At 42.2% G+C, this 57330-nt stretch carries 50 protein-coding genes and 2 pseudogenes; 23 read left to right on the forward strand and 29 right to left on the reverse strand.

Going from position 1 to position 57330, the window contains the following annotated elements:
* The 6 genes and pseudogenes from HKI82_RS19030 to HKI82_RS19055 form a co-directional block, all read left to right on the forward strand.
* Positions 1–518 (forward strand): annotated as a pseudogene (locus HKI82_RS19030) (IS5 family transposase); the annotation flags it as partial.
* 145 nt (positions 519–663) lie between these two features.
* Entirely contained in the window at positions 664–2553 is a 1890-nt protein-coding gene (locus HKI82_RS19035; RefSeq protein WP_171138878.1) for a methyltransferase domain-containing protein, read from the forward strand.
* 63 nt (positions 2554–2616) lie between these two features.
* Complete coding sequence (locus HKI82_RS19040; RefSeq protein ID WP_171138879.1) at positions 2617–3579, forward strand: glycosyltransferase family 2 protein; 963 nt, start codon at positions 2617–2619, stop codon at positions 3577–3579.
* Positions 3572–3967, forward strand: a complete 396-nt coding sequence (locus HKI82_RS19045; RefSeq protein WP_171138880.1) for a GtrA family protein — start codon at positions 3572–3574, stop codon at positions 3965–3967. The genes HKI82_RS19040 and HKI82_RS19045 overlap by 8 nt, the downstream gene beginning before the upstream one ends.
* A 122-nt stretch (positions 3968–4089) precedes the next feature.
* Positions 4090–5472 (forward strand): hypothetical protein, encoded by a 1383-nt coding sequence (locus HKI82_RS19050; protein ID WP_171138881.1) that lies wholly within the window; start codon positions 4090–4092, stop codon positions 5470–5472.
* A 117-nt stretch (positions 5473–5589) separates the two neighbouring features.
* Positions 5590–6054, forward strand: a complete 465-nt coding sequence (locus HKI82_RS19055; RefSeq protein WP_171138882.1) for a NanQ anomerase/TabA/YiaL family protein — start codon at positions 5590–5592, stop codon at positions 6052–6054.
* Here the strand turns inward: HKI82_RS19055 and HKI82_RS19060 are convergent.
* From HKI82_RS19060 to HKI82_RS19085, 6 genes are read right to left on the reverse strand one after another with little or no spacing between them, the layout of a single operon-like run.
* Entirely contained in the window at positions 6049–6957 is a 909-nt protein-coding gene (locus tag HKI82_RS19060; protein ID WP_171138883.1) for a glycosyltransferase family 52, read from the reverse strand. The genes HKI82_RS19055 and HKI82_RS19060 overlap by 6 nt on opposite strands.
* Entirely contained in the window at positions 6957–7655 is a 699-nt protein-coding gene (locus tag HKI82_RS19065; protein WP_171138884.1) for an ABC transporter ATP-binding protein, read from the reverse strand. Before HKI82_RS19065 ends, HKI82_RS19060 begins: the two co-directional genes overlap by 1 nt.
* Complete coding sequence (locus HKI82_RS19070; protein WP_171138885.1) at positions 7652–8428, reverse strand: ABC transporter permease; 777 nt, start codon at positions 8426–8428, stop codon at positions 7652–7654. Before HKI82_RS19070 ends, HKI82_RS19065 begins: the two co-directional genes overlap by 4 nt.
* Positions 8412–9503 carry a glycosyltransferase family 4 protein gene (locus HKI82_RS19075; protein ID WP_171138886.1) on the reverse strand — a complete coding sequence of 364 codons (1092 nt, stop codon included), beginning with the start codon at positions 9501–9503 and terminating at the stop codon, positions 8412–8414. Before HKI82_RS19075 ends, HKI82_RS19070 begins: the two co-directional genes overlap by 17 nt.
* Before the next feature lie 9 nt (positions 9504–9512).
* Positions 9513–10631 carry a glycosyltransferase gene (locus HKI82_RS19080; protein WP_171138887.1) on the reverse strand — a complete coding sequence of 373 codons (1119 nt, stop codon included), beginning with the start codon at positions 10629–10631 and terminating at the stop codon, positions 9513–9515.
* Entirely contained in the window at positions 10628–12508 is a 1881-nt protein-coding gene (locus tag HKI82_RS19085; protein ID WP_171138888.1) for a nucleoside-diphosphate sugar epimerase/dehydratase, read from the reverse strand. Before HKI82_RS19085 ends, HKI82_RS19080 begins: the two co-directional genes overlap by 4 nt.
* Positions 12509–12690: 182 nt before the next feature.
* Between HKI82_RS19085 and HKI82_RS19090 the strand changes: the two genes are divergently transcribed.
* The 3 genes from HKI82_RS19090 to HKI82_RS19100 all read left to right on the forward strand — a co-directional run bounded on the left by HKI82_RS19090 (position 12691) and on the right by HKI82_RS19100 (position 15635).
* The gene (locus HKI82_RS19090) at positions 12691–13638 is read left to right on the forward strand and encodes a UDP-glucose 4-epimerase family protein (RefSeq protein WP_171138889.1); all 948 of its coding nucleotides are present in this window, start codon (positions 12691–12693) and stop codon (positions 13636–13638) included.
* 50 nt (positions 13639–13688) lie between these two features.
* The gene (locus HKI82_RS19095) at positions 13689–14237 is read left to right on the forward strand and encodes a sugar transferase (RefSeq protein ID WP_102955107.1); all 549 of its coding nucleotides are present in this window, start codon (positions 13689–13691) and stop codon (positions 14235–14237) included.
* Between the two features lie 93 nt (positions 14238–14330).
* Complete coding sequence (locus HKI82_RS19100; protein WP_171138890.1) at positions 14331–15635, forward strand: MBL fold metallo-hydrolase RNA specificity domain-containing protein; 1305 nt, start codon at positions 14331–14333, stop codon at positions 15633–15635.
* Positions 15636–15644: 9 nt separating this feature from the next.
* Here the strand turns inward: HKI82_RS19100 and HKI82_RS19105 are convergent, their stop codons facing one another.
* Both HKI82_RS19105 and HKI82_RS19110 read right to left on the reverse strand, forming a co-directional pair.
* Positions 15645–16217: a uracil-DNA glycosylase family protein gene (locus HKI82_RS19105; protein WP_315972712.1), complete on the reverse strand. Its 573-nt coding sequence runs from the start codon at positions 16215–16217 to the stop codon at positions 15645–15647.
* Entirely contained in the window at positions 16214–17140 is a 927-nt protein-coding gene (locus tag HKI82_RS19110) for a D-2-hydroxyacid dehydrogenase (protein WP_171138892.1), read from the reverse strand. The genes HKI82_RS19105 and HKI82_RS19110 overlap by 4 nt, the downstream gene beginning before the upstream one ends.
* Positions 17141–17212: 72 nt before the next feature.
* On the opposite strand from HKI82_RS19110, the gene HKI82_RS19115 reads away from it, so the two are divergent.
* Both HKI82_RS19115 and HKI82_RS19120 read left to right on the forward strand, forming a co-directional pair.
* Complete coding sequence (locus tag HKI82_RS19115) at positions 17213–17800, forward strand: YjaG family protein (protein WP_042489894.1); 588 nt, start codon at positions 17213–17215, stop codon at positions 17798–17800.
* A gap of 22 nt (positions 17801–17822) precedes the next feature.
* Positions 17823–18107, forward strand: a complete 285-nt coding sequence (locus HKI82_RS19120; RefSeq protein ID WP_240956758.1) for a hypothetical protein — start codon at positions 17823–17825, stop codon at positions 18105–18107.
* Positions 18108–18187: 80 nt separating this feature from the next.
* On the opposite strand, the gene HKI82_RS19125 is transcribed toward HKI82_RS19120, so the two are convergent.
* A complete protein-coding gene (locus HKI82_RS19125; protein WP_102941586.1) occupies positions 18188–19246 on the reverse strand; it encodes a CNNM domain-containing protein in 1059 nt (352 codons plus the stop codon).
* A gap of 258 nt (positions 19247–19504) precedes the next feature.
* Here HKI82_RS19125 and hupA point away from each other — a divergent pair, with 258 nt between their 5' ends.
* Both hupA and HKI82_RS19135 read left to right on the forward strand, forming a co-directional pair.
* Positions 19505–19777 carry a nucleoid-associated protein HU-alpha gene (gene hupA / locus HKI82_RS19130; protein WP_102941587.1) on the forward strand — a complete coding sequence of 91 codons (273 nt, stop codon included), beginning with the start codon at positions 19505–19507 and terminating at the stop codon, positions 19775–19777.
* Positions 19778–19819: 42 nt separating this feature from the next.
* The gene (locus HKI82_RS19135) at positions 19820–20512 is read left to right on the forward strand and encodes a DUF1481 domain-containing protein (protein ID WP_102941588.1); all 693 of its coding nucleotides are present in this window, start codon (positions 19820–19822) and stop codon (positions 20510–20512) included.
* Between the two features lie 73 nt (positions 20513–20585).
* On the opposite strand, the gene purD is transcribed toward HKI82_RS19135, so the two are convergent.
* The 6 genes and pseudogenes from purD to HKI82_RS19160 form a co-directional block, all read right to left on the reverse strand.
* Positions 20586–21881, reverse strand: coding sequence for a phosphoribosylamine--glycine ligase (purD, locus tag HKI82_RS19140; RefSeq protein ID WP_171138893.1), 1296 nt, complete (start codon positions 21879–21881; stop codon positions 20586–20588).
* 17 nt (positions 21882–21898) lie between these two features.
* On the reverse strand, positions 21899–23491 hold the full coding sequence (gene purH, locus HKI82_RS19145) for a bifunctional phosphoribosylaminoimidazolecarboxamide formyltransferase/IMP cyclohydrolase (protein ID WP_171138894.1): 1593 nt from the start codon (positions 23489–23491) through the stop codon (positions 21899–21901).
* Positions 23492–23628: 137 nt separating this feature from the next.
* Positions 23629–23742: pseudogene (locus HKI82_RS20550) on the reverse strand (phosphoribosylamine--glycine ligase); the annotation flags it as partial.
* Between the two features lie 86 nt (positions 23743–23828).
* A complete protein-coding gene (locus tag HKI82_RS19150) occupies positions 23829–24722 on the reverse strand; it encodes an ROK family protein (protein WP_171138895.1) in 894 nt (297 codons plus the stop codon).
* Between the two features lie 47 nt (positions 24723–24769).
* Positions 24770–25969 carry a mannose-6-phosphate isomerase, class I gene (manA, locus tag HKI82_RS19155; protein ID WP_102941592.1) on the reverse strand — a complete coding sequence of 400 codons (1200 nt, stop codon included), beginning with the start codon at positions 25967–25969 and terminating at the stop codon, positions 24770–24772.
* 123 nt (positions 25970–26092) lie between these two features.
* Positions 26093–27988 (reverse strand): PTS fructose transporter subunit IIABC, encoded by a 1896-nt coding sequence (locus HKI82_RS19160; RefSeq protein WP_171138896.1) that lies wholly within the window; start codon positions 27986–27988, stop codon positions 26093–26095.
* Positions 27989–28271: 283 nt separating this feature from the next.
* Between HKI82_RS19160 and HKI82_RS19165 the strand changes: the two genes are divergently transcribed.
* Complete coding sequence (locus HKI82_RS19165) at positions 28272–29120, forward strand: helix-turn-helix transcriptional regulator (RefSeq protein WP_102941594.1); 849 nt, start codon at positions 28272–28274, stop codon at positions 29118–29120.
* Positions 29121–29151: 31 nt separating this feature from the next.
* On the opposite strand, the gene HKI82_RS19170 is transcribed toward HKI82_RS19165, so the two are convergent.
* The 9 genes from HKI82_RS19170 to aroQ all read right to left on the reverse strand — a co-directional run bounded on the left by HKI82_RS19170 (position 29152) and on the right by aroQ (position 37081).
* The gene (locus tag HKI82_RS19170) at positions 29152–29946 is read right to left on the reverse strand and encodes a PTS sugar transporter subunit IIA (RefSeq protein WP_240956759.1); all 795 of its coding nucleotides are present in this window, start codon (positions 29944–29946) and stop codon (positions 29152–29154) included.
* On the reverse strand, positions 29928–30233 hold the full coding sequence (locus tag HKI82_RS19175; RefSeq protein WP_171138897.1) for a PTS fructose transporter subunit IIB: 306 nt from the start codon (positions 30231–30233) through the stop codon (positions 29928–29930). Before HKI82_RS19175 ends, HKI82_RS19170 begins: the two co-directional genes overlap by 19 nt.
* 96 nt (positions 30234–30329) lie before the next feature.
* Entirely contained in the window at positions 30330–31970 is a 1641-nt protein-coding gene (locus tag HKI82_RS19180; protein ID WP_171138898.1) for a methyl-accepting chemotaxis protein, read from the reverse strand.
* Between the two features lie 277 nt (positions 31971–32247).
* A complete protein-coding gene (gene fis, locus HKI82_RS19185; protein ID WP_000462885.1) occupies positions 32248–32544 on the reverse strand; it encodes a DNA-binding transcriptional regulator Fis in 297 nt (98 codons plus the stop codon).
* A gap of 23 nt (positions 32545–32567) precedes the next feature.
* Positions 32568–33536, reverse strand: coding sequence for a tRNA dihydrouridine synthase DusB (gene dusB, locus HKI82_RS19190; protein ID WP_171138908.1), 969 nt, complete (start codon positions 33534–33536; stop codon positions 32568–32570).
* A 139-nt stretch (positions 33537–33675) separates the two neighbouring features.
* Positions 33676–34563 carry a 50S ribosomal protein L11 methyltransferase gene (gene prmA / locus HKI82_RS19195; RefSeq protein ID WP_042489909.1) on the reverse strand — a complete coding sequence of 296 codons (888 nt, stop codon included), beginning with the start codon at positions 34561–34563 and terminating at the stop codon, positions 33676–33678.
* A 166-nt stretch (positions 34564–34729) separates the two neighbouring features.
* Positions 34730–36079 (reverse strand): acetyl-CoA carboxylase biotin carboxylase subunit, encoded by a 1350-nt coding sequence (accC, locus tag HKI82_RS19200; RefSeq protein WP_042489912.1) that lies wholly within the window; start codon positions 36077–36079, stop codon positions 34730–34732.
* A gap of 14 nt (positions 36080–36093) precedes the next feature.
* A complete protein-coding gene (gene accB / locus HKI82_RS19205) occupies positions 36094–36570 on the reverse strand; it encodes an acetyl-CoA carboxylase biotin carboxyl carrier protein (RefSeq protein WP_171138899.1) in 477 nt (158 codons plus the stop codon).
* A 61-nt stretch (positions 36571–36631) separates the two neighbouring features.
* A complete protein-coding gene (aroQ, locus tag HKI82_RS19210) occupies positions 36632–37081 on the reverse strand; it encodes a type II 3-dehydroquinate dehydratase (RefSeq protein ID WP_102941600.1) in 450 nt (149 codons plus the stop codon).
* A 442-nt stretch (positions 37082–37523) separates the two neighbouring features.
* Here aroQ and HKI82_RS19215 point away from each other — a divergent pair, with 442 nt between their 5' ends.
* Positions 37524–38324: a hypothetical protein gene (locus HKI82_RS19215; protein WP_102941601.1), complete on the forward strand. Its 801-nt coding sequence runs from the start codon at positions 37524–37526 to the stop codon at positions 38322–38324.
* A gap of 103 nt (positions 38325–38427) precedes the next feature.
* Here HKI82_RS19215 and acs read toward each other — a convergent pair whose 3' ends face one another.
* The 3 genes from acs to HKI82_RS19230 form a co-directional block, all read right to left on the reverse strand.
* Complete coding sequence (gene acs, locus HKI82_RS19220; RefSeq protein WP_042489921.1) at positions 38428–40377, reverse strand: acetate--CoA ligase; 1950 nt, start codon at positions 40375–40377, stop codon at positions 38428–38430.
* 208 nt (positions 40378–40585) lie between these two features.
* Positions 40586–41215 carry a 3'-5' exonuclease gene (locus HKI82_RS19225; protein WP_102941602.1) on the reverse strand — a complete coding sequence of 210 codons (630 nt, stop codon included), beginning with the start codon at positions 41213–41215 and terminating at the stop codon, positions 40586–40588.
* A gap of 27 nt (positions 41216–41242) precedes the next feature.
* Entirely contained in the window at positions 41243–43081 is a 1839-nt protein-coding gene (locus HKI82_RS19230) for a DUF294 nucleotidyltransferase-like domain-containing protein (protein ID WP_171138900.1), read from the reverse strand.
* A gap of 374 nt (positions 43082–43455) precedes the next feature.
* Between HKI82_RS19230 and HKI82_RS19235 the strand changes: the two genes are divergently transcribed.
* Positions 43456–44646, forward strand: coding sequence for a 3-phenylpropionate MFS transporter (locus tag HKI82_RS19235; protein WP_102941604.1), 1191 nt, complete (start codon positions 43456–43458; stop codon positions 44644–44646).
* 136 nt (positions 44647–44782) lie between these two features.
* Positions 44783–48217, forward strand: a complete 3435-nt coding sequence (locus HKI82_RS19240) for a hybrid sensor histidine kinase/response regulator (protein ID WP_102941605.1) — start codon at positions 44783–44785, stop codon at positions 48215–48217.
* 63 nt (positions 48218–48280) lie between these two features.
* Here the strand turns inward: HKI82_RS19240 and gppA are convergent, their stop codons facing one another.
* Together gppA and rhlB are read right to left on the reverse strand one after the other, a co-directional pair.
* Entirely contained in the window at positions 48281–49777 is a 1497-nt protein-coding gene (gene gppA, locus HKI82_RS19245; protein ID WP_171138901.1) for a guanosine-5'-triphosphate,3'-diphosphate diphosphatase, read from the reverse strand.
* Between the two features lie 7 nt (positions 49778–49784).
* On the reverse strand, positions 49785–51086 hold the full coding sequence (gene rhlB, locus HKI82_RS19250; RefSeq protein ID WP_042489932.1) for an ATP-dependent RNA helicase RhlB: 1302 nt from the start codon (positions 51084–51086) through the stop codon (positions 49785–49787).
* A gap of 135 nt (positions 51087–51221) precedes the next feature.
* Between rhlB and trxA the strand changes: the two genes are divergently transcribed.
* From trxA to fre, 6 genes are all read left to right on the forward strand, one after another.
* Positions 51222–51548 carry a thioredoxin TrxA gene (gene trxA, locus HKI82_RS19255; RefSeq protein WP_042489933.1) on the forward strand — a complete coding sequence of 109 codons (327 nt, stop codon included), beginning with the start codon at positions 51222–51224 and terminating at the stop codon, positions 51546–51548.
* A 196-nt stretch (positions 51549–51744) separates the two neighbouring features.
* Positions 51745–53004, forward strand: a complete 1260-nt coding sequence (gene rho, locus HKI82_RS19260; protein WP_102941608.1) for a transcription termination factor Rho — start codon at positions 51745–51747, stop codon at positions 53002–53004.
* Between the two features lie 107 nt (positions 53005–53111).
* Positions 53112–54107, forward strand: coding sequence for a hypothetical protein (locus HKI82_RS19265; RefSeq protein WP_171138902.1), 996 nt, complete (start codon positions 53112–53114; stop codon positions 54105–54107).
* Positions 54108–54226: 119 nt separating this feature from the next.
* Positions 54227–56080, forward strand: coding sequence for a 4-hydroxy-3-polyprenylbenzoate decarboxylase (ubiD, locus tag HKI82_RS19270; RefSeq protein WP_171138903.1), 1854 nt, complete (start codon positions 54227–54229; stop codon positions 56078–56080).
* Positions 56077–56346, forward strand: coding sequence for a 2Fe-2S iron-sulfur cluster-binding protein (locus HKI82_RS19275; protein WP_042489939.1), 270 nt, complete (start codon positions 56077–56079; stop codon positions 56344–56346). Before ubiD ends, HKI82_RS19275 begins: the two co-directional genes overlap by 4 nt.
* Positions 56347–56361: 15 nt before the next feature.
* The gene (gene fre / locus HKI82_RS19280; protein WP_171138904.1) at positions 56362–57075 is read left to right on the forward strand and encodes an NAD(P)H-flavin reductase; all 714 of its coding nucleotides are present in this window, start codon (positions 56362–56364) and stop codon (positions 57073–57075) included.
* The last annotated feature ends 255 nt before the right edge of the window (positions 57076–57330 follow it).

Below are 57330 nucleotides of genomic sequence, written 5' to 3' on the forward strand. Positions count from 1 at the left end.
CAACTACCGTTGTCATGCCCTCATTATTCATGCATTAGCAAGCGAGCTAAAACGGTTAACGTCGCATTCAAAACAAAGACTAAAGGAACAATCCAGCATTTAGCCATTGATGCAACAGGGCTGAAGGTCTACTACGGTGAGGGCGAGTGGAAAGTCAAAAAACATGGCACTGAGGGAAGCGCCGTATCTGGCGAAAGTTACATTTAGCGGCCAATACAGACACGCATGAAATCATAGTTACTGAGTTAAGTTTATCGAATGTGGGCGACGGTGAAGCGCTTCCTAATTTGCTCAGACAGACTCGCCGAAGAATCATTGAGATATCTGGCGATGGAGCTTATGACACAAGGTTGTGCTACGAAGCGATTCACCTCAAGCAAGCTATTCCGCTCATTCCGCCGAGGGAAGGCGCAGCCTTCTGGGAGCAGGGCCATCCTCGTAATCTAGCTGTCGGGTGCCAGAAACTATATGGTTCAAATAAGCATTGGAAAAAGAAGTACGGCTACCATAAACGTTCGCCGCTAGATATGCTCGAAATACTATATATCGTTTAAAATGTAAGCTGTTTAATCAGTGTCAATTCTTAAACTGAATTCGGCAATAAAGCGAATGGGAAGTAGTCAATTATGAATGCTCTTGTTTTTTATTAAAAGGACGAACCGAATGAAAATTAATATTGGCTCAGGGACAAACTGGAATAAAATAAATTGGAAAACGATAGATTTTGATAACAAAACTGAACATATAATTGATTTAAGAAATTCTTATTCCATTCCATTAGATGATAACGAGTGTAAAAAAATATATTGTTCTCATTTTATAGAACATTTGGCTGACCATAGTGTAAGTAATCTATTTAAAGAAGCTTATAGAGTGTTGGAATATGGCGGTATATTTAGAATATCTTGTCTAGATGTGGAAAAAGCTATTAATGAATATAAAATAGGAAATGAAGATTTTTTCCATGAGAAAGAACTGCTATTAAAAGGTGATAATTTAGAGGATAGACTTTTAAATTTTATTAGTAGTTTTAAATGTTATAGATATGGAGGTAAAGAAAATTATATCGGAGGCCCTATTGGTCATGCTGAAGATGTAAAAAATAAAATTAACCTACCTATTGATGAATTTGTTCATTGGGCTACTTCTCAGATACCAGAGAATGCATATTATAAAAGTCACATAAACGGATGGTATTTTTCTAAAATAAAAATATTTTTAGAAAAATCAGGCTTTGAAGTTATATTTAAAAGTTCATATCAAAATTCATGTGATGAGGAATTAAGACAAGAATGTTTTGATAATAGACCAATCCAAAGTGTATTTGTTGAAGCAATCAAACTACCTGGCGAATTCCGCTGTAGGGGTTGTGGTGAAACCAAGGATTTTTCTTATGTTAAATTAAATCCTGAGTTTGGTGTACCTATCACAAAATGTAATAATTGCGGTTTTGTTCAATCTGCACCAGTGCCTCCACAATATTTAGATTACTATTATAAGAAGCAATTCAGATTAGAGAGAACCAACTACAATTCAAATCAATTGGAATTTTTTGATCTCAGAGCTAGATACCAGAAGGAATTCATTGAGAAATATTCTAGTATGATTACATTTGAAAAGGTTTTAGATATAGGCTCTGGTATAGGCGCGCTACCTAAATTATTTTCAAAAACATGCGATAAGACATTTGCTTATGACCCAGATCCCAAAATAGGTCATTATTACAATGAAAGTAATATAATATTTTTTGACGATATAAATTTAGTAAATAATGAAAAAGATTCATTTGATTTAGTTACATGTTCCCATGTATTCGAACATGTGTTAGAACCATATTCATTTTTAAATAATATAAGTGAGTTGTTAAAAGAAGATGGATATTTGTTTTTAGAAGTACCTTTAGAGTCTATTGAATTCCTAAATAGCAAAAAGTTTGTTACAGGAAGTGGACACTTTAACCATTATAATATGGATTATCTTGTGAAATTTTTAGGAAATCTAAATTCATTCAAGTTAGTTCAATGGGAATTGAGTGGTCCTTCTTTAAGTGGGTTCATAAATGGTACGGAGGACTTAAAATCTAATTTGTTAAATAAAGGCCAAGATGGAAATTATATTCATTTTAGAGCGTTGTTGAAAAAAAATAATATATCAATGTATGACACACAAACTGAATTAAATTTATCTTACTTCTTTGAATATATCAGATCCGTAGAAAAGTCACTATCCTCAGCTAAAGCTTCTATCACCAAATTTGAGAACAATATATCTAAAATTGAAAGCACTAATATAAATTTAAAATTAAAAAATAATAAAATGGAAGAGGATGTTTCTAGATTAGAAGATGAATTAAAAAAATTAGAAATATCCCTGTCTCATGAAAAAAATAAACATGATACGATGAAAACTAATATGATAACGAAAAATGCCAAATTAAAAAAAGAACTAGATAAATTTAGGAAAGATTTATCGTTAATTCAGAAATCTAGCAGTTGGAAATTAACTAAGCCATTGCGATTTGTTGTTGGTAAGGTAAAGTCGCTTCTTATGTAATAACCTAAGTTATTAATTGTTATTTAATTTTTAACCTATTATATAATAAAGAGTAATTTAAATTTGAAGAATAAATTAATTTCTATAATATGCCCATGCTATAATGAAGAACAAGTTCTGGGGTTATTTGCAAAGCGAATTACAGCCATATTAGAATCCACAAACAGAACATACGAAATTATATTTGTGAATGATGGTAGTAAAGATAATACGTTGGCTAAAGCCAAGTATTTACAAAAGTCAAACCCAAATATTTGTGTAGTGAACTTATCCCGTAATTTTGGCAAAGAGGCTGCTCTTACTGCGGGATTAGACATATCAACAGGTGAAGTGGTTATTCCTATCGACGCTGATTTACAAGATCCACCTGAACTAATTTTAGAATTCTTGAAAGAGTGGGAAAAAGGGTACGATGTTGTTTTAGCTAAACGTGTTGACCGAAGTAGTGACTCTTGGGCTAAAAAGAAATCGGCTGAGTTATTTTATAAGATACACAACATGATGGCCCATGTAGATATCCCAGAAAATGTCGGAGATTATCGCTTAATGACTCGAAGAGTGGTTAATGCGATACAAGAACTACCAGAAAACCAGCGTTTTATGAAAGGTATATTTTCATGGGTAGGCTTTAAAACTTCAGTTATTGAATATAAAAGAGAGTCTAGGCAAGCTGGCCATACTAGCTTTAATGGCTGGAAACTTTGGAATTTTGCATTAGATGGTATCACTGGGTTCAGTACAGCTCCTCTTAGAATCTGGCTATACATAGGAGCTTTGATCTCTGCTTCGGCATTTATATATGGTTCAGTAATTTTCTTCAAGACTATTATTCAAGGTGTCGATGTTCCAGGTTATGCCTCTATGTTTACATCTATCTTATTTTTGGGTGGTATACAGCTCATTGGCATAGGTGTTATCGGTGAGTATGTTGGTCGAATGTATATGGAAGCAAAGAGAAGGCCTGTTTATATTATTGACGAGGTATCTAACCCTGCTGTCGAAGAAGCAAGAGATAGTAATGATTAATCTCTTATTTTATAGAGCAAAAGAGTCTAGGCTTATCCGGTACGCAGTAACTGGTGGTGTTGCAACTTTAATTCATATTACTATTGCATTCTCTTCGGTATACTTTTTTCAGTCACCAGTTTTTATAGCTAATGTTTTAGGTTTCAGTACTGCTTTTATTTTTTCTTATATTTCACAAACAGTATTTGTATTTAGACAAAGTATTGATATATCAAATGGTGTCCGGTTTTTCCTAGTACAGTTCTTATCTTTGATTGTTGCTCAACTATCTAGTGAAATGTTTGTTTTTATAGGAAGTAGTTATTTAAAGATTATAGTCGTTGTAGTAATTCTTCCGCTTGTTACATATGTAATTCATAAAATCTGGACTTTTGCTCCTGATAAATAGCTATTATTGGTATTTTAATGATATTCTCTTCAAATCTCAGGTTTATTCTTATTTTATTGGTGAGTCTAGCGCTCTCAAGTTTTTATTTTTCTACATCTTTGATCACAAGAGATGATTTTTACTTGAATCAAATTTTTGCATTTATAAGAGATGCTAGAATTGGCGTATTACCTTTATACTATCCTTTAGTGACTTTATTTAAGTACGATATGAACTTTATTCTTTTGGGATATGTGTTCTTAAATTTATCTGTTGTTTCCTATATAGTTTACTTTATTGAACGAGTTAGTATTCATAACTCGATATTGAATTTAATAGCTGCTTGTATATTCTTACTTCTTTTCTACAGTTTTAATAATAATTTACTTTTTTATAAAGCTGCATTTATCACAATTGGATGTAGTTTTATTTATACCTCCATTTCTCTGAAGTTGTTGGAAAAGTATTTCGTTCTATCTACATTATTCTCTGCACTAGTTTTTTTCTCCTTTCAGCCATTTTATTTATTAACTATATTTAGTGTTTTTGTCTTAAAGTTTTCATTTAGTGATAGAGAGTTTTCAAAGCAGTATTTTAAATTTTGTTTTAAATATTTGATATATTCTTTACTTACTATTTTTATCATATACTCGATTACAAAATCGAGTTTTTATCTTGATTATTTTGGCGTTAATGAACGAGCTTTAAGACATCCCTTTGTGTTTGATAATCTTTCAATAGAGTTTTATCTAAAAAGATTGTTCTTTTCTATAGAAACTGTATCTAGTAGGGAAATTTTTTCGTTTTTATTTCTATTGATTTTTAGTATGTCATTTTTTATAAATGGTTATAAAAAAACTAGTATTGGACTTGTTTTAATTATTTATTTTTCCCTAGTGTTAAACCCTGCGATAGTTATGAACACTGGTTTTAATACTCGAGCGTTTCAAGTTCTTCTATTTTGTGCTGTATATTTTTCTTTAGTTCTAATTTTAATTCAAAGGGTAGAGTTTAAATTAAGTAACAATATATTAGCTATCGTTGTAGCTTGTATAATTTTTACTATTTTTGGTTTCAATGACCAGATATCAGGTAAGGGCTTATTGTCTATAGCAATGATCTTGCTAATCTCATGCTTGGTTCCTGCATTATCTTATCCTAAGTTCCCATATAAATTGGGTGGAGGGTTTATAATTTGTCTAACAGCTTTGCTCATGATTAATATGAATTATTCTGTTATTAAAATTGAAAAATTTAGAGTAGCAAATAAATTAGATGACAAAATATTTTTAGATATTAATTATGATATTCTTAATATGAAAAAGAATAAACATGATCCTATTGTCGTATATATAGGGAAAACTAGACATTCGAAATATTATTCTAGTATTAATTCATATTCAGTACTAGATTACTTTAATGCAAAAAATATATGGCATAGGGTTAAGTTTCGTGATGCTGGTGGTCGATGCAAAGGTAACCAAGCACCTAACTTAGGTGATAATGAATTATTGTATTGTTTTTAGAATTGCTCACGCAATATTATTATCTGAGAGTTTACTCTCGGTATTCATAAATGGTTAGCTTGTATTATGTCAAGCTAACTATTTATCTTTATACGGGATAAAGGAAAACTGATTTTTATGATTTTTACCACAGTCAAATCAACAAAATGGATGCTTGATAATTACAAATTGTATGGAATTATTAATGAAATTATGGATATGAATCCTTTAAACTTCCCTGTGGGAATAACTAAAGTGGACGGTGATAATCTTTTTGTTAATCGAATTAGCGGTGAAACCAAGCTGTTTGAAGATTCGTTATCTGAAATCCATAAAAAATATATCGATGTTCATATCGTACTTAAAGGAAACGAAAAATATCGAGCAGCGTTAGAAATAACAAATCCCGATGAAGTTGCTGATTTTGATTTAGAAAAGGATGCAGGATTGCAACGAATAGTCGATGACGAGCAAGAATTCATATTGAAGGAAGAACAATGTGCTATCTTTTTTCCTGGTGAATGGCATCGACCAATGTTAGCTGTAAGTGAGATTGAAGGCATTGAGAAGATCGTGATAAAAATTAATAAGGCACTTTTATAGACTATTTTTTATTATTATTCTATTTTCTTCAGTAAATCTGAATATAGCTGTGGAGTTATATGTGATAACTTTTTTAAAATCTAGGCCTAGAAGAATTAATAACTCAATAGGTGTCTCATTGAAACCGAGCTCTTTCCATCCATATTTTGAATAATTTGATGTATCTCTTGGATGTTTCTTAACATAAACCTCACTTATATGAAGAGACTGTATAGAATTATTGTATAATTCTAGTTTTTTAGTCTCACTTATAATTTGGTCTTGATTTAAAGGTTGTGTAAGAATTAAAGCGGATTGTCTGTGACTCAATGAGTGTATTAAGTCTTTCTCTTTTGGGGATATAAAAAGGTTGATAATGAAGTTTTTATTTTTATCGTCCAGTTGCTCCCATTTATCACGAAGAGCAATGATTTCGGTTTTATATTGAATTTCGTTTGGTATCGGTAATATACCGGTTAGGATTATTTTTTTTATATTTTCTGCTCTTCCCATTTCCTTATAAGGAAAGCCTAAATAGGACAACAGCTTTCTTTTTATCCCTACGGACGGATGTCTTATATAATTATCTAACCCATCTTCGAGCAAAATAAATGGTTTATTCCGCCCTAAAAATGAAAACCAGGCATGGTCTTGTCCATAAAAGTAAATATTATTTTCAGACCTTAGCTTTATAAACTTAGGGGATAGAATGTATTTTATGTTTCTTAACTTTTCTTTTGTATTTTTGAATTTTAAATATTTTCTATCTTTCAAGTATATACAGTGTTTGAGTTGTTTTCGAAGATGAGATGAAACACCATCGGATACGATGAATAGCGCTTCATTGATTTTTTCTGGGTATAGTAAAGCAAATAGAAATAATGTGTAGTTTGAGTCTATTAATGTAATATCTTTAAATTTCATTATTTAGTGATATATTCTTCGTATTCAGAAACTACTTTTCCAGGCTCACCATAAGCCTTGACTATTCCTTGCTCAATCCAGACGGCTTTGTTACATAGTTCTTTAATTGTGCCAGCATTATGCGAAACAAGAACGACAGTATCACCTGACAGGATTTTCTTTTTCATGACAGCAGTTGATTTTTTCTTAAAGCGAGCATCACCGACACCAAGAATTTCATCTATAAGTAATACGTCAGTATCTATATTAGTTGCAACTGAAAAGCCTAAGCGCTGTTTCATACCTGTAGAATAATTTTTAACTGGTTGATAGATGAAATCACCTAACTCCGAAAATTCAATGATTTCTGGCATGAGTGAAAGCATTTCTTTCTTTGAACGACCCAGCAACATCCCACTCATGATTGCGTTGTGGTAACCACTGACATTGTTGTCATAACCGACACTTAACGAGAGTAAGGCTGTTCGATATCCATGGTTTATGATCTTCCCTTTGTCGGGCTTTATGATGCCATTCAGAAGGTTAAGTAGCGTACTTTTACCTACACCATTTCGACCAATAATACCTAAGGAATCTCCTTCATGCAGTTCAAAGGATATGTCTTTAAGCGCACTATGTATATTGGTCTGCTTAAATAACGGAATACCACTTTTATAAGTGACAGCGACATTCTCTAGTGTAATAACTGGCTTGCTCATTTTTGTATTAATACTCTAGGGTAAATCGGGTCTAGCTTTCTTAGAATTAAATGACTGATAATAACCCCACAAAAACAAATTCCAGTGTAAGTTAATATCTTTATTAAATCGAAGTTGTCCTGATGCATTAAAATATCACGGTAAGCCTGGATAATTTGTGCCATAGGATTAAACTCGAAATAAGACTGCACGTGTTCAGGTAAATCTGATACAGCATACAGTATCCCTGACATATAAAATGCAATACGAAGCACATTCGAAATGATGATTTTTAAATCAGGCGCAAATGGTACAACAGCAGCAACCATATTTCCGGCCATAGTATTAAACAAGTGTTGGCAGAAAAATACCAGAGGAAGGTATATATAGTCAGTTGTTGGAGTGAAGCCATATATCCAAAGAAAAACGAGTAATATAGCAAATACAACAAAAAACTTAACAGTATCCATAACTATATTTACACTTGGTAAAATGACTTTAGGAAAACTAACATTTGTAATAAGTGCAATATTACCATTTATTGAGTTACCGCAGTGATTGACAATATTGCCGAACCATTGCCAGGTCACAAGACCTATCAGTAGAAAAGGAACGAAGTTTTCTGTTCCTCTTGCGAAAATTACTCCAAATATCAGATAGTAGATACCAAGAGAAATAATTGGTTCGAAAATCCACCAAAGGTAACTAAGGTAAGTGTTGGATGCTTCAGAACGTAAATGAACTTTGGCTTTATAGTAGATAATGTCTCGGTGTTGTTTACTGACAAGAAACACGCGAAGCCTCTGTTTGTAGTAGATTAAGTGTTCGTTCCGCTATAGTTGACCAATTATTGTCAACATCAGCGAACAGTCTTGGGGAAGCTTCCAAAGCTTCATTGATGCAATGTCCTATAGCATTACTATCTAACTCAGTTAGAAATATATTGTCACCCTCAATATCGGCGATAGCTGTGAATTTACTCACTACAACTTTCTTTTTCATAGAAAGGGCTTCAAGAGCGGGAAGCCCAAACCCCTCATATAAAGAAGGCATCGCGAGGATAGCACAATGCTGGTAGAGAGACAAAAGTTCTTCATCTGTCACAAAACCTGTTATTACCACGGACTTTTCTATACCTAACGATTGTACTAAATCTGAAATGCGAATATCTCCCCAACCATCTTTTCCAACAATAACAAGTTTTACTTTTGGTTTCTCTTGTTGAACTTTTTTAAAAGCTATTAACAAGTTGTTTAAATTTTTTCGCGGTTCAAGAGTTCCTACAAAAAGTATATATTCTTCATTGATATATGGATGATATTTTTGTTGCTTTAATTCATCAGATATAAAGCTCTTTAGGGAGATAGTCTGGATCTTGTTTTCTATCTGGTTAATTTCATTGACTATTTCATTAGTTGTAAATTTTGATACAGTTATTATCGCATCTGCAATAATAACTGAAGGTGTGAATAGCAGTTTTTCCAACATTAGGCCAAACTTGGACATTGTTTCTGGATGTCTTTTCCAAACAATATCATGAATGGTGACGACTTTATGTAACCTACGGTGAAGTACCAAAGCCAACGGCAGGTGGTGCCTCGGTGACCAAAATGTATCGAGTTTATCTTTAACTGCCCACACTGGAAACAAGCACTGTGAAAACAAAGTACTCGTAAATGGAGTTCCTTTTTTACCAACGCGAATATGGACATTAGGGTAATCAAAGCTCATAAGCAATGGCCTGTCAGAATATAGATACCACTCTATTTTGTCATCTAACTTGAATAATTCAGTAATGACATTGAGAGTATACCGACCAATACCTGTAAGTTCGTGGCTCAAAGGGCGGGCATCAATTCCGATTTTCATTTGTACTGCTCATGACTTATTAGTTATCAGTTTTTTGTACAGTCGATTGTACTCATCTGCTTGGTGGTTGATCGTGAAATTGTTCATAGCTCGTTGGTACCCCATTCGTCCGTATTTCTTACACAAATCGGGTTCAGAAGCTAATTTCATCATAGCTTCTCTTAGGCTGATTGTATTGGCAGCCTGCACAACCACCCCTGTTTCATTATGGACATTAACATGACTGGTTCCGGTTCCTATATCGCAGCTAATTATGGGTTTGCTAAACATTTGCGCTTCAATCAGGGATACTCCAAAAGCTTCCGAGCGGACATGAGAAGGAAAAACAAAAGCTTTACAATGGTAGAGTAGTTTTAACTTATCTTGTTCAGATACATAGCCTAACATTTTAATATTATGAATTTTTTCCTTTTTGATACGCTTTTTTAATTCAGCTTCTAAAGGTCCTTTGCCAGCAATAACCACTTTTAAATTTGTTGATTTTGCTGCTTCAAGTAGGTAGTTCAACCCTTTGTAATATCTTAGTACCCCAAGGAATAAAAAGTAGTCGCTGCCGACATGAGATAGGTTTTCATCAGGATTCCAACTATAGTCTTGTTTTCTATAGTCGTCAGGATTTACTGCTAAAGGAACAATGTGTGTTTTATTTTTGTACTTAGTCAGGTTAGGACTACTTTGGGCATACTGAGGCGATGTTGCGACGATAAGGTCTACTTTAGACAAAAAATATTGTTCTAAAGGACGATAAAGCAACTTTAGAGTTTTTTGTTTGATAATATCTGAGTGATAAGTAACGATTGTCGGTTTGTTGTTATCGAAAAGAGCGAGTAAGTCCCCAGTAGGCCATGGATAATGGTAGTGAATAATATCAGCCCATTGTGCTAGTTGACGGAACTTGGGGAACAGCTTAAATGAGAAGCTATTCGAAGCAATTTCAAAGTCTTTTGCGCATAAAAGTATTTCGCTCGAACCAACATATAGCTCTTTATGTTGTTTGTTTGACGATACAGATAAGACTTTACTTTGAGCACCAAGATTGTCCATTCCTTGACAGATATATCGTATAACTTGCTCTACGCCCCCTTTTGTCTCTGGGTAACAAGTGCGGTATACATGTAATATTTTCATTGTTGTCTTATCTTGGTGTCTGTGTTGTACCCTGTCGGTGTGTTTATGAGTAGTTGCCGAATGTTCGGAATATCAAAACTATGGCAGCAACTATCTAATTCTTGCAGTAGAATATTCATTTCTGGCCACTTTAACTTTTCTTCACAAGCCGTCATAATTTTTTGATGGCTTGTTCCCTGAACATTCTCACCAATCAATAACTCTTCATACAATTTTTCACCAGGGCGTAATCCGGTGAATTTTATCTCAATATCACCGTCATCACTTTTATTATCGTAAAATTCCTTCATACCCATGAGATGAACCATGCGGAGCGCAAGATCAACAATTTTGACCGGTTCGCCCATATCTAATACGAATACTTGTCCGTTCTTACCCATAGCACCTGCCTGAATCACGAGCTGAGCAGCTTCCGGGATTAACATAAAATAACGAGTAATTTCCGGATGAGTCACCGTTACTGGCCCGCCGTTGCGGATTTGCTTTTTAAACAGAGGAACGACCGAACCAGAAGATCCTAGTACATTACCAAAGCGGACCATGGTAAAGGTGATGTTATTGTTTTCGTCAGCTAGAGCCTGAAGAACTAGTTCCGCTAATCGTTTTGTCGCGCCCATGATATTTGTTGGGCGTACCGCTTTATCGGTGGAGATTAAAGTGAAGTTTTTGGCGCCGGAACGAATGGCTGCTTTAGCACAAGCCAATGTACCAAACACGTTATTACGCACACCTTCTACGATATTGTCTTCAACAATTGGTACATGTTTATAAGCTGCGGCGTGGAAAATAGTCTCGACTTCATGGGGCGTCATAATGTTGAACAGGCGGTTTTCGTTTTGCACAGATCCCAGCGCCGTGACAATTTGAGTTTGACTCTTTGTCTTGGTTTTAATGTTCTTGAGTTCCTGGTCGATCTTGTAGAGGTTATATTCGTTCAACTCGAATAAAACCAGTTTTTTCGGCTTTTGCGACAGGATTTGGCGGCAAAGCTCCGAGCCAATGGACCCTCCTGCCCCTGTCACTAATACGTTTTTTCCCTGAATGTTTTTTTTCAATAGCTCTTTATCTGGGTCAACGGGGGCTCTTCCTAATAAATCGGCAACATCGAGGTCCTGCAAGTCTGTTGCCTGTGCCCTACCTGTTGCAATATCTTCCACCGAAGGAACCGATTGTACTTCTATTGGCCAGGTAGAAAGCTTTTCAACTAAGCGTAGTCGTTTACCTTTATTAATATTGTTGATAGCGAGCAATAACTTTATTGGCTGATATAGAGACTGAACTTTTTCGAATTCGCTAGAGTGGTGCACTCGAATGCCGAACATAATTTGACCCACTTTGTTTGGGTCATCATCCAGAATCGCCACGGGATGATACTCACCACCTTGGATTAGAGAGTAGGCTAAATCTCGTCCAGTTGAGCCCGCTCCATAGATTAGAACATTAGGTTTTTGTCTTTTGTAGTAGTGATAGTAAATGGTGCGAATAAAAAGTCTTGGACCACCAAGAGTTAATGTAGCCAACCCAGCGTAAATAAACGGGACACTACGTGGAATGAATGCTTGAAAGAAAAATCCACTAAGGGCCAGCGTAATCGCTGATATCAGTACAGATAGAAAGATATAGCCTATGGCTGGTAACATCATGTAACGCAACACAGCTCGGTACATTCCCAGTTTCACAAAGCACACAATAGTCACTACAGCAGTCGTTATCATGCTGAGTATCTCTCGAGAACCTATATCAAAAGTCAGTGTATCCAGCCTTAAGGCATGCGCAGCAAGTAGCGAGGCAAATATCGCTAAAATATCGTAAATCAGAGTGATAATACGTTTATTATGTCGTTGTGCGTTAAGTAGAATTCGAATAGGTGTGAACATTGCGCTACAGCTTGCCTTATAATTATTCGCCAACAGATGAGTTGTTATGTGGAGTCTATTATTTTATATCGCCCAGATTGTAAAACTCTTGAGTACGATAAGCTAGCGTTCAGTGTGATAGACTTTGCACATACCAATGACTCTTTGTCACGTTTTCACTTTAAACTTTTGTGGGAATTACTTTGAAATTATTAGTAACTGGAGCTTCTGGGTTAGTTGGTAGTTCCGTTGCAAATACAGCAGTTAGAAAAGGCTTGAGAGTATTGGGCCAGACTCGTACAAACGATCTCGGTGATCTTCCTGTTTTTACTAGTGACATATCAGCCAGTACCGATTGGAGTTCCGCTCTAAATGGCGTTGATTGCATCGTTCATTGTGCAGCTCGTGTCCATCAGATGAAAGATGGTGATCATTCACGAATGGATGCTTATCGCGATGTAAACACTTATGGCACGTTGAACTTAGCTCGTCAGGCTGCTGAGCATAGTGTTAAACGATTTGTATTTATCAGCTCGATTAAAGTAAATGGTGAAATTACCGTTTCAGGCGCACCTTTTGTCAGCCAATCACACCAAGTGCCGAGTGAGCCTTATGGATTGAGTAAATATGAAGCAGAGCAAGAGTTGTGGAAAATTGCGGAAGAGACTGGATTAGAAGTTGTCGTTATCCGCCCTCCTTTGGTTTATGGGCCAGGAGTGAAAGCGAACTTCTTATCTATGATGAACTGGGTTTATAAAGGGATACCGTTACCTTTAGGGGCTATTCATAATCAGAGAAGCTTGGTGTTTTTAGACAATCTAGTAGATTTGATTCTAACTTGTTGCGCACACCCAAATGCTAAAGGTCAAACATTTTTAGTATCTGACAATGAAGATGTGTCTACCTCTCAATTGCTGAGTTTGGTTGCTAAAGCAATGGATAAATCTAATCGGATGTTACCGATTCCTATGTCGTGGTTGAGTCTGGCTGCTCGACTTATTGGGAAACCTCAGATAGCACAAAGATTGTGTGGCAATTTACAAGTAGATATATCGAATACCGTTGAAAAACTAAGCTGGAAACCTCCGTATTCTCTAGAATATGGAATTCAGAAAACGGTGGATGCGTATTTAAAAAGCAATACAATATGAAATTGTTTAAGAATCTATCGATACCAGATTATTTGCCGTTTGGGGTTTAAATTTTGATCCGTATTTTTGACTTTTTGTTTTCGTTTTTCGGTTTACTGTTTCTTTGGCCGATTTTATTAATTATTTGCGTTCTGGGTTATTTTGATACTGGCTCTCCAATATTTAGACAAGAGCGAGTAGGCAGAAATCAGAAGCCTTTTACGCTTATTAAATTTCGTACAATGCCGGTAAATACTCAATCGGTCGCTACGCACTTGGTTGGTGCTAGCTCTGTGACAAAACTAGGCAGCTTTTTACGCAAAACCAAATTGGACGAGCTTCCTCAATTAATTAATGTGGTTAAAGGTGAAATGAGCTTGGTTGGTCCTAGACCATGTCTTTTTAATCAAAAAGAGCTTATCGATGCCAGAGAAGCTAGAGGTGTTTTTCAGGTTCTTCCCGGTGTCACAGGTTTAGCTCAGGTTAATGAAATTGATATGTCTACCCCTGAGAAGTTGGCTGAATGGGACGAGAAGATGATTCAAACTATGTCCTTGAAGAACTATTTCACTTATTTAATCCAAACAGCGACAGGTAAAGGATCTGGAGATCGAGTTTAACTCGACTTCCTCCGCAACTTCACAATGCTAACCTTCCTATTTTTGTCTTGAGTATTACTCTGAAATTAAAGACAAAGATAGGGGGCGTTGGCAATGCAACTCATCCATCATGGCGGCAAAAATACGGTGACTGGTTCTTGTCACGAGCTGGTATTCGGTGATCGTTCGATTCTTATTGATTGTGGTATGTTTCAAGGTGCGGATGCGCAGCAACTTACCGAACCATTTCCTTTAGATAACGTGAAAGCGTTAGTGCTTACTCACGCGCATATAGACCATATTGGACGCTTGCCTTGGCTTATAACTCAAGAGTTCGATAAACCCATTTATTGCACCAAAGCGACGGCTGAGCTAGTACCCTTGATGCTTGATGATGGGCTTAAAATTCAGCAAGGCCTAACGTTTGAAGCTCGAAAGCCAATCATTGAAGCGATCATTCGTCTGCTTCATCCGGTGGATTATTATCGCTGGATTGATGTCGATACTTTCCGCTGTCGATTTAATCCGGCTGGTCACATATTAGGATCTGCGTATTTAGAAGTGGAACTGCCAAATCAGGAACTCGTGGTGTTTTCTGGCGATTTAGGGCTAAGCAATACACCGCTATTACCTGATCCTGTGCCACCTAAGCAAGCAGACTATCTGGTTATTGAAACAACCTATGGTAATGCCAAACACGAAGGGGTAGAGCACAGGTCTCAGAAACTAAAAGAGATCATCAATCGTTCTTTGTCTGATGGTGGCACAATCCTTATTCCCGCGTTTAGTGTCGGTCGAACTCAAGAATTGTTATTCGATATCGAGCAATTGATTCATGAGCATCAACTCGATTCTAAACTGCCTATCATTCTTGACTCACCCATGGCACAAAAGGTTACTTTGTCTTATCAAAAATTCAGAAGTCTTTGGGGTGAAGAAGCCAAGCAACGTCTGAAAATGCATCGCCATCCACTCGCGTTTGAACAGTGTATTACGGTTGGCGACCATCAAGCGCATCAGGAACTGGTGAACCGTCTGGTTTCAACAGGAGAACCTGCGATTGTGGTAGCTGCCTCTGGCATGTGCGAAGGCGGGAGAATTATGGATTACCTCAAAGCTCTTTTGCCTGATGAGAGAACCGATGTGATATTTGCGGGGTTCCAGGCTGAGGGGACGCTAGGTAAGTGTATCCAACAGGGAAACAAAACAGTTTGGATTGATGAAGAGGAAGTGTCAGTAAACGCTCACATTCATACTATGTCTGGCTATTCTGCTCATGCAGATAGTGATGACTTACTCAAGTTTGTTGAAGGTATACCAAACAAACCTAAGCAGATTCATCTCATTCACGGAGAGCTCGAATCCAAACAAGCTTTTGCAAATATCCTGCGTTCCAAAGGATACGAGGTTGTTGAGTAAGCTTACCGACTAAATACAAGAATGAACATGATTGCGGATGTATTCTACAACCTCTGCTTCAAACCAAGGGTTTTTCTTTAACCAAAGAGTGTTCCGGGGTGAAGGGTGTGGAAGTGGTATAAACCTCGGTGCCCATTTTTTCCATTGCCGTACGGTTTCTGTGAGGGTTACGGGTTTATCTTTTAGGTAGTAATTTTGCGCGTACTGACCGACCAGTAAGGTCATTTCTATATTCGGTAATTCGGCTAGCACTCTTTGATGCCAGAGTGGGGCGCATTCTTTTCTTGGCGGTAAATCGCCACTGTTACCTTTGCCGGGATAGCATAATCCCATTGGTATGATGGCAATTTTTTCTGGGTTATAGAATGTCTCTTTATCGATATCCAGCCAGCTTCGTAGTCGATTGCCACTGGGGTCATTCCAAGGAATAGAAGTCTCGTGTACTTTTACTCCCGGAGCTTGCCCTATGATGAGCAACTTAGCCTCTTTGCTAGCCTGAATAACCGGGTTTGCACCTAAGGGAAGTGAGTGAGCACATACATCACAAGCTCTGATTTCCCTCAGTAGAAGATCTAACATCAGTAGCCTTTGTCAAAATCAATTCGATTTTCTAATTGGAATCCATCTCGCCATAAACGATAGTTGTGAGCAAAAATTTCAACCACCTGATGTGGAAAACTCAAGGCTGCTATGTGTGGTGTGATAGTGATATTACTATGTTGCCAGAAAGGGTGTTCTGGTATTAGTGGCTCATTGATGAAGACATCAAGAAAGGCGTGTGTGATGTGCCCATGTTCGATAGCAGGAATCAAATCTTCTTCAATCAAAATAGCACCACGTCCAACATTAAACAGCAGAGCGTTTGAGCAGTAACCTAGTGTTTTAGCGTTTAACAACCCTTTAGTTTCTGCGGTATTTGGCAAGGTATTAACGACGATATCAGCGCATTTCATGGCGTTTTCGAGTTCATTAATATGGTAAGTATCATGAAATTTCCCCGATTTTGCAGGAATGCCCGTCGTGTTCACGCCTATCACCTTTATACCTAGTGCCGCGGCTGCTGAAGAGAGGTGAGAACTGATAGAGCCAGTACCGAGTATGAGCACCACCTTAGCATCAAGGGATTGATATAAGTGTTGCTGCCATTGATGTTGAGATTGCTGCTTCTCATACCTTGCAAAGTGACGGAAATGGCTAATTGTGTAACCTAAAACATATTCGGATATTTGCTGGCCGAAGATGCCTTTCACATTGGTCAGCTCGTAGTCTTTTCGAAGATGAGGTGCAGTTAAAGCATCTACACCTGCATAAGCGGATTGTAGCCATTCTAGCTTTGGGAAGTCATCAAGGCATTTTGCAGCCATGGGAGGCGCAGCCAAAAGTATCGACGCTTCTTCTCTTTGTTCTGTGATGACTAAGTCTTCAAGCATCAATGATTCAACGTTTTCTCGATAAACGTCGTTTTGTTCCGTCAAAATATAAAGCTTGTGAGTGAAATTGTTCATAAGAGCGGCTTTTTTCCCCGTTGGTTATCCAGTACACTTCCGCTGTCTATTTTCCTCAACGGTTGAGTGCTTATGCTCCAAAATCCTGTACAGGTTCGTCTAGAAAAGTTCGAGCCTTGGCAACAAATTACCTTCATGGCTTGCTTGTGTGAGCGTATGTACCCTAACTATGCCATGTTTTGTGAAAATACTGAATTTGCTCATGCCCGAGTATATCGCGATATTTTAGACAGCGTGTGGGAGCAGCTCACGGTCAAAACGGCCAAAGTGAACTTTGAGCATCAATTAGAGAAGTTAGAAGAGATTATCCCGAATTCTGAAGATTTCGATATGTATGCCGTTTATCCTGCTATCGATGCTTGTGTAGCTTTGTCTACCTTACTACACGGCCTGCTAGACCGTGACTACCTGTTTGAAAACATGTTAGAAGTCAGCCAGATATCGGTAACCACTGTCGCTCAATTGGAAGAAGCTCAAACAGGTGAAGAGATCACTAACGAAAACCAAAAGCAGAACGAAGCAGTTTGTGCTGAATGGGACGTTCAGTGGGCAATTTATCGTCCTCTGCGTGAAGCTGAAGGTCGTGATATCAATCTAATTAAAGATTTACGCCAAGAACTTCGTGATGAAGGCGTAAGCAATATTGGTGTGACTCTCTAACTCGGTTTAGGTTTAACGAGCTATGTTTCTGTCTAAAAAAATAGCGCAGTTGAAAGGTGCAGTAAGTAGCAAGGTTGTACGAGCGTTAGATTTTCATTCGCGCATTTGGGTGATTCGAATATCGGAATCAAGATTGAAAGATGAATCCTTTGTTATCAACGAAGATAGCTTTCAAGAACCTTTACAGTGGATGAAACGTCGTAATTACACTCCCGTGATGCTAGAACAGGTCGAGGATATGCAGCGTTCTCAGGTTCGTATCTTTCATTTTGCTCAGCAGACGCATCATCTCTTGCGGGTTAAGTAACCATTCTTTTTTATATTGCCCTTAGTGAGTGACGCCAAGGGCAATCGTCATCTCTTTCAGTTATCCGTCTGTGTTTTCTTCTACTCGTCGTGGTCACGACTTTCAATTACACGGTGTGCTTGTTTCCATCGCTCCCAACGTTCTGCTGCTAATTTTTGCATGTTGGTCGTACGGTCTGCTTCATCAATAATTTCTTCACCAATTAAATGCTCAAAAATATCCTCTAACGTTAACAGGCCTTGAACGGTTCCATATTCGTCAACCAACATCGCCAGTTGTGAACGGTTTTCGATCATTTGCTCAAAAGCCTTGGGTAAAGTGATTGTATTCAGCAGAACATGCAGTGGACGCATAACACTGCCTATTTGCTTTTCCCCTTTTCCCTTTTGTTGCAGTCTAAACAGCTCTAGTCGGTGCACAAAACCGAGGATGTTGTCCTTGTTCTCGCTGTAGATCAGTGGTCGAGAAAACGGTGTGTTTTTATGTTGGGTCAAAAACTCATTGATAGTCATTGTGGCATCAACTCTAAAGAGCACCCTTCGCGGTGTCATTGCCTGTATAGCTGGCACGTTTTGAATGTTTAATAGGTTGTAGAGGATTTTGGATTCACCAGACGTAAACTCACCGCTCTCATGGGCGAGTTGAGCCATGGCTGACAACTCTTCTCGAACTTTAGGTGTTATTCGATTTCGCGTAAGCACATGAGTGATCTTTTTTGACATCCAAACGAAAGGCAAAAGCAACAACACCATCCAGTGCAGAATTTTTGCGGTTGCAGGAGCAAGTTGTCGCCAGTAAGTTGCACCAATAGTCTTAGGCACTATTTCTGAAAGAAAAAGAATACCCAGCGTTAATATGGCTGAAAATAATCCCAGCCACTGACTGCCAAATACGACAGATGCTTGAGCACCTGCTCCCGCAGCCCCTGCCGTGTGTGCAATGGTGTTTAGCGTCAAAATTGAGGCTAAAGGCTGGTCGATATCGGCTTTTAAGCGTTCCAGCTTTTGGGCGCAAGGGTGGTTTTGCTGACGTAACTGTGCCAAATAACTTGGCGTAATACTCAGTATCACAGCTTCAAGAATCGAACAAATAAACGACACACCAATCGCAATCAAGACGTAAATCGCGAGTAGAAACATGAATACTCCTTAGGTAAGAGAGCGAAATACACCCTAATATTTCAGATGTTTCAACACATTGATGCTTATTTAATAAGGCCTTTTTGTTGTAAAGCAAGGGGATATGCAGCCAATTGATTTAGCAAATTGTGAGTTAATGCTCAGAATATGGTTAAAACTACGTCAGATAAGCGGATCTTGCGTGACAAACCTTTGCCAGCTGGGGCACTTATGCTTTAGAGTGAAGCGAATTCGATAACCTATCAGAAGGGAAAACTAATGAACAAGACCCAATTAATCGACTTTATCGCAGAAAAAGCAGACCTATCTAAAGCTCAAGCTAAAGCTGCTCTTGAAGCGACTCTAGGCGCAGTTGAAGGTGCACTAAAAGATGGTGACCAAGTTCAACTAATTGGTTTTGGTACATTCAAAGTAAATCATCGTGCAGCTCGCACTGGCCGTAACCCAAAAACTGGTGCTGAGATTCAAATCGCTGCAGCAAATGTACCTGCATTCGTAGCAGGTAAAGCACTGAAAGATTCTGTTAAGTAATCTATACTTCGCCGAGGTAGTCTTATCTCGGCGTTCTTTTCTATGAAAAAAATTCTTTCCTCTTTTATCGCTGCCACTCTTATTGCGGGATGTTCTTCTTCCGTCGACACATCTAACTTCACTCAAATGAGTCAGTTTTCTGGTGGTCAACGTACCGGAGACGCAACCAGTTATTACTGGTACACTGAAAGTGCCTCTCAAGCTTTATCTGCTTCTGATCATGTTACCTCTGAAACCTATGGTTGGTATGAAACCTCTTACCGTTGGGATGAAGGAAGTGTGCGTGAAGTGGTTCGTAAAGGTGAGCAACTCAAAGATGGTGACTTGGTACCTTATACTGCACATGTCCGTTTTAATAAGGATGGCGAAGCGGTATATCAGCAGTACCGAGTGAACAAGAAAATTTTGCCTCTCAACGAAGGGCAATTAGAACGCTACGTTTTAGAAGCAAAAGCCATCACCAAAATGACTAAAGACCAAAATAAACAAGGTCTTGAGCTTATTCAGGGGTATTGGGATGGTTCGACGTTTGAACGTTGCAACGGACCCGATTACAACAAGGTTGAGTTTAACCATACGCTTCCCAATTTCGTTATGAGCCGTTTGTCTACGCTGGATAACTACATTGGTTTTCTAGGGAAAATCCGCAATAACACCGTTTATATCGATGAATTGCTCATTCTTGCAGATGACGATCACGACTGTATCGAAAGGCCTCTGTTGATAACTGAATAACGTTTTTTGAGTTTTCAACCAATAAAAAAGACGCTGAGTTTCCACAGCGCCTTAATCTTACTTGCTTTAGCTATTACTTATCAGCTTGTTGCTCGCGCGCGATAGCACGGTAGCCGATGTCATTACGGTAGAACACACCGTCCCACTGAATTTGTTTTGTTAGCTCATAAGCACGTTGTTGTGCTTCTGATACTGTGTTGCCTAGTGCCGTTGCACAAAGAACACGACCGCCGTTAGTCACAACATTGCCGTCTTTGTCAGTAGTTCCTGCATGGAAAACTTTTTGGCCTTCAACTTCAACGGTTGGTAAGCCAGAAATCACATCACCTTTGTTGTAATCGCCAGGGTAGCCACCCGCAGCAAGTACAATACCGATAGAAGCGCGTGGATCCCACTTAGATTCCATTTGGTCTAACTTGCCATCAATAGCGGCCAGACAAAGTTCAACTAGGTCTGATTGCATACGCATCATGATAGGCTGAGTTTCTGGATCGCCGAAGCGGCAGTTGTATTCGATAACTTTAGGTGTACCCGCTTTGTCAATCATAAGGCCAGCATACAAGAAACCTGTGTATGGATTACCTTCTGCAGCCATACCGCGTACTGTTGGGTAAATCACTTCCTGCATGATACGGTCATGAATTTCTTGAGTAACCACTGGAGCTGGAGAATAAGCGCCCATACCACCAGTGTTAGGGCCTGTATCTTTGTCGCCTACACGTTTATGGTCTTGGCTGGTGGCCATAGGTAACACGTTAACGCCATCAACCATTACGATGAAGCTTGCTTCTTCACCATCAAGGAACTCTTCCACAACAACACGGCTGCCAGCATCACCGAATGCATTGCCAGCGAGCATATCTTTAATCGCATCTTCTGCTTCTTCCAGCGTCATAGCGACAATCACGCCTTTACCAGCTGCAAGGCCATCTGCTTTAACAACGATAGGTGCACCTTGTTCACGAACGTAAGCCAATGCTGGCTCAATTTCCGTGAAGTTTGCGTATGCCGCTGTTGGGATGTTGTGGCGAGCTAGGAAGTCCTTCGTGAACGCTTTTGAACCTTCTAGCTGAGCAGCGGCTTGTGTTGGGCCAAAAATTGGTAAGCCTGCTGCACGAAAAGCATCAACCACACCGATAACGAGTGGCGCTTCTGGGCCAACAATCGTTAAATCAATGGCGTTTTCTTTTGCGAATGCCACTAAACCAGCAACATCTTCTACCTGAATCGCTACATTTTTCAGTTTAGGTTCAAGCGCTGTACCAGCATTACCCGGTGCGATAAAGATGTTCTTAACGTTCGGATTTTGGGCAACTTTCCAACCAAGCGCATGTTCACGGCCGCCGGAACCAATAATTAATACATTCATTCTTTAAAACCCTTAAATTAGTGGCGGAAATGACGCATACCCGTAAAGATCATCGCCATGCCGTGTTCATCTGCTGCTGCGATAACTTCGTCATCGCGCATTGAGCCACCTGGTTGAATTACGCACTTAATGCCTGCTTCTGCGGCTGCATCAATACCATCGCGGAATGGGAAGAATGCGTCAGAAGCCATTACGCTACCTGCAACTTCAAGACCTTCGTCTGCCGCCTTGATGCCTGCAATTTTAGCTGAGTATACGCGGCTCATTTGGCCTGCGCCGACACCAATTGTCATATCGCCTTTTGCGTAAACAATCGCGTTTGATTTCACGTATTTTGCGACTTTCCAGCAGAATAGGGCATCTTTCAGCTCTTCTTCAGTTGGTTGACGTTTAGAAACCACTTTCAGGTCATCAAGTGAAACCATGCCTTGGTCGCGATCTTGCACAAGAAGGCCGCCGTTAACGCGTTTAATATCAAAGCCAGTTGTTTTCGTTGACCATTCACCACACTCAAGTAGACGAACGTTTTTCTTCGCTGCGACAACTTCAATCGCTTCAGCAGAAACTTTTGGTGCGATGATCACTTCAACGAATTGACGTTCAACGATAGCGGAAGCTGTTGCTGCATCTAACTCTTGGTTGAACGCGATGATGCCGCCGAATGCTGACGTTGGGTCAGTTTGGTAAGCGCGGTTGTAGGCTTCTAGAATATCTTTACCTAGTGCAACACCACATGGATTGGCGTGTTTTACGATCACACATGCTGGTTCAGCGAACTCTTTAACACACTCTAGCGCAGCATCTGTATCTGCGATGTTGTTGTAAGAAAGCGCTTTACCTTGAATTTGCTTAGCTGTCGAAACAGACGCTTCTTGCGGATTCGCTTCAACATAGAAAGCCGCTGCTTGATGGCTGTTTTCACCATAGCGCATGTCTTGTTTCTTTTCGAACTGCATGTTGAATGTGCGAGGGAATTTACTCTCTTCATCACCTTCTTTGTTCTCACCGTAAGATGGAACCATAGTGCCGAAGTAGTTAGCGATCATGCCGTCGTATGCCGCTGTGTGCTCGAATGCTGCGATAGCGAGGTCAAAACGAGTAGCAAGAGTCAGAGATTTTTCGTTCTCATCCATTTCAGCAATAACGCGGTCGTAATCTGAAGCATTAACTACGATAGTCACATCTTTATGGTTTTTCGCTGCAGAACGAACCATTGTTGGACCACCGATATCGATGTTTTCAACAGCATCTTCCAGCGTACAACCTTCTTTCGCGACTGTTTCAGCAAACGGGTAAAGGTTAACAACCACCATATCGATAGGGTTGATGCCATGAGTAGCCATGATTTCATCATCTTGGCCGCGACGGCCTAATACGCCACCATGAACTTTCGGGTGTAGCGTTTTTACACGTCCGTCCATCATTTCCGGGAAACCGGTGTAGTCTGAAACTTCAGTTACCGCGATGCCTTTTTCTGCAAGCAGGCGAGCGGTACCGCCAGTAGATAGGATATCGACACCGCGCTGTGCTAGCGCTTGGGCGAACTCAACGATGCCAGTTTTATCTGAAACACTGATCAGTGCGCGGCGAATTGGACGAGCGTTACTCATGCTTCCATTTTCCTTTAATTCATGGAGTTGATACGAAAGGTGTTTGCCAAAACTGTTCATGGGCGATGGTAATTCATCACAGCTTGGTCAGTTTTGGTAAAGACCCTATATCTGTATCAATAGTATTCCAGATTTCGGATGGCGCGTATTCTAACCAATTTATTACAAAAGATCTCGCGCAATCGTTTGGCATGGGGAAAATAATATCTAAAAACAGGTTTTTCAAGAGAAAAAAGTAACGAAGAGGTAAATAAAGCAAGTTAAGCTTATGGTGTAAAAAGGCCAAGTATACGCGTAACTCGGCCTATAAAGACTTAAGGTTGGTTTGGAAGAGATTCTATAGTGCTAGCCAAGCCGCTCCGCGGATTCCACTGCTATCGCCGAATTTGGCTTGTTCGAAACGAATGTTCGCACTGTCAGAAAAAACATATTTAGAGGTTGCTTCTGGAAGATCCCGATACAAACTCATCACATTCGATAGCCCGCCGCCTAGAACGATAACATCAGGGTCTAACACATTTACAATAGCTGCAAAACTACGAGCCATTTGGTCAATGAGTGTGTTATAGCAAGTCACAGCGTTTGATTCTTCCTCTTCGTATCGCGCGATGATGTCTTCAGCGCTGATATTTTCTCCTGACAAAGATTTATAGCTGAGTTGTAAACCTGTACCTGAAATATATTGTTCTATGCAATTGCTCTTTCCGCAATAGCAGACTCGGGGTGGGCCATCCTGTTTTTCTGTATAGTGAGGAAGTGGGTTGTGTCCCCATTCGCCACTAACGGCGTTGGGGCCTACGAGCAGCTTTTGATTAACAACAATACCACCACCACAACCAGTTCCTAGAATTGCACCAAATACCACATTGCGATTTTTCCCAACTCCATCAACTGCTTCAGATAGAGTAAAACAGTTCGCATCATTAGCTAGATGCAGTGGCCTGCCTAGCTTATTTTGAAGGTCTCTTTTGAGATCTGTACCATTTAGGAAAGTGCAGTTCGAATTTTTAATTAGTCCCGTCGCTGGACTAATTGCTCCTGGTAAGCCTATGCCGATAGAGGTGGATGTTGCAGTGCTGTTTTCAGCGATTGATATCAGGTCAACAATAGCTTCTAAAAATCGCTCGTAATTGCTTGGTGTGGGGACTCTTTTGGTAAAAATAGTTGTGCCTTTGTGGTCAAGAACACAAACTTCTGTTTTTGTTCCACCAATATCAAAACCAATTCTCATTCTAGATCCTTCTAGTATAAATAAGGCCTGTATAACAGGCCCTTTTCTTAGTTGTATGCTCTAGCCACACGACCTAAAGAGTGTAGTTTGTAATTTCCTGTATATGCAGGAACAAACACTGACTGACCTTTAGATATGGTTATTGTTGCCCCATCGTTACTTTCCAATGTTAAATCTGAGTCTAAAGGCATTAGTACTTCGGCACTATCAATGGAAACTTGAACGTTGTCTGGCTGTGGGAAAATCGCAAACTTAAAATCTGGTACAGGAACAGGGAACAACAAAATATGGTCTTGTTCTACTGGCTCGAGTAACAGTGTGCTTGCTGGTTTTTCTGCAAACTTAGTGCATTTTGCCAACTCTGGTACGTCCATATATTTTGGTGTTAAACCCGCGCGTAACACGTTGTCTGAGTTAGCCATAATCTCAAGCCCAGTGCCTTTTAGATAAGCATGAGGAGTACGAGCATCCAGATACATGGCCTCGCCAGGTTGAAGTGTCAGTACATTGAGCATCAGAGGCGCAAATAGCCCAATATCGTCAGGGTATTGCTCAGCAAGCTCAAGGATTAATGCAAACAATGGCTCACTAGCGTTGGATTTTGCATGTGCTAATAGTGCGTCGACTGCGGAAGTTTTGACTGCACCTTGTAAAGAGAGCAATTGCGTAAAGAATGCTTCTAAACCTGCTTCATTTTGTGCTTGCTTAAATTCTGAAATCAGTGAATTTAGATCTTCAATTTTTAACGCTTCGAAATTGTCTAAAATTTCACTCAGAGAACGAAAGCCGTTCATTGCTTGGTAAGGTGTTAACGCATAAACCAGCTCAGGTTTATGGTTTGGATCTCGATAGTTTCTGTTCGCTGCGTTAGGTGCAATACCTGCTAGGTTTTCTTTCTCATAGCCAATTTCAGCTTCTTCTTTACTTGGGTGCACTTGGATTGACAGTGCCTGTGCAGCCGCTAGCACTTTGAATAAATAAGGCAACTCGCCAAACTGTTTGACGGTTCTAGCTGAAAGAATGGCGTCTTTATCTTTTGCAATGAATTCACTAAGAAGAATTGACTGTCCGTCGTGTTCAACTTCAGAGCAACCGTTAGGGTGAGCCCCCATCCAGATTTCTGCTTGGGGTTCCGATTTCGGATTGGGGATATCAAATAGTTTATTGACAGAATCCACACTTCCCCATGGATAGGTCTGGATTTTATTTTTCATTACAAAAAATGGAGTACTAGCGATCTTACTCATGATTTTATTTCCAAATTAAAAAACTCCTGCATTAAAGCAGGAGTACAACAAAAGCTAAAGGTTAGGAGCATGATTGTTGTCAAAGTTCCGCCCATTAAGTGAATCATGGGCGGAAAGGCTTAATTAAGCTGCAGCTTGTTGTAACTTTGCCTGACGCATTTTTTTCAGACTAATACATACAACTGCGGTAACCACGGAGCCTGCGATCATACAAACTAATGCAAGTAGTGGTTTGTTCATTGCACCAAGTAGAGCAACGACAGGACCACCGTGTGCCACGCTGTTGGTGATACCGAAAGAGAACGCCATAACAGCGGCAACCATTGAACCCAATACGTTGGCTGGAATCACTGACATAGGGTCTTGCGCTGCAAATGGAATAGCACCTTCAGAAATACCCACTAAGCCCATAGCGCCTGCTGCTTTACCTGCTTCTATTTCTGAATCTTCAAATAGGCTAAGTTTACGGCCAATGAAGGTTGCCAAACCCATACCCAGAGGCGCGACTGGAATTGCACATGCCATTGCGCCCATAAACTGAGTTTGACCACTAGCAATCATGCCAACTGAGAACAAGAAGGCTACTTTGTTGAATGGACCCCCCATATCGAAGCCAGCCATACCACCCAATACAATACCAAGTAGTACCAAGTTACCTGTACTCATAGACGTTAATAGCGCGGTTAGGCTATCCATCAAACTTGCGATTGGTGCACCGATAACAAAGATAAATAAGCTAGAGATAAATAGCGAACCGACAATTGGTGCAATCATAATTGGCACAAGTGGTTGAATGAACTTGTGGTAATTGATGCTTGTTAGCCACTTAACGAAGTAACCAACCAGTAAGCCAGCGATAATCGCACCAATGAAACCTGTACCCGCTTCTGCACCATAGAAAGATCCATTGTTCGCGATCCAACCACCAATTAACCCCGGCGCTAACCCTGGGCGGTCAGCAATCGCGTAAGCGATATAGCCCGCCAGAATTGGAATCATCAGTGTGAAAGATACCACGCCAACATCGAGTACTTTGTTCCACAAACTTCCCGGTGGAATTGCCATACCTGCTTCAGTTGGTTGACCACCAATCGCTAATGCCAATGCGATTAAAAGACCGCCGGTGACAACGAATGGGATCATATGAGATACACCATTCATTAGGTAGCGATACAAATCATTACGCTTGCTTGATGAAGCGCTGGTGGTGCTTTGGCTTGCTTTCGCATCACTCTGATAGACGCTTGCATTCAGAGCGCGATTAATTAAATTCTTCGCATCACGAATGGGTTCTTTCACGCCAGTTTCAATCAGTTTTTTACCTGCAAAACGCGCCATGTCGACTTGTTTATCACTAGCGATAATGATGGCGTCTGCTTTGGCAATGTCATCAGCGGTTGGGCTATTTTTCACACCGATTGAACCATTGGTTTCCACTTTGATGCGGTAGCCCATTTCTGCTGCGGCATTTTCAAGTGACTCTGCTGCTAAATAGGTATGCGCTACGCCAGTAGGGCAACCTGTCACGCCAATTAAAAATCCTTTATCGCCAGTGGTGGTCGCTTTTTCTTTTGCTTTGACCAGTAAAAGATCAAGAGCTTGTTTTTCCGTTTTTGCAGCTAAAAAGTTGTCAATAAAGCCAGGTTCAATCAGCTTTGAAGAGAGTTCTGCAAGAACTTCAATATGATGATTAGAGCCACCGTCAGGTGAGGCAATCATGAAGAATAGCTTGGATGGTTGACCATCATCAGCGCCATAGTCGATCCCGTTTCTGCTGATACCGATAGCAACCGCTGGTGACTGTACCGCGATGCTTTTCGCGTGAGGTATCGCTACGCCGTCGTCAAACCCAGTATTGCCAAGTTCCTCCCTAGCGTAGATGTCTTGCAAGAATTGTTGTTTGTCACTTAGGCGACCGTCTTGTTCAAGTATATCGACCAGTTCTTCTAGTACACCGGATTTATCGCTTGCTTTGAGGTTGAGTAGTATCAACCTCTCATTGATGAGTTCTGTGATCATTTTCGTTCCCTACGTTATTGCTATTGTTGGCTTAATTGTGGTCCTAACGCGGAAATTAGAGTAGAGCACTGAGGATACATTTACTGGATTATTGTAACCTAGTGATTCAAACGTGATCGTAGTCGATTATTTCTAATGACAGTTGTTTTCACGGTTTCTTTATTTAATTTATTAAAATTCAATAGTTTATTTTTTAAATTGCAACTTTTGATGTAGGTGATTATTCCTCGACTATTAGATAAGATGAAATGCATTGGATTTACGATACGTAGGTTGGAATAGAGTGAGTCAAGTTTTTAGTAGCATTATTGAAGCGATTGTTGATGAACGAGACAGCTGCCAGAGAATTTGGTTTGCCGGCGATAAGCAGACGCCACCACCTTTCTGTTATCAGGTGAACTTTCCTCGAGTCGAACTGGTATTGAAAGGGAGCTATCGAAATCAGATTGAGGATGCAGAGCAGGGGATCACCACTGTCGATATCTTGGCTGGCGATGCGTTATATATTCCGCCCAACTGCTGGAACAAGCCTGAGTGGGGGGAAGATTGCTCGGTACTGAGTCTACTGTTTGGTCGTCGGCAACTGGGGTTTAGTTTTGTTGCCAAGAGAAAAGGCGAGAGTGGTTTTTATGATGTGCAGAAACACAGTATCCCAACCAGAACCGGATTTGCGATTGATAACATCCTAGAAAGCCTTAACGCGTTAGCGACGGAAGTGAAAAAGAGTCCGGTGGATGAGCATTTGTTGTGTGCGTTATTAACCTACACTCTCGGCATTTTGGAGCTGCCAGTTCAATCATCGAAGAAGCGCAGCGAAGATGTGTATCAAGGCATCTGTATTTATATTCAGGAAAACTTTCATCGCTCGATCACTCGTGACAGCATTGCAGCTAGATTTAATATTTCTCCTAATCATCTTTCACGCCTATTTCGTCAACAAGGGCATATGACTCTCGCGGATTACATCACATGGGTGAGAATGGAGCGGGCGAAGTTTATGTTGAAAAAGTATCGTTTCAGGTTGTCAGAGGTTGCGATTCGCTGTGGTTTTCAAGATGTAAATTATTTCTTCCGCGTATTTAAAACTCGTACAGGAATGACGCCTTCTCAGTATCGCTCGCGGATACAGTAAGTAGTCCCTGTGACTTTTATAGATCAACGGCTTATGGGTCAATATGTGCCATGACGTGGAGCAGAATACCCTTGATGGTCTCTTCTCTGTCAGCATCCTTTACAAAGCGATGAGTTTTTTGGTTAATTAACCAGCGAGTTAAACGAGTGGCAGCAATGATGTACTCTTTCTTGAGCGTTTTGGGAAGCAGCAGTGCAACGATAAAAAGCACATCTTCTTGTGATGAGTTCCAGTCTAAAGGCGATTCTAACGATTGAATAATAAACGTGGGTTGCTGAACAAATTCGCTGACAACATGTGGGATGGCGATACCACCTGGAATGGCTGTCGACGAGATAGCTTCTCTATCGGCGAGTTGTTGGTGAATGGCGTGTTCGTTTTGACTTGAAGCCAATTGAGCCAAAGTAGCAAGTGCTTCATTTTTATCTGGGTAGTGTGCTTTTCGCACATAACGCCATTGATAACTGAATGGCAGCTTGAATGAGCCATGGTGTGTAAATAACTGCTGCGCTTGGTAGTTTTGTTTGTGTGAGGTGGAAAGCAAGCTGGAGTGATCTCGGAGATATTCAGTGAGAACCATACAAGCTAGTTCTGAATCCAACCCCTCAATCGCTATTTGGCATACGTCATGGCGGCAACTTCCTAAGCTGAGAACGCCAAGGGGTTCATTCAAATTCGCTTGTTTACCACGGGTTATGTTATAGAGTACGAATAATGAGTGGAAATAGCCGGCGAGCTGTTTCAACTCATTTAGTTGCCATGCTGCAAATCGATTATCTTCAAGAACAAAAGTAATACGAGTCGTGATCATATCTGAGATAGACATTTATTCATGATTTCTTGCACATTGGTCAACACTTCTTCAATTGAGTAATGTAAGATTGTGCAGCCTTTGAAACGTTCTTTTTCTTCTATCTCGATGTCGGAAACGATCATTCTAATATCAGCAGATACTATTTCTCGAGGAGTTAGGGCGTTCTCTATACCCATCGCTCCTTGAGTTTCTACTTTTATCGAAACATTACGCTTGTGAGCTTCCTTCTGTAAAACATCTGCAGCCATATAGGTATGTGCAATGCCTGTTGGGCAGGCTGTTACAGCAACGATTTTCATCGCTATTAGTCTCCGTTGATAATGACACTCGCGGACGAGACTATAACATTATTTAGGTTTCTAATAGCTAACGCTTTCGGAAATATGGTTTATCGCCTAGACCTTAAACACAGAAAAGCTGTGAGTCAGACGTTGCCCGTTTTCTTGTAGCTGCTCGCTTGCTGCCGTGACTTGCTCTGCCTGAATGGCCGCTTGAGCACTGTGATCGGCTATCAGAGTGAGGTTACGGCTGATTTCATCTGTTGCCAAAGATTGCTGGGCACTCGCTTCGGCGATATGTTCATTCATTTGCAGGATTTGGCGAATCTGCTGATCAATATCATCCAATGCTTGTTGAGCTTTCTCTGCTTGCTCCTGAGTGCCTTTCGATTGTAGTTGAGTCTCGTCCATTGACGCACTCACTTGATGTGCTCGCTCTTGTAACCCTGCAATGATCTGTTCTATTTGTTGAGTGCTGCTCTGAGTACGGGTTGCCAGTGAACGCACTTCATCTGCAACTACCGCAAAACCTCTCCCTTGCTCGCCAGCACGTGCCGCTTCAATGGCTGCGTTGAGAGCTAACAGGTTAGTTTGTTCTGCTACGCCGTAGATCACCTCAAGTACCGCGCTTACTTGCTGAATCTCTTTGGCTAAGGCTTGGGTGTTGCTGTCGGTAGCGGTAAGTCTTTCTGACAGTGAATCCATATAAACAGATACTTGATTGATGACATCACGCCCTTGCTGACTCTTCTCATTAGCGGTTTGAGCTGCAATCGCCGCATTTTGTGCCGCGTTAGCCACTTCCTGATTGCTGGAGTGAAGCTGGTTCATGGCAGAAGCGACGGTATCCACCGATTGTTGTTGTTCCATTGCTTTACCTGCCGTATTTTGAGCAACATGAGTCAGCTCAAGTGCTGAACCGGTCACCCCATCCGTTACTGGCACGATATCCAGCACTATATGACGAAGCTTATGAGTAAATTGGTTGAAGGCTTGAGCGATACGCGACAGTTCGTCTTTGCCTGATGCATCAAGTTGTTTGGTAAGATCTCCTTCACCTTTAGCGATATCTTCCATAGCCTGCAATGTTGCAACACATGGTTTGGTAATACTTAAACCGATCAAATAAGCGAGAGTCAACATAGCTATCAGCACGATGGCTAAACCAGTAAATACACTTTGCAGACGTTGCCATACCAAAGCGTTTACATCATCAATATAAACCCCTGAACCGACAATCCAGCCCCACGGCTCAAACAACTTAACGTAAGAAACTTTTTCAACGTCAGTGTCTGAACCTGGTTTAGGCCACATGTAATAAACGGTTCCTTCGCCTTGCTCTTGTGCAATGTTCGCCATTTCGACAAATAAGGCTTTTCCTTGTGGATCTTTCACCGCAGAAAGGTTTTTTCCATCAAGTTGAGGTTTAAATGGGTGCATGATCATTGTCGGAGTCAGATCATTCATCCAAAAGTAGTCCTCTTCTCCATAACGCAACTTGGCTACGGCTTGTTTGGCTTGGTCTTGAGCTTGTTGTTCACTCAAGGTTCCTTGATTCTGGAGTTGATAGAAGTAGTTGAGCAGAGAATGAGTGTTTTCAACCAAATGGCGAGTTTGTGTTTGTTTGGCTTTTATTAGGTCACTTTGATAATCCTGTACCATTACCATAAGCGGAAATAGAAGGAAAAGAGTGATCATCCCACTAAGCAGATATAAGCGAGCACGAATGCTGATTCGGCGTAAAGAGACAAAAATCATAAAGCCACTCCTTGTAATACGGCAATTCGGGCTAGCAAACTGAATATTGAGTTGTGTTGTTAACATTAATATAACAATGTGGCTTTTGATTTGTATATGAGACTAAAGGATAGAAAAGTAAAAACTGTCAGTGAGATCTAACAGTAATTAGTTGAAGTTTGACGTGAGTGTAGTGGACGGAATTGGTTGGCAGGACTAAGGTTCTGATCATGAGGTAATAAAAAAGCTCAACTATTTCTAGCTGAGCTTTTTAAATTCAATTAGTTAGCACATTCTATTAGTTCATGCCGTATTTTTTAAGTTTCTTACGAAGAGTGCCGCGGTTGATACCCATCATAGTTGCTGCGCGAGTTTGGTTACCGCGAGTGTACTGCATGATTGTGTCTAATAATGGCTGTTCAACTTCCGCTAGAACTAACTCGTATAGTTCTGTTACTTCTTGGCCATTTAACTGAGCAAGATAGTTTTTAAGAGATGCTTTAACGGAATCACGTAGTGGCTTTTGCGTGATTTGGTCTTGTGAAGTTACTGTAGTTACTGTTAAAGCTTCTGAAGTCAGATTTTGTTCGAACATATTCGGTCTAGCTCTTCTCTTAATTATGATGCAACGTTATCAAAATAACCTTCAAGCGCTTCCAATTGCAGCGATGCTGCCTCTATGGCGTTGAAGGTACGGCGAAACTCACTCGCTTCTTCATGTTCTTTTAAGTACCAACCCACGTGCTTACGCGCGATTCGTGGCCCTAAATACTCTCCATAGAAACCATGCAGAGCTGTCACATGACCAAGCATAATACTTTTCACTTCCCCAAGAGGAAGGTCGGGCATTGTGGTGCCGTTTTCCAAATAGTGTTGGATTTCCTGGAAAATCCACGGACGACCTTGGGCAGGGCGTCCAATCATTAAAGCGTCAGCGCCTGTGTACTCAAGCACATATTTGGCTTTCTCCGGAGAATCGATATCACCGTTAGCGATAACCGGAATGCTGATTGCCTCTTTCGCCGCTTTAATGCTGTCGTATTCGGCCTCACCTTTGTACATACAAGCTCGCGTTCTCCCGTGGAGTGCTAATGCCTGTATGCCGCAGTTTTCGGCTAATTGAGCGATGTAGACACAGTTTTTATTGTCTGTATCCCAGCCAGTACGGGTTTTGAGTGTCACAGGGACATTCACCGCATCTACCACCGTTTTTAAAATCTCTTCTATAAGATCAGGAAAACGAAGTAGTGCAGAGCCGGCTAGCTTCTTATTCACTTTTTTCGCTGGGCAGCCCATGTTGATGTCGATGATTTGCGCACCGTTTTCAACACTGAATTGAGCCGCATCAGCCATAAGCTGTGGATCACTTCCCGCAATTTGTACCGAACGAATGCCCGATTCGCCTTCATGTACCATACGGTTTTTTGATTTATCGGTATTCCACAGTGCAGGGTTGGAAGACATCATTTCACTGACGGCCATTCCTGCACCATATTGAAGACACAACTCACGAAAAGGTCTATCAGTGACACCTGCCATAGGGGCAACGATAAGATTGTTCTTAAGTTGATAATTTCCGATCTTCAAAACGTCTTCACAGCTTAGTACCAGCAAGGGCGCGCATTTTACGCATTTTTTTACTGCGTGAAAAGACTAATATTTGAGCATTTACAAATTGTTTTTGTAAATAGTCCAATTTTCAATCAATTAAGCAGATAACTTATCTTTAGCTTAATTTCTGTCCAGAGATTCTGCACCACTCATTGAGCTCCACAATAGGGTCAACTCGCAGTTCATCTCGGTAGTAGTTGGCTACGTCTTCGGCTTGAGTATCGAGCACGCCAGACATTGCTAACAGACCATTTGGTTTCATAAGCCCTTTGATAACACCAGAAAGTTCACGCAGTGGACCAGCAAGAATATTTGCCACGACAACGTCAGCTACTAGACCTTCTGGTTGGTCTTGAGGTAGATAGACTTCGATTTGGTCTTCAACGCCGTTACGACCTGCATTGTCTTTTGAAGCAAGCAGAGCTTGAGGGTCGATATCGATACCTATAACTTTTGCTGCGCCGAGTTTGATCGCTGCAATAGCTAGGATGCCTGAACCACAGCCGAAATCGATGACGGTTTTGCCGCTTAAATCGAGGGACTCAAGCCACTCAAGACACAGTGCTGTGGTTGGGTGAGTACCTGTACCGAATGCAAGACCCGGATCGAGCATCACGTTCACAGCACTTGGATCTGGAACATCACGCCAGCTTGGGCAAATCCATAAGCGTTCACCGAACTTCATTGGGTGGAAGTTATCCATCCATTCACGTTCCCAGTCTTTATCTTCAATCTGTTCAACTTTATGTGCAAAACCTTCAGGAAGAAGCTGGCTGTCGCGAATTTGGCTGATGATGAGTGCGGTATCAACTTCAGCGTCGTAGAGAGCTAATACGTCTGTATCACCCCATAAGCGAGTTTCACCCGGTAAAGGTTCGAATACAGGGGTATCTTTTGCATCTAGGAAAGTGACGGATAACGCGCCAGTCTCTTCCATTAGCATATCGCTAATTTGTTCGGCGTTTTCATTAGTCGCGTTAAGCTTAATTTGAATCCAAGGCATGTTATTGCTCTCTTCGTACTTTATGTTGGCGCAGAGTTTACTCTCGCACTGATGCTGCTGCAACTTTGTTCGTTAATGACAGCCATCACAAAAAGAAAAGCCACAAAAGAAAAAATCACAGAAATAAAAATGCCCACCGAAGTGGGCATTTCTTTCAATTTATCTATTAAGACTTATTCAAACCCAGTTTTTTCTCTAGGTAGTGAATGTTCGCGCCACCATGTTGGAAGTTCTCATCCTTCATGATTTCTTGTTGTAGAGGTACGTTTGTTTTAATGCCTTCTACAATCATTTCGTTCAGCGCGTTACGCATACGTGCGATCGCTACATCACGGTTCTCACCGAAAGTGATCAGCTTACCGATCATTGAATCGTAGTAAGGCGGAACTGTGTAACCAGAGTAGATGTGCGATTCCCAACGAACGCCCATACCACCCGGAGTGTGTAGACGAGTAATCTTACCTGGGCTTGGCAGGAAGCGTACTGGGTCTTCAGCGTTGATACGACACTCAACAGCATGGCCGCGGATCTTGATGTCACTTTGAGTAAATGACAGAGGCTGACCAGCTGCAATACGAAGTTGCTCTTTAATCAAGTCTACGCCAGTTACCATTTCGGTTACTGGGTGTTCAACCTGAATACGTGTGTTCATTTCGATGAAGTAGAACTCGCCATTTTCGTATAGGAATTCGAATGTACCTGCACCGCGGTAGCCGATCTCAATACACGCACGAGTACAACGTTCGCCGATGTACTTACGCATCTCTTCAGTGATACCTGGAGCTGGAGCTTCTTCAACAACTTTCTGGTGACGACGTTGCATTGAACAGTCACGCTCACCTAAGTGAATTGCGCCACCTTGGCCATCAGCAAGTACCTGAACTTCAACGTGACGAGGGTTTTCTAGGAATTTTTCCATGTAAACCATGTCGTTGTTGAAAGCTGCTTTTGCTTCTGCACGAGTCATGCTGATTGCGTTAACAAGTTCTGCTTCAGAGCGAACAACACGCATACCACGACCGCCGCCGCCGCCAGACGCTTTAATGATTACTGGGTAACCAATGCGTTTAGCATGAGCTTTGTTTTTCGCTTCGTCATTGTCCAGAGGACCGTCAGAACCCGGAACACAAGGTACGCCAGCTTTTTTCATTGAGTTGATTGCTGAAACTTTATCACCCATTAGACGAATGGTTTCTGCTCTAGGACCAACGAAAATAAAGCCGCTTTTTTCTACTTGTTCAGCAAAGTCTGCGTTCTCAGATAGGAAGCCGTATCCTGGGTGAATCGCAACAGCACCTGTCACTTCTGCAGCAGAAATGATGCGTGGAATGTTTAGGTAACTTTCCATGCTTGATGCTGGACCGATACAGATAGACTCATCTGCTAGCAATACATGTTTTAGATCGCGGTCTGCTGTTGAGTGAACAGCAACCGTTTTGATCCCTAATTCTTTACATGCGCGAAGAATACGAAGTGCAATTTCACCTCGGTTCGCGATGACTACTTTATCTAACATAGAAAAGGCCTCTATTATTCGATAACAACAAGTGGTTGGTCGAATTCTACAGGCTGACCGTCTTCTAGTAGGATTGCAGTAACAACACCAGATTTGTCTGATTCGATTTGGTTCATCATTTTCATCGCTTCAACGATACATAGAGTATCACCAACAGACACTTTTTGACCCACTTCGATGAATGGTTTTGAATCTGGACTTGGTGAGCGGTAGAACGTACCAACCATTGGAGAAAGAACGCTATGACCTGCAGGTGCACTTGGCTCTGCAGATGCTGCAGATGCTGCAGGTGCAGCAGCTGCAGCAGCTGGTGCCGCTACAGGTGCAGGTGCAGCTACAGGAGCTGGTGCTGCCGCATAGTGAATTGGTGCTGGCGCAGGGACACCGTGGCGACTGATTCGTACCGACTCTTCGCCTTCAGAAATTTCTAGTTCAGCGATGCCTGATTCTTCAACTAACTCGATTAGCTTCTTGATTTTACGAATATCCATTGTTTCTTTTCTCTTTTATCTTGTTGAGTAAGACAGTTCGTTAGAACTGCAGAGTGTTTGGTTACTTTGCCTGCAAAGTTTTAATGGCAGCAGACAGAGCAAATTCATAACCTTGCGCACCTAAACCACAAATCACCCCTTGTGCTTTATCAGACAGGTAAGAGTGGTGGCGGAATGGCTCACGAGCATGCACGTTCGACAGGTGTACTTCGATAAACGGAATGGCAACGCCGAGCAAAGCATCACGAATAGCGACGCTGGTGTGCGTAAATGCTGCAGGGTTGATAATAATGAAATCCACATTTCCATGAGCTTGGTGAATTGCTTCAATAAGTTCATATTCGCGGTTGGATTGAAGATGTTCTAACTCAACACCTGCTTTTTCTGCATTTTCACGTAAGGTCGCGACAATGTGTTCTAAGGTGTTAGAACCATAGTGTGTCGGTTCACGTAAACCTAATAAGTTTAGGTTTGGACCGTTCAAGACAAGAATGCGTAATTTGGCAGCCATTGTGTCGCTATCTTCCTCTAATGTGGAGCGAATCGGAAATTCTCGGGAATCTTCTCGTATTCGACACTATTTTTTGTCAAAAATTCGTAGAGATTTTTAAATTGACCAAGATTATAGCCAATTCACAGCAAATGGCAGCAAATTACTGGTCTTATCACTTTTATTTAATATTTGAGTATAGATGAAATGGGAGGAATGGCACATTGTGAACCAATCCTTAAGCATTTCATTCTTTAGTGGGTAAGCCAATATCGGATTTCTCTGATAATTCAAAAAATTGTTGTTAATCTGATGTTCAAGACTCAATCAAAAACTATAGTTTATAAATTCGGCTTTAAAAAGTGTTGTTACACTCAGGTCAGAGGTCTATTAGAGGAGAGAATTTGATTGAAGGGGGCAGACTCCAGCATCAAGCATTTCTTCTCCATGAAGGTACTTAAAAATGAAAACAGCCCCATTTATATCGATAGCAACGTTAGTTTTCGCTAGTGCAGTGCATGCGGCGCCAAACTCGGATATTAAAGATAATGAATCTAAGTTAGCAGATGACCCAACCAAGGTAGTAACCAAAGTGGGTGTGTCTTATGCGAATAACTATGATTTCGATGACTCAAACGTATCTTTTTCTGGATCATTAGCGTTTGACCCTGCGAGAAAGATTAACGTTCGTCTTAATTCAGATGCGAGTGAATGGCGTGTAGGCGGCTCTTGGTTATTTCCAGTTGGTATCTTGAACTTCAACTTTGGTAAGAATGAGTACACTAACGGCGCCACACAAACTAACTACAGTGTGGGTACTTTTATTCCTCTGAGTTTATTTGGCATTGAACCTTTGGGGGTTCAGTTGTTCCCAATGGCGGGTTACACATACAACGATGGTGAGTCTCCAGCTTGTGATAACAATGCTGTTAGCGCATGTTCAGATGTAAACTTCGTAGGCACGCCAAGTGCTGAAAATGGCTTTTATATGGCGGACTCTGCAGGAAGCAGTGGCTATGTCGGCGCTTTTGGTTTGAAACCTTTGTCGCAAGAAGTGACTTTAATGGGCTTTGCTGCGGGTACTTATGGTTCAGAGAACAGCGAAGGTGAAAACTACAAAGGTTTCTTCCTTGGTGGTGGTGTGAGTTATTTGGCAAACAAGAACCACTCATTCAGTTTGATGACGTTTATGATGGACAACAATACTTACTTAGATGATCCAGATAAACGTGTGATTGCTTCTTACACTTATCAGTTCGATTAATTGCGAACTTGACGTTGCTGAGTTGAGATAAGAAAAAGCCCCAATCAAGTATTGGGGCTTTCTGCTTTTAGAGTTTCTTTGATTCCACGTAGAGAGCCTTCGATTATACGAGTTCAGCTTTCTCAGCGATGAGTTTATCCACTACGCTTGGATCCGCTAGGGTAGAAGTATCACCTAAGTTACCAGTATCACCAGTTGCAATCTTACGTAGAATACGACGCATGATTTTACCTGAACGTGTTTTAGGTAGAGCATCAGTCCAGTGCAGTACATCTGGCGTTGCGATCGGACCAATTTCTTTACGCACCCAGTCTTTCACTTCTTTGTGCAGTTCCGCCGTTGGATACACACCATCATTGAGCGTGATGTAAGCGTAAATTGCTTGGCCTTTAATGTCGTGAGGTACACCAACGACAGCCGCTTCAGCAATTTTCTCGAATGCAACCAGAGCAGATTCGATTTCCGCAGTACCCATACGGTGACCAGATACGTTGAGTACGTCATCGACACGACCAGTGATCCAGTAATAACCATCTTCATCGCGGCGAGCTCCGTCACCAGTAAAGTACATGCCTTTAAAGGTAGAGAAGTAAGTTTGCTCGAAGCGTTCGTGGTCACCATACACGGTGCGCATTTGACCCGGCCATGAGTCCAGAATGACTAGGTTACCTTCAGCCGCACCATCCACGATTTCACCCATGTTATCAACTAGCGCAGGTTGCACGCCAAAGAATGGACGAGTCGCTGAGCCCGGTTTCAAGTCTGTTGCGCCAGGAAGTGGCGTAATCAAAATACCGCCAGTTTCTGTCTGCCACCAAGTATCCACAATTGGAGATTTCTCGTTACCTATGGTCTTGTAGTACCACTCCCAAGCTTCTGGGTTAATTGGTTCACCTACTGAGCCCATGATGCGAAGGCTATTACGATGAGTGTCTTTTACCGCTTCATCGCCTTTTGCCATTAGAGCACGTATTGCCGTTGGTGCTGTGTAAAGGATATTGACCTGATGTTTGTCGACAACTTGGCTCATACGGTTTGTATCTGGGTAGTTTGGTACACCTTCAAACAGAATGGTTTTCGCGCCGTTCGCCAGTGGTCCGTAAATCAAATAAGTGTGACCAGTAATCCAGCCCACATCGGCAGTACACCAGAAAGTTTCACCTGGTTGGTAGTCGAACACGTATTTAAACGTCATGGTCGCGTAAACAAGGTAGCCACCCGTGGTGTGCAGTACGCCTTTAGGTTTACCTGTTGAACCTGAGGTGTAAAGGATGAATAGAGGATCCTCCGCTTTCATCTCTTCAGGAGGACAGTCAGCCGATACTTTTGCTGTTGCTTCATGCCACCAAACATCGCGATGCTCATGCCATGCTACATCACCACCAGTACGTTTAAACACAATAACTTTGCTGATGTTTTTGATTTCAGGGTTAGTCAGAGCTTCGTCGACGTTTTTCTTCAGAGGAACTGCGCGGCCACCGCGAACACCTTCATCGGCAGTGATGACCAGTTTCGCGTTTGAGTCAATAATGCGGCCTGACAGTGCTTCTGGAGAGAAGCCACCAAATACTACCGTATGCACGGCACCAATACGTGTACAAGCCAGCATTGCAATCGCGGCTTCTGGAACCATTGGCATGTATAGACACACCACATCGCCTTTGCGAACGCCTTGCTCTTTCATTGCGTTTGAGAAGCGACAAACTTGTTCATGCAACTGCTTAAAAGTAAGCGTCTTGTCTTCTTCAGGATTGTCGCCTTCCCAAATGATGGCAACGTCATCACCACGTTCAGCAAGATGACGGTCGATACAGTTAGCAGAAACGTTTAGTGTGCCGTCTTCAAACCAGCGAATGTCGACATGTCCAGTATCGAAAGAAGTCTGTTTTACTTTAGTGAATGGTTTAATCCAATCCACAATCTTACCGTGTTCGCTCCAGAACCCTTCAGGATCGGAAACTGATTGCTGGTACATGGCTAGGTAAGTGTCATTATCCGCATGCGTGTGAGATTTAATATTTTCTTTTACCGGATAAATGTGGGCTTCACTCATTACAAATTCTCCTTGTGAATACGGCGATTACCTTGATGGCGTTTAAAACACCCAGCAAGGAATATCGTTATAGCTATAACTCTTAGTCACAAGGGGAAGTTTCACAATTAGACTTTAGGATAAATGCGGTTTGTTTAAGGCGGAATAAAACGGATTTTTGTTTGATTAGGCGTTTGTTTGAAAAGGGAAATGACCCACAAATCAGACTTTAGTGATAGGACGAGGTGAAAGTCGGTAAGTCTCCATGAGTTAGGCGTACATAAACCAAAGCGGCTGAGATGGCATCTTGCAGTGCATCGTGTTTGTCTTGTTGTGGCAGACCGAGATGTTTGCAAATAGCATCCAAACTCAAATCGATATAAGCGTTAGGCAGATGGCGCTCAAGTTTATCGTGATAAATCTGACTGACTTCAATCAGTTCGTTTGGCAGCGGAAAACCAAGCTGTTTACGACAAGCAATATCCAAGATCTTTTTGTCATAACGAATGTGATAGCCAACCAGAGGGCGGTTACCAATAAAGGCGATGAGTTGAATGAGCGCTTCTTTTTCTGAAATACCGTCAATTAAGTCTTGATGACGCATACGGTGAATACGGACTGAATTGGAATCAAGAGACTGCGGTGCCCTTAGCCTCACTTCGAAAGGCTGGCTAGTGATAATGCGATTATCAATAATCTTGGTTGCCGCGATGGTCACCAGTTCCGCTCTGTTTGGGTCTAAGCTGGTGGTCTCACAGTCGAGCGAGACATACTCATTGCCACTGCTTGGTTCAAACAGTGACTGATAATGAGATCCTTTTAGCTTATGGTGCCAATAGCGGCGACTTATCCAATTCATAGTACTGCCCGTTTATCTCTGATATGCCTAGTCTCTGATTTGGTAATGATAGCCAAGCCACTGTTTAAATTTCTTCACGACGTGCAGACTGTGTCTCAGTAAGTCTCGCTCAGTACGGTCAAGCAAGTTTATGTCGATGTTGTTCGTGCCTTTTGTGTCTGCACCGACAGGATGGGCGAGTTGCTGCGCGAGACGTAATTTGAAAAACTGCTTCAGCGCTTCACTTAGGTTGTCGCCAGTTTGTTTTTCCAGTACGCGACGTTTTACCAGCTCGCCGATTCTGTCGAAGGTGTTATTTGCTTCAATCATGTGTTCTAAGCTCAAGGCACGAATGCCGTGAACGATAGGGAATATACCGCCTTGCTTGATATCCAAACCGGTTTTTGAATTCTTCACGTTCCCGAATAAAGTGAGCGGAACGGAAAAATTCAGCGCCGGACGGGTAAATTCGGTAAGAATCAGTTCCTGATCGGCCATCAGATGACTCAAATGTGACTTGATAGGAGCCAACAAAGATTTATTACCTGCAATCGCATGAGCATCAGCCATGATGGCAATATCCATCACTTGTTCAGGCTTAGCAGCATTGACCCAACTGCTGAGCATTTTTTTCCACTGTGACTGGCTTTTAACCCATTTAGGGTTGTTCACCATCACCTTGCCGGGACATAGAGGATAACCAAGCTGCAACAAGGTATGGGTTAGTTCATGCATGACGTTTTCACACTGATGCCATTCCAGTCCGTCTTTAATAATTAAAGCGTTGTCCTGATCGGTTTTGAGTATTTGTTCTCCGCGTCCTTCTGACCCTAATACGATGAAACAACAGTGATCATGCAGTGCTGGTGGCACCACGAGTTCAAACGCTTTCTCGATGATCTGCTCATTGACCGCAGAAATGAGCTCCATGATAAAACGGGTGCGGACGCCTCGGCTGAGCAAGCTTTCGATCAACTCGATTTGTTTATTGGATGCTAAGGCCAGTTCTTCAACGCTGGAGGCTCGCGCAATCGCCAGTGTCAGAACATGCGAGTGGGTAGAGAAGGTACTGAGGATCTGCGTCATATCCAGCATACCAATGGCATTGTTACCATCGCATACCATGACTCGTTTCACGCGGTTTCGCGTCATCATCACCATGGCATTAAACAGAAAATCCCCTTCATCGACATGCATGACAGGGAATGTCGCTATTTTACCTACGGGTGTATCAAGCGGATGGTTCTCCAGCATCACTGCATGCAGCATGTTAGTTCGGGTGACGATGGCATACGGATGATGAGTAGAGTCAATTAAGCGAATATCGGATTCAGCCAGCTCAACCAGTGCGGCATCGACACCGTTTTCTTTCATCTGCATGGTGACTGTTTTCAATGATTGCTCTGGAGTGACAATCATTGGTGGAGAATAAATGGAGTTGTCGACCTTGGTCAGGATGAATTCAGCGATGTTTTTCTGCTGCTGTGCAGCCTCAATCAGCTCTTGTCTTTTGGCCAAGTTGTTATCGAAGTAAGCGGCAAACTGCCCATTTTCAGAATAGAGAGAAAGAAAGATTTCTCTTGGGATCAGGTAAGACAGCGTATCTTCTAACGCAATGTACTGGTGGCGGGTATGTTCTTCAAATAAGGCGCGCACATCGAACATGTCGTCGTTAGCGTAATGAGCGAATATTTCTTTCCCCGTTGGCGAGCGCTCTTCGACCGTTCCTTTAATAAGGACGTGTAAATGAGTGCTGGTTTGGCCGCTTTTCAGCAGTGGGGCACCTTGCCGGTAATAGGCCACATCTAGTGATGCGCGAAGTTGTTTCTGTTGATCAGAGGTCAAACGATCAAAGGGTGGAGATTGCATGTTGAATTTATCAGGCATATACCCTTCCTACTTGAAGCTGCCGCTACATTCGCTGCGTTCATTTGCCCCAATCGCACCGAACTAAACATGCCTAACTGCAAATAATTTATCGGCGTTTCGTTTTCTGTGTTCATGGGGGCTCATTCACTTTTTACTTTGCTGAAATGCTGATTGAATTGGGCATCACAGAAGTTCGTCAGTGAGAGGTATCTAGGGTAAGTGTGACAAATTTCCCTCAGCCCTCCAGACGACTTTGGTCTAATGACGCTATTTTGCAGCCGATGAAAGTTGTGATAGGGGAAACAGTTCGTTTAACAAAGTTCCCTTTTTCGCGCTCGTGACTCGTTGCATAATGGCCGCGTTTATTTTTCTCATGCTGTTTAGGATAACTAATGTTTAAGCCCTCTCCCTACGGATGGATATCTCAATACTTTTTCGGTTTCTTCTTTGCTTACGGCGTATATCTACCGTTTTGGGCGCTATGGTTTGAAGGGCAGGGTGTGTCTGCCAGTGACATCGGTGTGTTAGTGGGGATTGGTTTTGCAACACGTTGTGTCGCGAACTTGGTTATTACCCCTCGTATTCATAAAGTGGAACATCTACTGCCAGCACTTCGCTGGGTGACATTTGCACTGATGTTATTTACCGCTTTTCACTTTTTCACTGGCGGTAATTTTTGGCTATTAGCTTTGGCGACGGTTCTTTTCAATATGATGTGTGGCCCAGTATTGCCGCTGTCGGATTCTGTTGCTAACCACTATGCTAAACGCAATATGCTCGATTATGGACGCACTCGTCTCTGGGGGTCTATCGCCTTTATTGCGGGCTCTACCGTGGTGGGTTATCTGATTGTGCTTTATGGTTCAGACATGATTGTCTACACCGCCCTGTTCGGCACACTTGTCACCTTGTTGATCAGTCTGCGCAATCCTAAGGTTGTGCCTGTTACAGAAAGTCACGAACATAAAATTCGTCCTAAGCTAACGGAATTACTTCGTGAATGGCCAGTGATTAAGTTTTTGCTTTTGGTCGCTTTGATCCAAGGTAGCCATGCGGCGTATTACAGCTTTAGTTCGATCCACTGGCGTGCGGCGGGACATTCAGAAGATATCATTGGTTACTTGTGGAGCTTAGGGGTTGTCTCCGAAATTCTGGTGTTTGCTATCAGCAAACGAGTGTTTTCCAACTGGAATATTCGCACCCTGTTTATCATATCTGCGTTAGGAGTGATTGTTCGCTGGGGATTAACAGCATCAACAACGGCATTAGTGGCATTGGTGGCAATTCAATCCTTACATGGGGTCACTTTTGCTTTGGCTCATATCGCGACGATTAAATACATTCAGCACGCACCGCAACACAAAATGGTTGCACTTCAGGCTCTGTATAACGCGATCCCTCTTGGCGCAGTGATTGCGATGATGACAACACTGAGCGGCTGGGGCTACGAAAGCTGGGGCGCAGGTGTGTTCTGGGGAATGGCGTTAATGGGTTTACTTGCGTTGTTTGTGAAAGTCGAATTACTTCAATCACAAGTTAACGATGTTTCAGTACATAAAGCGGAGCCTGAAGCACAAAATTAACCCAATCAGATTGAGATAAAATCCCATACCTGTTTAATAAAGCTTCTCCTAAGCTATTGGAGAAGCTTTATTTCTTTATAAGCCGCACTGGCGGTTTTAGAACATTCAAAGATTTCACAGGGAATAGGGAAGTCGGATGCAGGGTTGGTTGGTGGTTCCAGTCTCACTCGCTTATTTAGGCGTGCTGTTTCTTATCGCATGGTATGGCGATCGTCAAACTCGTTGGTTGGCGAAATGGCGACCTTGGATATACAGCCTATCGATTGCGGTTTACTGCACTTCATGGACCTTTTACGGTACGGTTGGTCAAGCCAGCCAGAACCCGTGGTCATTTTTACCGATTTATATTGCGCCAATTATCGTCTTTACATTTGGCTGGCGCATATTAGCGCGTCTGATCCTGATTGCGAAACGGGAACACATCACTTCAATTGCTGACTTTATTGCCGCTCGCTATGGAAAATCCCAGGGCTTAGCCGTTGCCGTCACTCTGATTGCGGTTGCAGGTATACTGCCGTACATCGCGTTGCAGCTGCGTGGTATTACCATGGGGCTGAATATCATCGCTCCTGATCTGGGTACGCAGTTTGGTTATCAGGACGAGAATGTTTCTTGGTTTGTGGTTCTGGCACTGGCGCTGTTTACCATGCTGTTTGGTACCCGCCATATTGATAATACCGAACACCACCGAGGTATGATGATGGCGATTGCTTTTGAATCGATCGTCAAGCTGGTTGCCTTTCTGGTGGTAGGAATGTTCATTCTCTATCTTGCACTGAGAGAGCAAGATGTCGCGCTGTTGGATGTGGCACGAGAAACCTATCAAGCTCCGAACTGGCCTACGTTAATTATCCACACCATTTTAACCATGATCGCCATAATCTGCTTACCTCGTCAGTTCCATACCATGGTGGTGGAAAACGAGCGAGCACAAGACCTTCACACTGCGCGTTGGCTTTTCCCTTCTTATTTGATTCTGATGGGAATATTTGTCCTGCCGATTGCGTGGGTGGGGCAGAGTCTATTGAGTGGCACATCGCCGGACACCTTTGTGATTAGTGTTCCTGTTGCTGTGGGGGCAAATGATATTGCTTTGCTTGCGTTCCTTGGTGGCACTTCCGCTGCTTCTGGAATGGTGATTGTCTCGACTATCGCACTAGCGATTATGGCATCCAATGACTTGGTGATGCCTTTACTGCTGCGTCGCATGCGTTTGTCACAACGAAATCATCGTCACTTCTCCGGCCTGCTGGTCATTATTCGCCGTACTTTAATCTTACTGTTATTGCTCGGTGCTTGGGGCTTTTATCTGGTTCTCGATACCATTCCTTCGCTGTCTGCGATTGGCTTTTTGTCTTTCTCCGCTATTACCCAGTTTGCTCCTGCACTCATTGGTGGCATGTACTGGCGAGAAGGAAACCGCAAAGGGGTTTATGTCGGCCTATTGGTAGGTTTCACCTTGTGGCTGATCACTCTGATGAGCGCAACCAATATGCTGGCGGGCGACCATGAAAGTAACGTGCTGTTGTGGGTGATCACTCCGCCTCAATTCCTAGGCAACATGGGGTTAGAAAGTTCCGACTGGGGTATGTTGTTGAGCGTTACTCTGAACTGTATCTGCTATGTGGTGATTTCTATCGCGACTCGCTCAAGTTTAAGTGAGCGATTACAGTCGGCATCTTTCGTTGGCACGCCGTTGCCGGAAAACGAAAACATCAGTTTGTATCAAAGCCGTGTAACCGTCGCCGAACTTGAAATGCTGGCTTCGCGATTTGTTGGGCGACAAAGAGTGCGCGCGGCATTTGGTCAGTATTGGGATCAGCAACGTGAAACGCTCATGCCCAATCAGCAAGCGCCTGCAACATTGATTCGTCATACAGAACGTGTTCTTGCTGGTGTGTTTGGTGCTTCGTCTGCCAAGTTAGTGCTTACTTCTGCTTTGCAAGGCCGCAATATGCAGCTGGAAGAGGTGGCGACCATCGTTGATGAAGCCTCTGAACTTTATGACTTCACCCGCGGCTTGTTGCAGGGGGCGATAGAACATATTGGGCAGGGCATTGCGGTAGTTGATAAGCAACTTCGGCTGGTGGCTTGGAACCAACGCTATCTAGAACTGTTTGATTTCCCTCCGGGGCTGATACAAGTCGGAAGACCGATAGCCGATGTTATTCGCCATAACGCTCAGCAAGGTTTGTGCGGGCCGGGCGATCCTGAAGAACATGTACGTCGCAGGGTTTATCACTTAGAACAAGGGACTCGCCATACCTCTTCGCGTATTCGTCCTGATGGTCGAGTGATTGAAGTGCAAGGAAACCCAATGCCTGGCGGCGGGTTCGTTATGAGCTTTACCGATATCACTGTGTTCCGAGATGCAGAGCGAACACTGAAAGAAGCGAATGAAAATCTTGAAGAAAGGGTATTAGAGCGAACCCGAGAGCTGGAAACGCTGAACAAAAAACTCGTTTCCGCTACACAGCGTTCCGAACAAGAGTCTCAATCTAAATCGCGATTTTTAGCTGCGGTCAGCCACGATTTGATGCAGCCGCTCAATGCAGCAAGATTATTTGCTTCTTCACTTTCGGAGGTTGCTCAGGAAGAAGAGTCGAAACGTTTGTCACGTCATATTGAAAGTGCGCTCAGCGCTGCTGAAGATTTGATTGGCGACTTGCTTGATATTTCTCGTTTGGAGTCTGGAAAACTTGAAGTGCATTTGCAGAGCTTCAAGGTCAATGACGTGCTTTCCAACTTGAAAGCGGAGTTCGAAGCATTGGCGCATCAGCAAGGGATCAATTTCAGTACGGTATCTTCCTCGCTGTATGTGCATTCGGATCCTAAGTTATTGCGCAGAGTTATTCAGAACTTCTTAACCAATGCTTTTCGCTATAACCCGAAGGGGAAGGTTGTCCTAGGTGTAAGAAGAGTTGCTGGTAGAGTACGTATTGATGTCTGGGACAACGGCATCGGGATCGAGCAAGATAAGCAACAAGAGATATTCGAAGAATTCAATCGTGGTAGCCAAGTTCGTTCTGACCAAGGTTTGGGGCTAGGACTTGCTATATCCAAAGGGATTGCGTTTGTATTAGGCCATGAAATATCAATGCGTTCTTGGCCGGATCAAGGGAGCGTGTTCTCGCTTACTTTGGATAAAGCAGAGCCACATGAGGTGGTGCCGCAAAAAGCCGCGGTATTGGAAGCGGTGCATGATTTAGGGCACCTGCGCGTTCTTTGTGTTGATAATGAAGAAGAAATTCTGGTTGGGATGCAGACCTTGCTGGAACGCTGGGGGTGTGAGGTAAAAACGGCGCTAGACATTAAGCAGAGCATGAAGGCGCTTGATAATCATTGGATTCCTGATGTGATTTTCTCTGATTACCGCCTTGATAATGGACGCACCGGATTAGAAGTGTTGCAGCAATGCCGACTGCGTTTAGGTGATTGCTTTGAAGGGGTGATCATCAGTGCCGATCGCAGTCCGGATATTCTGGATGGTATTAAATCCAACGGCTTTAGTTTTATGGCTAAGCCCGTCAAACCATTGAAGTTAAGAGCTCTGTTGAATCGTATCGTGTAAAAGAAAGCCCTCAATAGAGGGCTTCTTAATATTTGAGCGTATTACGCAAAAGCTATTGTTCGTTTATTCATTCGCTTGAATGTTCAACGGCCAACCCATGTCTGTTTGACGGTTTGCTTCAAGTTCAAGTTCCGCCCGGGTTAATGGATTTACTTGCAGCCATTGTTTGTCGATAGATAAGGTCAATTCGTCGTCTTCGGCAGTAAGAACGATGTTCGGTTCTAACTCTACGCAACGACGGTGACTCAAAAGTACAGCTAAACGTAATAGGCGCAATACTCGCTTACTGCTGGTTACTGACAACGCATGTTGCTCAGGCAGGCTTGTTAGCTGCTCACGGTAGCGTCGTGTCAATTCAGCAAGTAAGTGTTTTTGCGCACGAGTGAACCCTGGTAAATCAAGATTCTGTAACAGGTAAGCGTTATGCTCACCGCCTTTTTTAAAATCGATAGAGAGGCCAATTTCATGCAATTGGGCAGCCGTGAGCAGAAGCATCTCTGCTTGTGGCTCAGAAATCCAATCTTGCCCACCACACTGAGTAAGCAGTTTGCTGGCAAGATCAGATACTTGCTGTGCGTAACATTGGTCTATCTGGTAGCGAATCTGGACACTGTGAATGGTGCGCGAACGAATGTCGTCTTGGCGCAAGTCATCCATCATGTCGTAGATCAAGCCTTCACGCAAAGCGCCGCCAGCTAGAGTCATTGATTCGATGTTTAGCGATTCGAAAATAGCGATCAGAATCGATAAACCACTAGGAAAGACTAACGCCCTTTCTAGAGTTAGACCTTCAATTTCAAGCTCTTCAAGATGATCAGACTGCATTGCCTGCTTTTTGAGGCGGTTTAACTTTGCCAAAGTGATGACTTCATCCATCCCTTGAGCCAACATGATCTCTTGCAGAGCTTGAACAGTGCCGCTTGCTCCCACACACACATCCCAGCCTAACTGGGTATATTGTTCTAATACGGGAGCTAAACGTTTTTTCGCTGCATCTATAGCGTTGTTAAAGTTGGTGCTGTTGAGCTGGCGGTCTTTAAAATGACGTTCAAGCCAAGTCACACACCCCATCTTTAAGCTGGTTAACGCTTTTGCTTCAAAGCCCTCACCGATAATCACTTCGGTACTGGCTCCGCCAATATCCACCACTAATCGACGCCCAACGCCTCCGGAGGTGTGAGCGACACCTTTATAGATAGTGGCAGCTTCTTCTTCACCTGAGATGACTTCAATCGAATGTCCTAGAATTTCATTAGCTTTTACTAGGAACTCATTGATGTTCGTCGCTGTACGCAATGTTGCAGTACCTACAATACGAATATTCTTGTGTGGGATGTCTTGTAAGCGTTCCGCAAACAAACTTAAACAATCCCAACCGCGTTGCATGGCTTCATGACTTAACGCGTTATTGTCATCTAAACCTGCGGCAAGACGCACTTTGCGCTTTATCTTAGCCATGGTTTGAACGCTACCGTCGACATGGCGCACTATCAGCATATGGAAGCTGTTAGAGCCTAAATCAATCGCAGCATATAACGGTGAAGAAACAGTTTGGCACATAGATGAATTACGAATCCTTTGGCTTTTGTGGCGCGCGAGGGCGTCTTTGTGGCTTACGATTTCCGTTGCGAGAACCGCCTGTATTAGTGCGGCGTTGTGGTGACGAAGAGCGTAAAGTTAATGGTTTCGGCAAATTCGTCAGTAGTGCTGATGGATCGTAATCAGACACAGGAATTGAGTGTCCAGTGTATTCTTCAATTGCAGTCAGGTTGATTGCGTACTCTTCACATGCAAACGAAATTGAGTGACCACTTGCGCCTGCACGACCAGTACGGCCAATACGGTGAACGTAATCTTCACAATCATCTGGTAGGTCGTAGTTAAATACGTGTGTTACTTGTGGGATGTGTAGACCACGCGCTGCCACATCTGTAGCAACCAGAATGTCCACTTCACCTTGTGTAAACTGCTCTAAAATGCGTTCACGTTTTTTCTGTGGAACATCACCTGTTAGCAAACCTACGCGATGGCCATCGGCAGCAAGAGCACCCCAGATGTTTTCACAACGGTGTTTAGTGTTTGCAAAAATGATAGCGCGATCCGGCCAATCTTCTTCAACCAGAGTTTGCAGAAGTGCCATTTTGTGTTCATTAGAAGGGTAGAACAGCTCTTCTTTAATACGGTGACCTGTTTTCTGTTCAGGCTCTACCACCACGTGCTCAGGGTTGTGCATGTGTTCAAATGCCAATTCTTGAACGCGGTAAGATAAAGTCGCAGAGAACAGCATGTTCAAACGATCTTTCGGCTCAGGCATACGGCGGAATAAGAAACGGATGTCTTTAATGAAACCCAAATCAAACATACGGTCTGCTTCATCCAGAACCACAGCTTGAATATTGTTCAGATTAAAAACACGTTGCTTGTAAAAATCGATGATACGGCCAGTTGTGCCGATCAGGATATCCACACCTTCTTGAAGCTTGCCCAGCTGTTTATCGTAGCTTTCGCCACCATAAGCCAGTGCAGCCTTAAGACCGGTACTCGCCACGAGCGAGTCTGCATCATTAAAGATCTGAATCGCGAGTTCACGCGTCGGAGCCATAATAATTGCACGAGGCTGAGTGACTTTACGTCCTTCAATTTCGGGTGTTTTTAGCAAATGGTTAAAAGTCGCAGCGAGAAACGCGATGGTTTTACCAGTACCCGTTTGGGCCTGGCCTGCAATGTCTTGGCCGGTGAGCAGTACCGGCAACGCCAAGGCTTGGATAGGGGTACAGAATTCGAACCCTTTTTTTTCCAATCCTTCAATTACTTGGGGATGTAAATCCAAGTCGGCGAATTTTTGCTCTGTGATATGTGTCTTTTTCATTGCTATAGAATATCAGCTTCCACTTGCAATACGGAAGTAAATACATTCCAATAGAGCATCTATTTACTGGTTAGTCGATAATCAGTCGAATGATTGTTAATAATCAGTGCAGAAAAAAGCACATTGGAGTGGAAGATGAGTGATAAAATTTTGCAGCTATCTGATGATGGTTTCGAGAACGATGTAATCAAAGCTGCAGGTCCTGTTCTAGTTGATTTTTGGGCAGAATGGTGTGGTCCTTGTAAGATGATTGCTCCTATTCTTGATGAAATCGCAGAAGAATACGAAGGTAAACTCACTATCGGTAAACTGAATATCGACCACAACGCAGGTACACCACCTAAGTTCGGTATTCGTGGTATTCCTACGCTATTGCTATTTAAAGATGGCAGCGTAGCAGCGACAAAAGTAGGCGCGCTGTCTAAAACTCAACTAAAAGAGTTCTTGGACGCAAACCTATAATTCGCCATAACTTTACCGTACATAGAAATATGTACGGTTTTGTTTTTGTAAAAAACAATTTCTAGACTAGGCTAATATTTAGTGCTAGTTTATCGCACGTAAATTAAACAAGTGTTCACTTCTTGGTCAATCCTGAGACCAAATCCATCTTAACTAGAAAATAGATCCTATTTTGACTAAACAAGTATCCACCACAATGAATCTAACAGAACTGAAGAACAGACCCGTATCTGATCTTGTCAAACTTGGTGAGAGCCTAGGCCTAGAAAACCTCGCGCGTCTGAGAAAACAAGACATTATTTTTGCCATCTTAAAAGCGCACGCGAAGAGCGGTGAAGATATCTTCGGCGATGGTGTTTTGGAAATTCTTCAAGACGGTTTTGGTTTCTTGCGCAGCGCGGACAGTTCTTATCTTGCCGGCCCAGACGATATCTACGTATCTCCAAGCCAAATTCGTCGTTTCAACCTACGCACTGGTGATTCGATTGCAGGAAAAATTCGCCCGCCAAAAGAAGGTGAACGTTACTTTGCACTTCTGAAAGTGAACACTGTTAACCACGACAAACCTGATAACGCGCGTAACAAAATCCTATTTGAGAACTTAACTCCGCTACACGCCAATGAGCGTATGGTAATGGAGCGTGGTAATGGCTCGACTGAAGACATTACAGCACGTGTTCTTGATCTCGCATCTCCTATCGGTAAAGGTCAACGTGGTCTGATTGTAGCTCCGCCAAAAGCGGGTAAAACTATGTTGCTACAAAACATCGCCCAAAGCATTGCTAATAACCACCCTGAATGTGAATTGATGGTACTTCTTATTGACGAACGTCCTGAAGAAGTCACTGAGATGCAACGCCTTGTAAAAGGTGAAGTAATCGCTTCGACGTTTGATGAGCCAGCGTCTCGCCACGTTCAAGTTGCAGAAATGGTTATTGAAAAAGCAAAACGTCTTGTTGAACACAAAAAAGACGTTGTTATCCTTCTTGACTCTATCACCCGTCTAGCGCGTGCATACAACACGGTAATCCCTTCATCAGGTAAAGTGCTTACCGGTGGTGTGGACGCTAACGCATTACACCGTCCAAAACGTTTCTTTGGTGCAGCACGTAATGTAGAAGAAGGTGGTAGCTTAACTATCATTGCTACAGCGCTAGTTGATACTGGTTCTAAGATGGATGAAGTTATTTACGAAGAGTTCAAAGGTACAGGTAACATGGAACTGCACTTGAACCGTAAGATTGCAGAAAAACGTGTTTTCCCTGCTATTGACTTCAACCGTTCTGGTACTCGTCGTGAAGAGCTACTAACTAAGCCTGATGAGCTACAGAAAATGTGGATTCTGCGTAAGATTGTTCACCCGATGGGCGAAACAGATGCAATGGAATTCCTCATCGACAAGCTGGCAATGACCAAAACCAATGATGAATTCTTTGACGCAATGCGCCGTCAGTAATGAATAAACATTGATTATTTTGAAGCACCACCCATTGGGTGGTGTTTTTGTTTGCATTCTTTTCATTACCGCACGACAATTATGAGGAATGTTAACAGGAGGTTAATATGCAACAAGGACTGTTGTTTAGTTTATTCCTCTCTCTTTTATTAGCTTGGACACCTGCTTCTGCTGTTGAGGTTTCATCAGCAAGTCAGCAAAACCTGCTGCAAGATCATCTGCTTCAACAGAAGGTCTCAGAGTTGGTCGATTTGGCGATAAAAGACGATATTGATGCCCTTTCATTTGCTGTAGAACGTATTTCGTTGCCACAGCAGGAAGCCGCTCGCTTTCTATTACTGCAGCACTTAGAAAAACAGCAAGTTGCTCTGTCTGAGAATTTGTTCCATTTTGTCGAAAAGCAAAAAAACATCGTTCCTGTTTATCAAGTGTTGGAGAAAGGCGAGGGGTATGAATTCTCCGTTCCAGCATTTGACTACATTGCTATTGCTCACCGCTTAACAAAGCAATGGAAGCAAGAACAAAGCGTGCTTAACTTCATCCTAAAAGCCGAAAGTGGCGAGTTGAAACTGGATGAATGGTTGTCTGGGCCTGACTATCTAGTACAGGAGAGAGAAAATTTACTGCTGAGTCAATTTGATAATTTGTCTGCGAAAGTTCAGCGCGATCTCGTTCAACAACTGACTCAGGTTAATGTCGTGGTTTGGTTACCGTCTTCTAGTGTGATGGTTAAAATGGCACAAGTAACAGGTGATCTTAAGCTATATAAGTTGCTGTGGTTGATGCGCGCGGATTTTTATGTCGAGCAAGAGCTTGAGCGTTTAGCAAAAGTCGCTGATGATTTTGCCATTAATCAAATCATGTTAGCCGCAGACAATCCGAGACTGGCGAGTAATGCTTTGCAGTATTTAGTCAAAATACCGAAACCTTTTTCTGAGCAAGTGAAGCAATATTTGGTTAAACGCTTAGAAAACTCTTCAGATGCTCCGATTGTGGCTCAAGCGCTTGTGGAACAAGGATATCAACCTTGGCTGAAAGAACTCTTGAACAATAATCGTCGTGTTGAAAGCCAAGCGATCTTACAGGTTCTTTCTCAGCAATAAGCATTCATCACCCTCATCATAATCTCTCTACAAAAGCGCAACACTTTTTAGAAAAGAGAAATCGATAGCAAAGTGTTTTTTGTTATACTGCGTGCAGTTTAATCATTCATAGAGCAGATATGAGCTTTAAAAACTTACGTGATTTCTTAGACCATCTCGAAGCACACGGACAACTCAAGCGTATTTCTCATCCCATTGATCCTCATTATGAAATGACGGAAATCAGTGACCGAACACTACGTCAAGCTGGCCCGGCTTTGCTGTTTGAAAATCCTATTGGTTACGATGTTCCTGTCCTAACCAATCTATTTGGTACTCCAGAGCGTGTTGCCATAGGGATGGGGCGTGAAAACGTTCAGGACTTACGTGAAGTTGGAAAACTGTTGGCATATTTGAAAGAGCCTGAGCCACCTCGTGGGTTTCGTGATGCTCTGGATAAACTCCCTGTCTTCAAGCAAGTTTTGAACATGCCAGCCAAAAAGCTGCGTAAAGCACCGTGTCAGGACATTATTTGGCAAGGTGATGACGTTGATTTAGATAAAATTCCTGTGATGAGCTGTTGGGCTGATGATGTTGCACCTCTTTTAACTTGGGGACTGACCATCACTAGAGGCCCTAATAAAAAGCGCCAGAATCTGGGTATCTATCGTCAACAAAAGATCGCGAAGAATAAAGTTATCATGCGCTGGTTAGCTCATCGTGGCGGAGCGCTTGATCTTAGAGAGTGGATGGAAGCGAACCCAGGAGAGAACTTCCCTGTTTCGGTCGCTTTTGGTGCTGACCCAGCCACTATCTTAGGTGCTGTTACCCCAGTGCCGGATACGCTATCCGAATATGCTTTCGCAGGTTTACTGCGAGGCAGCAAAACAGAAGTGGTTAAATCAATCAGCAATGATTTGGAAGTGCCAGCCAGTGCTGAAATAGTACTGGAAGGTTACATCGACCCGAATGAGTACGCAGACGAAGGACCTTATGGTGATCACACCGGTTACTATAATGAAGTAGAAAGACATCATGTCTTCACCGTGACTCATATTACTATGTGTAACACGCCTATTTACCACAGTACTTATACTGGTCGTCCGCCTGATGAACCTGCAGTTCTAGGTGTAGCGCTTAATGAAGTCTTTGTGCCTATTCTTCAAAAGCAGTTTCCGGAAATCGTTGACTTCTACCTACCGCCCGAAGGTTGTTCTTACCGTATGGCTGTAGTGACTATGAAAAAGCAATACCCAGGTCATGCGAAGCGAGTCATGATGGGCGTGTGGTCTTTCTTACGTCAGTTCATGTACACCAAATATGTAGTTGTGCTTGATGAAAGCGTTAATGCTCGAGACTGGAATTCCGTGACTCAAGCCATGTGTGAACATATGGATCCGGTACGCGATACATTAATGATAGAGAATACGCCGATCGATTCGTTGGATTTTGCTTCTCCTGTGGCTGGTTTAGGTTCCAAGATGGGCTTAGATGCAACGATTAAATGGGATGCAGAACTTGCGATGACGCCTAAAGTCGAAGCTCGACCTTCGCATGAAATAAAGAGTGCGGATATTGAAGAGTTCAAACGACGTTATCCGCAAGTTGAAGATATCTATTTCCCGCCGACAACTGAAAATCGCATCGCCATAGTTTCAATGCGTAAATACGCTGCCGGTGAGTCAAAAGCTTTGTTGGAAGCCGTGTGGACATTTTTGGCAGAGTACACGGACGCTAAGTTCGTTGTATTGTGCGATGATGATGTAAATGCCCGAGATTGGAATGATATTATCTGGGCTATCACAACGAGAATGGATCCTGCTCGGGATACCTACGTCATTCCTGCTTCAAATGGTATGGTGTCAAGATTAGCATTGGACGCAACCAATAAATTTGAGGGTGAAGTATCTCGGGAGTGGGGAACACCAATTCATAAAGATCCTAAGTTGGTAGCGAAAATCGACGCCCTCTGGGATGAACTAGGAATTCTATGACTTTTACTGTACGTTTGCTGCCAAGCGAGCTTCAGTTTGAAGTTGAAAAAGGGCAAACGATATTGGAGGCTGCGCTCAACCAGCAGATTCCATTTCCTCATCGTTGCCAAGTGGGGGCATGTGCTGCATGCCTGTGCCGTAAAGTGGAAGGCGATGTAACTTACCATCTAGAGCCTATGCTTACAGAGAAAGAGCAAGCTGAAGGATGGATATTCCCTTGCCAAGCTATAGCAGAAAGTCATTTGGTACTTACTTTTGAAGAGTAAGTAAGAAGGATAAATATGACCATTAAATGTAAAGTAAAGTCGATACAGTCTTTAGCCAGTAACACATACCAAATACTGCTCCATCCTGAGCAGCCAGTCACTTTCAAAGCTGGCCAGTACTTAATGGTAGTGATGGGCGAAAAAGATAAACGTCCGTTTTCAATCGCGAGTAGCCCTTGTCGTCACGAGGGTGAACTTGAGTTGCACATTGGTGCTGCTGAGCATAATGCTTACGCAATTGAAGTTGTTCAACTGATGCGTGAAGCTTTAGAGAAGCAACTTGAAGTTGAAATTGATGCACCACATGGCGACGCATGGATTAGAGAAGAGAGTGAAAGCCCGATATTACTTATTGCTGGCGGCACTGGTTTTAGCTACGTTCGTTCGATCTTGGATCACTGCATTGCTCAAAATAAAGCTAATCCTATCTATTTATATTGGGGCGCTCGTGACGAGAGCCAACTTTATGCTTTGACTGAACTAGAGCAAATCGCTGCGAAACATGAAAATGTCCATTTTATTCCGGTAGTTGAAGATGCTGGCACAAACTGGCAAGGAAAAGTAGGTAATGTGTTGCAAGCAATAAGCTCTGATTTCGATTCTTTGGCAGATTTTGATATCTATATTGCTGGACGCTTTGAAATGGCGGGAGCTGCGAGAGAACAATTTACTCAAAATAAACAGGCATTGAGTGAAAAGATGTTTGCGGATGCATACGCTTTTATATAAAAACTTACTCATTTCGAGATAAAAAAGAGGGCTAAAAGCCCTCTTTTTGTTATTTTTGCTGCTTTCTTAAACGAATGAGCTATTTTTTCAATTTTTTTTAAAAAAGCACTTGCGCGGTTTTAATTCCTCCCTATAATGCCGCCTCACTGACACGGCAGACGTCGCAAGGCTTCAGCAGGTGTTGGTAGAGGATAAGACTTCTAAAAAAGAAAAATTGAAAAAGTGTTTGACACTGACAGTTATCTCGCTAGAATG

The sequence above is a fragment of the Vibrio plantisponsor genome (assembly GCF_013041605.1).
Taxonomy (GTDB): Bacteria; Pseudomonadota; Gammaproteobacteria; order Enterobacterales; family Vibrionaceae; genus Vibrio; species Vibrio plantisponsor.

Bases quoted from the DNA above. Each gene is read 5' to 3' on its own strand.
- HKI82_RS19275 (WP_042489939.1), top strand. From the start codon at position 56,077: ATGACTTTTACTGTACGTTTGCTGCCAAGCGAGCTTCAGTTTGAAGTT.
- HKI82_RS19150 (WP_171138895.1), bottom strand. From the start codon at position 24,722: ATGAGAATTGGTTTTGATATTGGTGGAACAAAAACAGAAGTTTGTGTT.
- HKI82_RS19120 (WP_240956758.1), top strand. From the start codon at position 17,823: ATGTTTCTGTCTAAAAAAATAGCGCAGTTGAAAGGTGCAGTAAGTAGC.
- HKI82_RS19100 (WP_171138890.1), top strand. From the start codon at position 14,331: ATGCAACTCATCCATCATGGCGGCAAAAATACGGTGACTGGTTCTTGT.
- rhlB (WP_042489932.1), bottom strand. From the start codon at position 51,086: ATGAAAAAGACACATATCACAGAGCAAAAATTCGCCGACTTGGATTTA.
- HKI82_RS19085 (WP_171138888.1), bottom strand. From the start codon at position 12,508: ATGTTCACACCTATTCGAATTCTACTTAACGCACAACGACATAATAAA.
- trxA (WP_042489933.1), top strand. From the start codon at position 51,222: ATGAGTGATAAAATTTTGCAGCTATCTGATGATGGTTTCGAGAACGAT.
- manA (WP_102941592.1), bottom strand. From the start codon at position 25,969: ATGAGTAAGATCGCTAGTACTCCATTTTTTGTAATGAAAAATAAAATC.
- HKI82_RS19125 (WP_102941586.1), bottom strand. From the start codon at position 19,246: ATGTTTCTACTCGCGATTTACGTCTTGATTGCGATTGGTGTGTCGTTT.
- HKI82_RS19240 (WP_102941605.1), top strand. From the start codon at position 44,783: ATGCAGGGTTGGTTGGTGGTTCCAGTCTCACTCGCTTATTTAGGCGTG.
- HKI82_RS19265 (WP_171138902.1), top strand. From the start codon at position 53,112: ATGCAACAAGGACTGTTGTTTAGTTTATTCCTCTCTCTTTTATTAGCT.
- HKI82_RS19055 (WP_171138882.1), top strand. From the start codon at position 5,590: ATGATTTTTACCACAGTCAAATCAACAAAATGGATGCTTGATAATTAC.
- hupA (WP_102941587.1), top strand. From the start codon at position 19,505: ATGAACAAGACCCAATTAATCGACTTTATCGCAGAAAAAGCAGACCTA.
- fis (WP_000462885.1), bottom strand. From the start codon at position 32,544: ATGTTCGAACAAAATCTGACTTCAGAAGCTTTAACAGTAACTACAGTA.
- ubiD (WP_171138903.1), top strand. From the start codon at position 54,227: ATGAGCTTTAAAAACTTACGTGATTTCTTAGACCATCTCGAAGCACAC.
- HKI82_RS19135 (WP_102941588.1), top strand. From the start codon at position 19,820: ATGAAAAAAATTCTTTCCTCTTTTATCGCTGCCACTCTTATTGCGGGA.
- HKI82_RS19045 (WP_171138880.1), top strand. From the start codon at position 3,572: ATGATTAATCTCTTATTTTATAGAGCAAAAGAGTCTAGGCTTATCCGG.
- HKI82_RS19170 (WP_240956759.1), bottom strand. From the start codon at position 29,946: ATGTCTATCTCAGATATGATCACGACTCGTATTACTTTTGTTCTTGAA.
- HKI82_RS19230 (WP_171138900.1), bottom strand. From the start codon at position 43,081: ATGCCTGATAAATTCAACATGCAATCTCCACCCTTTGATCGTTTGACC.
- HKI82_RS19235 (WP_102941604.1), top strand. From the start codon at position 43,456: ATGTTTAAGCCCTCTCCCTACGGATGGATATCTCAATACTTTTTCGGT.
- HKI82_RS19225 (WP_102941602.1), bottom strand. From the start codon at position 41,215: ATGAATTGGATAAGTCGCCGCTATTGGCACCATAAGCTAAAAGGATCT.
- HKI82_RS19035 (WP_171138878.1), top strand. From the start codon at position 664: ATGAAAATTAATATTGGCTCAGGGACAAACTGGAATAAAATAAATTGG.
- HKI82_RS19175 (WP_171138897.1), bottom strand. From the start codon at position 30,233: ATGAAAATCGTTGCTGTAACAGCCTGCCCAACAGGCATTGCACATACC.
- HKI82_RS19065 (WP_171138884.1), bottom strand. From the start codon at position 7,655: ATGAGCAAGCCAGTTATTACACTAGAGAATGTCGCTGTCACTTATAAA.
- HKI82_RS19080 (WP_171138887.1), bottom strand. From the start codon at position 10,631: ATGAAAATATTACATGTATACCGCACTTGTTACCCAGAGACAAAAGGG.
- aroQ (WP_102941600.1), bottom strand. From the start codon at position 37,081: ATGGCTGCCAAATTACGCATTCTTGTCTTGAACGGTCCAAACCTAAAC.
- acs (WP_042489921.1), bottom strand. From the start codon at position 40,377: ATGAGTGAAGCCCACATTTATCCGGTAAAAGAAAATATTAAATCTCAC.
- purD (WP_171138893.1), bottom strand. From the start codon at position 21,881: ATGAATGTATTAATTATTGGTTCCGGCGGCCGTGAACATGCGCTTGGT.
- HKI82_RS19180 (WP_171138898.1), bottom strand. From the start codon at position 31,970: ATGATTTTTGTCTCTTTACGCCGAATCAGCATTCGTGCTCGCTTATAT.
- accB (WP_171138899.1), bottom strand. From the start codon at position 36,570: ATGGATATTCGTAAAATCAAGAAGCTAATCGAGTTAGTTGAAGAATCA.
- accC (WP_042489912.1), bottom strand. From the start codon at position 36,079: ATGTTAGATAAAGTAGTCATCGCGAACCGAGGTGAAATTGCACTTCGT.
- gppA (WP_171138901.1), bottom strand. From the start codon at position 49,777: ATGTGCCAAACTGTTTCTTCACCGTTATATGCTGCGATTGATTTAGGC.
- prmA (WP_042489909.1), bottom strand. From the start codon at position 34,563: ATGCCTTGGATTCAAATTAAGCTTAACGCGACTAATGAAAACGCCGAA.
- HKI82_RS19075 (WP_171138886.1), bottom strand. From the start codon at position 9,503: ATGAAAATCGGAATTGATGCCCGCCCTTTGAGCCACGAACTTACAGGT.
- purH (WP_171138894.1), bottom strand. From the start codon at position 23,491: ATGAGTAACGCTCGTCCAATTCGCCGCGCACTGATCAGTGTTTCAGAT.
- fre (WP_171138904.1), top strand. From the start codon at position 56,362: ATGACCATTAAATGTAAAGTAAAGTCGATACAGTCTTTAGCCAGTAAC.
- HKI82_RS19060 (WP_171138883.1), bottom strand. From the start codon at position 6,957: ATGAAATTTAAAGATATTACATTAATAGACTCAAACTACACATTATTT.
- rho (WP_102941608.1), top strand. From the start codon at position 51,745: ATGAATCTAACAGAACTGAAGAACAGACCCGTATCTGATCTTGTCAAA.
- HKI82_RS19215 (WP_102941601.1), top strand. From the start codon at position 37,524: ATGAAAACAGCCCCATTTATATCGATAGCAACGTTAGTTTTCGCTAGT.
- HKI82_RS19110 (WP_171138892.1), bottom strand. From the start codon at position 17,140: ATGAACAATTTCACTCACAAGCTTTATATTTTGACGGAACAAAACGAC.
- HKI82_RS19160 (WP_171138896.1), bottom strand. From the start codon at position 27,988: ATGATCACAGAACTCATCAATGAGAGGTTGATACTACTCAACCTCAAA.
- HKI82_RS19115 (WP_042489894.1), top strand. From the start codon at position 17,213: ATGCTCCAAAATCCTGTACAGGTTCGTCTAGAAAAGTTCGAGCCTTGG.